Source organism: Amycolatopsis sp. QT-25, from assembly GCF_029369745.1.
In the GTDB taxonomy this organism is placed as follows: domain Bacteria; phylum Actinomycetota; class Actinomycetes; order Mycobacteriales; family Pseudonocardiaceae; genus Amycolatopsis.
Map to the genome: position 1 here is coordinate 3,025,963 of NZ_CP120210.1, position 56,621 is coordinate 3,082,583.

The 56,621-nt window shown below is 69.6% G+C and carries 51 protein-coding genes (2 of these 51 only partly in view); 30 read left to right on the forward strand and 21 right to left on the reverse strand.

The window, feature by feature from the left end:
• Positions 1–1,831, forward strand: partial view of a M14 family zinc carboxypeptidase gene (locus P3102_RS14200; RefSeq protein WP_276369608.1) — the 3' portion only. It extends 668 nt beyond the left edge of the window; 1,831 of the gene's 2,499 nt are visible here — the last part of the coding sequence; the start codon falls outside the window, past its left edge; its stop codon occupies positions 1,829–1,831.
• A gap of 123 nt (positions 1,832–1,954) precedes the next feature.
• Here P3102_RS14200 and P3102_RS14205 read toward each other — a convergent pair whose 3' ends face one another.
• Positions 1,955–3,037: a DnaJ domain-containing protein gene (locus tag P3102_RS14205; RefSeq protein ID WP_276369609.1), complete on the reverse strand. Its 1,083-nt coding sequence runs from the start codon at positions 3,035–3,037 to the stop codon at positions 1,955–1,957.
• A gap of 108 nt (positions 3,038–3,145) precedes the next feature.
• Between P3102_RS14205 and P3102_RS14210 the strand changes: the two genes are divergently transcribed.
• A complete protein-coding gene (locus tag P3102_RS14210) occupies positions 3,146–4,054 on the forward strand; it encodes a prolyl oligopeptidase family serine peptidase (protein WP_276369611.1) in 909 nt (302 codons plus the stop codon).
• Positions 4,055–4,060: 6 nt separating this feature from the next.
• On the opposite strand, the gene P3102_RS14215 is transcribed toward P3102_RS14210, so the two are convergent.
• Positions 4,061–4,993 carry a hypothetical protein gene (locus tag P3102_RS14215; protein ID WP_276369612.1) on the reverse strand — a complete coding sequence of 311 codons (933 nt, stop codon included), beginning with the start codon at positions 4,991–4,993 and terminating at the stop codon, positions 4,061–4,063.
• The gene (locus tag P3102_RS14220; RefSeq protein ID WP_276369614.1) at positions 4,990–5,493 is read right to left on the reverse strand and encodes a hypothetical protein; all 504 of its coding nucleotides are present in this window, start codon (positions 5,491–5,493) and stop codon (positions 4,990–4,992) included. Before P3102_RS14220 ends, P3102_RS14215 begins: the two co-directional genes overlap by 4 nt.
• Before the next feature lie 215 nt (positions 5,494–5,708).
• Here P3102_RS14220 and P3102_RS14225 point away from each other — a divergent pair, with 215 nt between their 5' ends.
• The 5 genes from P3102_RS14225 to P3102_RS14245 all read left to right on the forward strand — a co-directional run bounded on the left by P3102_RS14225 (position 5,709) and on the right by P3102_RS14245 (position 10,604).
• Positions 5,709–7,121, forward strand: a complete 1,413-nt coding sequence (locus tag P3102_RS14225; protein WP_276369615.1) for an APC family permease — start codon at positions 5,709–5,711, stop codon at positions 7,119–7,121.
• Complete coding sequence (locus P3102_RS14230) at positions 7,118–8,017, forward strand: ROK family protein (protein WP_276369617.1); 900 nt, start codon at positions 7,118–7,120, stop codon at positions 8,015–8,017. The genes P3102_RS14225 and P3102_RS14230 overlap by 4 nt, the downstream gene beginning before the upstream one ends.
• Positions 8,018–8,180: 163 nt before the next feature.
• Positions 8,181–8,753, forward strand: a complete 573-nt coding sequence (locus P3102_RS14235) for an NAD(P)H-dependent oxidoreductase (protein WP_276369618.1) — start codon at positions 8,181–8,183, stop codon at positions 8,751–8,753.
• A gap of 22 nt (positions 8,754–8,775) precedes the next feature.
• A complete protein-coding gene (locus tag P3102_RS14240) occupies positions 8,776–9,756 on the forward strand; it encodes an ATP-binding cassette domain-containing protein (protein ID WP_276369620.1) in 981 nt (326 codons plus the stop codon).
• On the forward strand, positions 9,753–10,604 hold the full coding sequence (locus tag P3102_RS14245) for an ABC transporter permease (RefSeq protein WP_276369621.1): 852 nt from the start codon (positions 9,753–9,755) through the stop codon (positions 10,602–10,604). Before P3102_RS14240 ends, P3102_RS14245 begins: the two co-directional genes overlap by 4 nt.
• Positions 10,605–10,709: 105 nt before the next feature.
• Here P3102_RS14245 and P3102_RS14250 read toward each other — a convergent pair whose 3' ends face one another.
• Positions 10,710–13,835: an AAA family ATPase gene (locus tag P3102_RS14250; RefSeq protein WP_276369623.1), complete on the reverse strand. Its 3,126-nt coding sequence runs from the start codon at positions 13,833–13,835 to the stop codon at positions 10,710–10,712.
• 257 nt (positions 13,836–14,092) lie between these two features.
• On the opposite strand from P3102_RS14250, the gene P3102_RS14255 reads away from it, so the two are divergent.
• Positions 14,093–15,367: a cytochrome P450 gene (locus P3102_RS14255; protein ID WP_276369624.1), complete on the forward strand. Its 1,275-nt coding sequence runs from the start codon at positions 14,093–14,095 to the stop codon at positions 15,365–15,367.
• A gap of 3 nt (positions 15,368–15,370) precedes the next feature.
• On the opposite strand, the gene P3102_RS14260 is transcribed toward P3102_RS14255, so the two are convergent.
• Positions 15,371–15,997 carry an alpha-ketoglutarate-dependent dioxygenase AlkB gene (locus P3102_RS14260; protein WP_276369626.1) on the reverse strand — a complete coding sequence of 209 codons (627 nt, stop codon included), beginning with the start codon at positions 15,995–15,997 and terminating at the stop codon, positions 15,371–15,373.
• A 98-nt stretch (positions 15,998–16,095) separates the two neighbouring features.
• Here P3102_RS14260 and P3102_RS14265 point away from each other — a divergent pair, with 98 nt between their 5' ends.
• Positions 16,096–16,929, forward strand: coding sequence for an alpha/beta hydrolase (locus tag P3102_RS14265; protein ID WP_276369628.1), 834 nt, complete (start codon positions 16,096–16,098; stop codon positions 16,927–16,929).
• A gap of 359 nt (positions 16,930–17,288) precedes the next feature.
• Here the strand turns inward: P3102_RS14265 and P3102_RS14270 are convergent, their stop codons facing one another.
• Together P3102_RS14270 and P3102_RS14275 are read right to left on the reverse strand one after the other, a co-directional pair.
• Positions 17,289–18,260 (reverse strand): pseudouridine synthase, encoded by a 972-nt coding sequence (locus tag P3102_RS14270; RefSeq protein ID WP_276369629.1) that lies wholly within the window; start codon positions 18,258–18,260, stop codon positions 17,289–17,291.
• 25 nt (positions 18,261–18,285) lie between these two features.
• Entirely contained in the window at positions 18,286–18,681 is a 396-nt protein-coding gene (locus P3102_RS14275; RefSeq protein WP_276369631.1) for a DUF5313 domain-containing protein, read from the reverse strand.
• 114 nt (positions 18,682–18,795) lie between these two features.
• Between P3102_RS14275 and P3102_RS14280 the strand changes: the two genes are divergently transcribed.
• Positions 18,796–19,239 (forward strand): MarR family transcriptional regulator, encoded by a 444-nt coding sequence (locus P3102_RS14280; RefSeq protein WP_276369632.1) that lies wholly within the window; start codon positions 18,796–18,798, stop codon positions 19,237–19,239.
• A gap of 100 nt (positions 19,240–19,339) precedes the next feature.
• Entirely contained in the window at positions 19,340–19,771 is a 432-nt protein-coding gene (locus P3102_RS14285; RefSeq protein ID WP_276369634.1) for a DUF6292 family protein, read from the forward strand.
• 90 nt (positions 19,772–19,861) lie between these two features.
• Here the strand turns inward: P3102_RS14285 and P3102_RS14290 are convergent, their stop codons facing one another.
• Positions 19,862–20,608, reverse strand: coding sequence for an alpha/beta fold hydrolase (locus tag P3102_RS14290; protein ID WP_276369636.1), 747 nt, complete (start codon positions 20,606–20,608; stop codon positions 19,862–19,864).
• Positions 20,609–20,758: 150 nt separating this feature from the next.
• Between P3102_RS14290 and P3102_RS14295 the strand changes: the two genes are divergently transcribed.
• Positions 20,759–21,742, forward strand: a complete 984-nt coding sequence (locus tag P3102_RS14295; RefSeq protein ID WP_276369637.1) for a TIGR03854 family LLM class F420-dependent oxidoreductase — start codon at positions 20,759–20,761, stop codon at positions 21,740–21,742.
• Here P3102_RS14295 and P3102_RS14300 read toward each other — a convergent pair.
• On the reverse strand, positions 21,684–23,204 hold the full coding sequence (locus P3102_RS14300) for an MDR family MFS transporter (RefSeq protein ID WP_276369639.1): 1,521 nt from the start codon (positions 23,202–23,204) through the stop codon (positions 21,684–21,686). The two genes, P3102_RS14295 and P3102_RS14300, sit on opposite strands and share 59 nt — an antisense overlap.
• 110 nt (positions 23,205–23,314) lie before the next feature.
• Between P3102_RS14300 and P3102_RS14305 the strand changes: the two genes are divergently transcribed.
• Positions 23,315–24,466 carry a DUF1015 family protein gene (locus tag P3102_RS14305; RefSeq protein WP_276369640.1) on the forward strand — a complete coding sequence of 384 codons (1,152 nt, stop codon included), beginning with the start codon at positions 23,315–23,317 and terminating at the stop codon, positions 24,464–24,466.
• 39 nt (positions 24,467–24,505) lie between these two features.
• Positions 24,506–25,585 carry an ATP-dependent DNA ligase gene (locus tag P3102_RS14310; protein ID WP_276369642.1) on the forward strand — a complete coding sequence of 360 codons (1,080 nt, stop codon included), beginning with the start codon at positions 24,506–24,508 and terminating at the stop codon, positions 25,583–25,585.
• Between the two features lie 137 nt (positions 25,586–25,722).
• Here the strand turns inward: P3102_RS14310 and P3102_RS14315 are convergent, their stop codons facing one another.
• Together P3102_RS14315 and P3102_RS14320 are read right to left on the reverse strand one after the other, a co-directional pair.
• Positions 25,723–25,989 carry a hypothetical protein gene (locus P3102_RS14315; RefSeq protein ID WP_276369644.1) on the reverse strand — a complete coding sequence of 89 codons (267 nt, stop codon included), beginning with the start codon at positions 25,987–25,989 and terminating at the stop codon, positions 25,723–25,725.
• Between the two features lie 242 nt (positions 25,990–26,231).
• A complete protein-coding gene (locus P3102_RS14320) occupies positions 26,232–27,248 on the reverse strand; it encodes a GTP-binding protein (RefSeq protein WP_276369645.1) in 1,017 nt (338 codons plus the stop codon).
• 375 nt (positions 27,249–27,623) lie between these two features.
• Here P3102_RS14320 and P3102_RS14325 point away from each other — a divergent pair, with 375 nt between their 5' ends.
• The 4 genes from P3102_RS14325 to P3102_RS14340 all read left to right on the forward strand — a co-directional run bounded on the left by P3102_RS14325 (position 27,624) and on the right by P3102_RS14340 (position 30,204).
• Positions 27,624–28,847 (forward strand): nitric oxide synthase oxygenase, encoded by a 1,224-nt coding sequence (locus P3102_RS14325; RefSeq protein WP_276369647.1) that lies wholly within the window; start codon positions 27,624–27,626, stop codon positions 28,845–28,847.
• 73 nt (positions 28,848–28,920) lie between these two features.
• A complete protein-coding gene (locus tag P3102_RS14330) occupies positions 28,921–29,427 on the forward strand; it encodes a flavodoxin domain-containing protein (RefSeq protein WP_276369648.1) in 507 nt (168 codons plus the stop codon).
• A 39-nt stretch (positions 29,428–29,466) separates the two neighbouring features.
• Positions 29,467–29,736 carry a DUF1905 domain-containing protein gene (locus P3102_RS14335; RefSeq protein ID WP_125783966.1) on the forward strand — a complete coding sequence of 90 codons (270 nt, stop codon included), beginning with the start codon at positions 29,467–29,469 and terminating at the stop codon, positions 29,734–29,736.
• Positions 29,737–30,204, forward strand: a complete 468-nt coding sequence (locus P3102_RS14340) for a hypothetical protein (protein WP_276369650.1) — start codon at positions 29,737–29,739, stop codon at positions 30,202–30,204.
• 135 nt (positions 30,205–30,339) lie between these two features.
• On the opposite strand, the gene P3102_RS14345 is transcribed toward P3102_RS14340, so the two are convergent.
• Positions 30,340–31,860, reverse strand: coding sequence for a sialidase family protein (locus tag P3102_RS14345; protein WP_276369652.1), 1,521 nt, complete (start codon positions 31,858–31,860; stop codon positions 30,340–30,342).
• Between the two features lie 191 nt (positions 31,861–32,051).
• Here P3102_RS14345 and P3102_RS14350 point away from each other — a divergent pair, with 191 nt between their 5' ends.
• Positions 32,052–32,648, forward strand: a complete 597-nt coding sequence (locus tag P3102_RS14350; protein ID WP_276369654.1) for a hypothetical protein — start codon at positions 32,052–32,054, stop codon at positions 32,646–32,648.
• 27 nt (positions 32,649–32,675) lie between these two features.
• Here the strand turns inward: P3102_RS14350 and P3102_RS14355 are convergent, their stop codons facing one another.
• Together P3102_RS14355 and P3102_RS14360 are read right to left on the reverse strand one after the other, a co-directional pair.
• Positions 32,676–33,374 carry a Crp/Fnr family transcriptional regulator gene (locus P3102_RS14355; protein ID WP_276369655.1) on the reverse strand — a complete coding sequence of 233 codons (699 nt, stop codon included), beginning with the start codon at positions 33,372–33,374 and terminating at the stop codon, positions 32,676–32,678.
• A 50-nt stretch (positions 33,375–33,424) separates the two neighbouring features.
• Entirely contained in the window at positions 33,425–34,849 is a 1,425-nt protein-coding gene (locus P3102_RS14360) for a PLP-dependent aminotransferase family protein (protein ID WP_276369657.1), read from the reverse strand.
• On the opposite strand from P3102_RS14360, the gene P3102_RS14365 reads away from it, so the two are divergent.
• Positions 34,848–35,744 carry a DMT family transporter gene (locus P3102_RS14365; protein WP_276369659.1) on the forward strand — a complete coding sequence of 299 codons (897 nt, stop codon included), beginning with the start codon at positions 34,848–34,850 and terminating at the stop codon, positions 35,742–35,744. The two genes, P3102_RS14360 and P3102_RS14365, sit on opposite strands and share 2 nt — an antisense overlap.
• A 56-nt stretch (positions 35,745–35,800) precedes the next feature.
• Positions 35,801–36,976, forward strand: a complete 1,176-nt coding sequence (locus tag P3102_RS14370) for an MFS transporter (RefSeq protein ID WP_276369661.1) — start codon at positions 35,801–35,803, stop codon at positions 36,974–36,976.
• On the opposite strand, the gene P3102_RS14375 is transcribed toward P3102_RS14370, so the two are convergent.
• Positions 36,954–37,943 (reverse strand): putative sulfate exporter family transporter, encoded by a 990-nt coding sequence (locus tag P3102_RS14375; protein ID WP_276369662.1) that lies wholly within the window; start codon positions 37,941–37,943, stop codon positions 36,954–36,956. The two genes, P3102_RS14370 and P3102_RS14375, sit on opposite strands and share 23 nt — an antisense overlap.
• 71 nt (positions 37,944–38,014) lie before the next feature.
• Here P3102_RS14375 and P3102_RS14380 point away from each other — a divergent pair, with 71 nt between their 5' ends.
• The 3 genes from P3102_RS14380 to P3102_RS14390 all read left to right on the forward strand — a co-directional run bounded on the left by P3102_RS14380 (position 38,015) and on the right by P3102_RS14390 (position 41,723).
• Positions 38,015–38,920: a LysR family transcriptional regulator gene (locus tag P3102_RS14380; RefSeq protein ID WP_276369664.1), complete on the forward strand. Its 906-nt coding sequence runs from the start codon at positions 38,015–38,017 to the stop codon at positions 38,918–38,920.
• A gap of 483 nt (positions 38,921–39,403) precedes the next feature.
• Positions 39,404–41,158, forward strand: a complete 1,755-nt coding sequence (ctaD, locus tag P3102_RS14385; protein WP_276371169.1) for a cytochrome c oxidase subunit I — start codon at positions 39,404–39,406, stop codon at positions 41,156–41,158.
• A 22-nt stretch (positions 41,159–41,180) separates the two neighbouring features.
• Positions 41,181–41,723: a bifunctional nuclease family protein gene (locus P3102_RS14390; RefSeq protein ID WP_276369665.1), complete on the forward strand. Its 543-nt coding sequence runs from the start codon at positions 41,181–41,183 to the stop codon at positions 41,721–41,723.
• 82 nt (positions 41,724–41,805) lie between these two features.
• Here the strand turns inward: P3102_RS14390 and P3102_RS14395 are convergent, their stop codons facing one another.
• The 3 genes from P3102_RS14395 to P3102_RS14405 all read right to left on the reverse strand — a co-directional run bounded on the left by P3102_RS14395 (position 41,806) and on the right by P3102_RS14405 (position 51,414).
• Positions 41,806–47,295, reverse strand: a complete 5,490-nt coding sequence (locus tag P3102_RS14395) for a biotin carboxylase N-terminal domain-containing protein (RefSeq protein WP_276369667.1) — start codon at positions 47,293–47,295, stop codon at positions 41,806–41,808.
• 1,241 nt (positions 47,296–48,536) lie between these two features.
• Positions 48,537–49,766: a GGDEF domain-containing protein gene (locus P3102_RS14400; protein ID WP_276371171.1), complete on the reverse strand. Its 1,230-nt coding sequence runs from the start codon at positions 49,764–49,766 to the stop codon at positions 48,537–48,539.
• Positions 49,767–50,154: 388 nt separating this feature from the next.
• Positions 50,155–51,414: an MFS transporter gene (locus P3102_RS14405; protein WP_276369668.1), complete on the reverse strand. Its 1,260-nt coding sequence runs from the start codon at positions 51,412–51,414 to the stop codon at positions 50,155–50,157.
• A 124-nt stretch (positions 51,415–51,538) separates the two neighbouring features.
• On the opposite strand from P3102_RS14405, the gene P3102_RS14410 reads away from it, so the two are divergent.
• Positions 51,539–51,697, forward strand: coding sequence for a hypothetical protein (locus tag P3102_RS14410; RefSeq protein ID WP_276369670.1), 159 nt, complete (start codon positions 51,539–51,541; stop codon positions 51,695–51,697).
• Here the strand turns inward: P3102_RS14410 and P3102_RS14415 are convergent.
• Complete coding sequence (locus tag P3102_RS14415; RefSeq protein WP_276369671.1) at positions 51,676–52,614, reverse strand: helix-turn-helix domain-containing protein; 939 nt, start codon at positions 52,612–52,614, stop codon at positions 51,676–51,678. The two genes, P3102_RS14410 and P3102_RS14415, sit on opposite strands and share 22 nt — an antisense overlap.
• Before the next feature lie 92 nt (positions 52,615–52,706).
• Between P3102_RS14415 and P3102_RS14420 the strand changes: the two genes are divergently transcribed.
• Both P3102_RS14420 and P3102_RS14425 read left to right on the forward strand, forming a co-directional pair.
• Positions 52,707–53,126 carry a DUF6010 family protein gene (locus P3102_RS14420; protein WP_276369672.1) on the forward strand — a complete coding sequence of 140 codons (420 nt, stop codon included), beginning with the start codon at positions 52,707–52,709 and terminating at the stop codon, positions 53,124–53,126.
• 24 nt (positions 53,127–53,150) lie between these two features.
• On the forward strand, positions 53,151–53,444 hold the full coding sequence (locus tag P3102_RS14425) for an antibiotic biosynthesis monooxygenase family protein (protein ID WP_276369673.1): 294 nt from the start codon (positions 53,151–53,153) through the stop codon (positions 53,442–53,444).
• 1 nt (position 53,445) lies between these two features.
• On the opposite strand, the gene P3102_RS14430 is transcribed toward P3102_RS14425, so the two are convergent.
• Positions 53,446–53,718 carry a YciI family protein gene (locus P3102_RS14430; protein ID WP_276369675.1) on the reverse strand — a complete coding sequence of 91 codons (273 nt, stop codon included), beginning with the start codon at positions 53,716–53,718 and terminating at the stop codon, positions 53,446–53,448.
• Positions 53,719–53,775: 57 nt separating this feature from the next.
• Between P3102_RS14430 and P3102_RS14435 the strand changes: the two genes are divergently transcribed.
• The 3 genes from P3102_RS14435 to rnhA are packed head-to-tail and all read left to right on the forward strand — an operon-like array spanning position 53,776 to position 56,147.
• Positions 53,776–54,438 carry a Crp/Fnr family transcriptional regulator gene (locus tag P3102_RS14435; protein WP_276369676.1) on the forward strand — a complete coding sequence of 221 codons (663 nt, stop codon included), beginning with the start codon at positions 53,776–53,778 and terminating at the stop codon, positions 54,436–54,438.
• Positions 54,439–54,454: 16 nt separating this feature from the next.
• Positions 54,455–55,648 (forward strand): DNA polymerase IV, encoded by a 1,194-nt coding sequence (gene dinB / locus P3102_RS14440; protein WP_276369677.1) that lies wholly within the window; start codon positions 54,455–54,457, stop codon positions 55,646–55,648.
• Between the two features lie 22 nt (positions 55,649–55,670).
• Complete coding sequence (gene rnhA, locus P3102_RS14445; RefSeq protein WP_276369679.1) at positions 55,671–56,147, forward strand: ribonuclease HI; 477 nt, start codon at positions 55,671–55,673, stop codon at positions 56,145–56,147.
• A 51-nt stretch (positions 56,148–56,198) separates the two neighbouring features.
• Here rnhA and P3102_RS14450 read toward each other — a convergent pair whose 3' ends face one another.
• A protein-coding gene (locus P3102_RS14450) for a hypothetical protein (protein WP_276369680.1) crosses the window boundary here: on the reverse strand, positions 56,199–56,621 show its 3' portion. It continues 249 nt past the right edge of the window; only the last 423 of its 672 coding nucleotides appear in the window; the start codon falls outside the window, past its right edge; the stop codon is at positions 56,199–56,201.

Genomic DNA, 56,621 nt, shown 5'->3' on the forward strand with positions numbered 1-56,621 from the left:
CAAGTCGATCCGCAACGCCAAGGCCGACAGCGAGTACGACGCCAAGACCCGGGCCTCGACCCTGCCGTCCGGGCGCACGAGCTACCGGCACCTCTACGACTACCAGTTCGAGGTCAAGGAACTGGCCCGCAAGAACCCCAAGCTCGTCACGGCGTTCACGCTGCCGCAGCCGACCTGGGAAGGCCGCGACGTCGTCGCCCTCGAGATCGCGACCGACGTCAAGAACATCGCCGACGGCAAGCCCGTCAACTTCACCATGGGCGTGCACCACGCCCGGGAGTGGCCCGCCGGCGAACACGCCATGGAATGGGCCCACGAACTGGTCAAGGGCTACACCGGCAACAACGCCGAACTCCGCGGCCTGGTCGGCCGGACTCGCAACGTCATCGTGCCGATCGTCAACCCCGACGGTTTCGAAATCTCTCGTGAGGCCGAGCCCAAGGGCGACTTTTCGCGGTTCGACTACGAGATGAAGCGCAAGAACTGCAACGTCAACGACTCGCCCAAGGAGTTCGCGACCGGCGTCTGCAAGGCCAACCCCGCCGGCCGTGAACGCGGCACCGACCCGAACCGCAACTACGCGGGCTTCTGGGGCGGCGCCGGCGCGTCGACCCTGTGGCGCAGCGACACCTTCCGCGGGGCGGGCCCGTTCTCCGAGCCCGAGACGCAGAACATCCGCTCGATCGTGTCCAACCGCCAGGTGACCAACCTGATCACGCTGCACACCTACTCCAACCTGGTGCTGCGTGTCCCGGGTGTCGCCGCCGTCCGCCCGCCGCTCGACGAGCCGGCGTACAAGGCGCTCGGTGACAAGATGGCCTCGCGCAACGGGTACACCAGCCAGCCGTCGTGGGCGCTCTACGACACGACCGGTTCGACCGAGGACTGGTCGTACTGGGCCACCGGTGGCTGGGGCTTCACGTTCGAGGTCGGCCCCAACGAGTTCCACCCGCCGTTCTCCGAAGGTGTCGTCGCCGAGTACACCGGCGTCGCCCCCGCGGCGGGCGCGGGCAAGGGCGGCAACCGGCAGGCGTTCGTGGACATGCTGGCCAACACCGCGGACCCGGCGGCGCATGCGACGCTGATCGGTACCGCGCCGAAGGGTTACCAGCTGAAGCTGCACAAGACCTTCCAGACGCCGACCTCGCCGGTGGTGCAGCCGGACGGTTCGACGAAGCCGCCGATCTACGTGACCGACGACCTGAACTCGTCGCTGGCCTCGACCGGTGGCCGGTTCGCGTGGTCGGTCAACCCGTCGACCCGTCCCTACGTCGCGGGCCGTTACGGCCGTGAGCCGCAGGGGCCGGCACAGCCCGCGATCCAGGTGGCCAACCCGGCCGGGGTCCCGGCGATCAACACGAACTACCCGAACGACCCCACGTCGGAGAGCTTCAAGTTCCGCGTCGACGGGCTCCCCAAGGTGGACAACGGGAAGTTCAGTGTCGACGTCAAGTGGGCCGGCCAGGACTCCGACTGGGATCTGTACGTCTTCGACGCGGCGGGCAACATGGTCTCGTCTTCGGCGAACGGTTCGACCACGGAAGAGCACGCCATCCTGTACGACCCGCCCGCCGGGGAGTACACGGCCGTGCTGGTCAACTACGCGCAGGCGAATCCGTCCACTGTGGACGACTGGACCGGCGGTGTGTCGTTCCAGTCGCCGATCCCGCCGACCTACGGCCCCAAGGAGGCGTACCAGCTGACCTGTACGTCGCCGAAGGGCAAGCTCGTCGGACTGGCGGACGTCTACGTCGACCGCGGCCAGACGGTCGACGTCGGTGAGGTCTGCACCCGTTCCGCGCGGGCGAAGAAGGAGCGCTCGGGCCGGTAGTTCACGAGCGGCAAGGCTTACCGGAAGCGCTCAGGTGGTATGTCCGTGAAGGCCTCCTTGAGGGACCCTGGGTCCCTCAAGGAGGCCTTCACGGACCACAGGGCGCGGCGAGGGAGCGGTGGCTCAGGCCCTTCCGCCCACGACCCGGTCCCGGACCAGGCGCATCGTCGCCGAGTCCACAGTGGACGGCTCCGCCGCCAGCCAGCCGCCGATCTCGTGCAGGAACTGTTCGGGTGTCATCGGCGGCGCGGGAGAGGGGTCCTCGTACTCCGTGGTGATCTCACCGGTCCGGCTCGGATACACGATCATCGCGCCGCGCAGCGCGACCCCCGGCAGGATCCGCCGGTACTCGGCGAGGCTCTCCGTCAGCCTGCTCCCGCCGCCGAGGAAGGCGCGGCCGTTGCGCAGCAGGCGATCGTCGTCGTCGGTTTCGTAGTGCCCCGGCAGCCACAGTTTCGATTCGACGAGTACGAGCCGCTTTCCGCACAGCACCGCGTGGTCGACGTCGGCGAAGACCGAATCCGGCCACGAGAGGCCGTGGAAGATCCGCGCGCCGGGCAGCCGGGTCAGGTAGCGCTCCAGCAGGTCGGCGGTGAGGCGCTCGGCGAGTTCGTCGGCCTCGGTGCCGGGGGTGCCGAACACCCGTTTCCCGCCGAATTCCGCGGCGAAGCGGTTCTTGGCGCGGGAAGCGGCGAGGTAGCCGCGCGCGAGGCGCTGCACCAGCAGCGCGGTTCCGGCGGTCAGGATCAGCCAGACGATCAGGGTGGGGGCCGTGAATCCGACGCCGGTCAGCACCGGCAGCAGCACCAGCACCATCCCGCCGACCGCCGCGACGACCGGGGTGTGCCCGGGCCCGCGTCGCCGTCCGTGGCGCACGCGGCCGTCCTGTCCGGCGAATGCCCACCATTCGAGGTCTTCCGGATCGATCACGACCGGCTCGGGCTCGTAGCCCGGTTCTTCGCCGAAGCGACGCCGCGGCCGCGGCCGGATCGGGACGCGCACGGAGCGCCCGCCCGCGTCGTAGCCCGCGCGCCGCATCGGATCGCTGAGCGTATCGTAGGCCTCGCGGACCAGCTGGAACGTGAGCGCGGAACCCCCGGTGTCCGGGTGATGTGACTTCGCCAGCCGCCGGTACGCGGTCTTGATCTCGTTGACCGAGGCGGCCTTGCCCACGCCGAGCACCTCGTAGTAGTCGACATCGGGCACGGGCGGTTCACCTCCAAAGGGCCGGGCCGCAACACTATTCGGCCGCCGCCGGTCACCCGCAACCACCTCCGCGGCGCGTCGGGGTGACCTCGCGGCATACTGTTTCGCTTGTGGCGGAACGAGGTCCGTCTCCGGTGCGTCCCGGATATCGTGGAGATCGACAACACGCGAGGAAGGACAGCGGTGGGAGAACCGGTCACGGGCACGGCCGCGGGGGTACCGTTCACGGTCTTGCCGCCATCAGTCGAGGTCAGCGGTCCCGCGCCGGTGGTCGTCGCTTGGCACATGATCGACTCGCCTCGCTCCGACGCCGCGTTCGCGGCCGCGTTGCCGCTGGCGGGGGTGCCGGCGTGGCGGGTGTACCTGGGAATGCCGTTGTGCGGCGCGAGAATGGTCGACGGCTCGATGGACGCCTTGCTCGAACGGGCCCGGCGTGACGCGATGCTCGCCTACGTCGATCCGGTCGTCGCGCAGGCGGCGCTGGAGTTCCCCGCCGCGCTGGCGGAACTGCGCGAACGCTTCGGTTTCGACTCGTCGCGGATGGCCGTCGTCGGTGGCTCGCTGGGCGGTGCGGTGGCGTTGACGATCCTGGCCACGCGGGAGATCCCGGTCCGCGCGGCGGTCCTGATCAACCCCGCCGTACGGGCGCGTTCGGTGATCGGCCTGGTCGAAGACCTGCTGGGGCAGGCGTACCCGTGGAGCGACAAGGCAGCACGAGCAGCGGATCAGCTCGACTTCGTCGCACGATCGGGTGAAATATCGGCGCGGGACGAGCAAGTTCCGTTGCTGGTCGTGAGCGGCGAGGACGATCATTCCTCCCTGCGCACCGACGCCGACGACCTGGTCGCCGCGCTGCGCCGGCGGTACGCCCGGCCGGACGACGTCCGCCTGGCCCGGCTGCCCGGCCTCGCGCATCCGCTGGCCGAAGACCCGGGCATCGAACCCGCCCCGCAGCTGCCGATCGCGAAACTGGTCGACGACACGGCCGCCGAGTGGCTGGAGCGGCGGCTGGCTTGACACGCGTCAGCAGGCGGGCGGCGGCACCGATCGGGGCGGGCCGAATTCGAGGCGGAGCTTGTCGGTCTTCGGGATCACGAACGCGACGCCGGTCGAGGCTCGCCAGTTCGCCGGGAGGAAGACGTGCTGGCCACCGGACTGGAGCAGCAGCTTCAGTCCGGTGTACCGGTACTTGTACGCGGCTCCGGCGTCGGCGCATTTCACCTGCACGACACCGTTCGCGGTGAGATTGAGGCTTTCCGCGCTGTACAAGGTCGCGGCCGGTCTCGTCGGGATCACCCCGGCGGCCTCGTAGGCACGGCTGGTGCCGACGGCTCCCGAGTAGTCGCCGACGGACCAGAACAGGCCGATGCTCACCAGGACGTAGCCGGTCACCAATTCCGCGACGCTCGACCGGCCGCTCCCCGTGCTGCGCGAAGTCCAGTGCCGCCAGGCGAAGAGCACCATCAGGACACCGATCGCGAAGCCGAGCCCGGGAGCGCCGGGACGGTCGCGAAGGGGTTCCGGGTCGAGGGCGATCGCCGTCGACGAGACGAGGAGCGCGAGGCCGAGCACGCCGGCGACCGGGGTGCAGCTCCGCAGCAGGCGGTTCCAGGAATCCTCGCCGAGCCGGATCTTCAGGAACCGGGTCAGGATCAGGAAGAGCAGTACCGCGCCCGCCGCGCCGGTCAGGGGCAGGAGCATGCCGTCGACGCCTCGCCCGAAGATCTCGTCCGGCGGCTGGCCGAGCAGCGTGTAGTGCACGCGGAAGTAGATGAAGTACGTCTGCGTGTAGACGAGCCCGAAGTAGTAGAGCAACGCGGTGAGCAGGGTCGTGTTGGCCAGTGCGGTGCCGATCAGCCTGAGCGCGCGCGACGGGCCGGCCGCCGGTTCGCCGGCGGTGGGCTCGGGTCTGCGGAGACCTCGGTGGCTTCGGCGAAGTGAACGCCGGACGCTCATCCGCCCGTGGTTTCGCTCGGTTCGATGCTTTCCGACTTCGGAGGCGCCGAGCTTTCCTCCGTCGTCTCGGGTGCGCACGCCCTGGCCCGGATCGTGATCGTCTTGCCGGGGTGGACCGGATTCGGGCCGATACCGCGGATGCAGTCACCCGCGCTCGCGTCGGCGATCACCACCGAGACCCCGCACCGCCGGGGACTCTTGCAAAGATCCGCGAGGTTCTGCTCGATCGCGTTCTTGGCGGTGGCGGGATCGGTGCCGAGCAGGTCGCTGTTGTACCTGATGGGGCTTCCGGGAACGACGGGCGGACGAGGTTCTTCGGTCCGGGGGCCCGGCGCGGTCGGGACGACCTCGGAAGACGCCGTCGGGGCGGTCTCCGTCGTCACCGTGCTGTCGGTGGTCAGATCCGCCGGAGCGGTGTCGCGGGGAGCGGACGCTCCGCCACAGGCGACCGTGAACCCGAGAGCGACGATCGCGATCGCCGTGCTGATCAGCCGTTTCATGGACCTCACCGTCCCTGGGAAGACGTCCTTTCGGATAAGGACGCAGAACGAAGGCCCCCTGATACGTCCCGGCTTGGGCCGTTCGGGCGTATTCGGCGGATTCCGCCCTTTCGGGCAGTCCGGGGTGGACCGGCACACGACAACTTCGCCGCCCGGCCTTCCGGCACGCCCCAATTTATGTTAAGAAACTTTACTAACTAATCGGGAGGCGCGTTTTGAGTTCATCCCCGCGGCCGGGGCTCGAGCGGAAGATCGGGCCGCTGCAGGCGACCGCCATCAACATGACCCAGATGTGCGGGATCGGCCCGTTCGTCACCATTCCCGCGATGGTGGTGACCCTCGGCGGCCCGCAGGCCATGTTCGGCTGGCTCATCGGCGCGGTCATCGCGCTGGCCGACGGCCTGATCTGGGCCGAACTCGGCGCCGCCCTCCCCGGCGCCGGCGGCACCTACGTGTACTTGCGCGAGGCGTTCGGCTCCCGGACCGGCAGGCTCATGCCGTTCCTGTTCGCGTGGAGCGCGGTACTGTTCATCCCGCTGATCATGTCCACCGGCATCATCGGGCTCGTCCAGTACCTCGGGTACCTGATCCCGGGGGTGGCCGACGACGGCGGGACCACCGGGCTCGGCAAGGTCATCGGCCTCGGCGTCATCGTGCTGATCGTACTGGCGCTGTTCCGCGAGATCGGCGAGATCGGGAAGCTGACCACCGTCCTGTTCGCGATCATGTTGTTCGCCGCGCTCTCGGTGATCGTCGCGGCCTTCACGCATTTCGACGGTGCGCAAGCGTTCGCGTTCACGCCGGGCGCGTTCTCGTTCGACGGCGGAGCGTTCTGGGCCGGGCTCGGCGCGGGCCTGATCATCGCCATCTACGACTACCTCGGTTACAACACCAGCGCCTACCTCGGCGGCGAGGTGCGTGACCCGGGCCGGACGCTGCCGCGATCGATCATCCTCTCGATCCTCGGCATCATGAGCCTGTACTTCCTGCTGCAGCTCGGCGTGCTCGGCTCCGTCCCGCTGGAGGAAGTGAAGAACGCCACTTCGGTCGCCTCCACCGTGCTGGAACAGGCTTGGGGCACGGGCGCGGCGAAGGTCATCACGGTGTTCATCGTGATCGCCGCGATCGGCTCGGTCTTCGCCGGTCTGCTCGGCGGCTCACGGGTCCCGTTCGAGGCCGCGCGCGACAAGGTGTTCCTGCCGGTGTTCGCCAAACTGCACCCGAGACTGAACCTGCCGACGGCCGGTGTGCTCACGATGGGCGTCATCGCCGCGATCGGCTCGCTGTGCACGCTGACCGCGGTGATCAACGCGGCGGTGACGGTGCTGGTGCTCATCCAGTCGCTCGCGCAGGTCGCGGCGATCGTCGTGCTGCGGCGACGGAGGCCGGAACTGGAGCGGCCGTACCGGCAATGGCTCTACCCGATCCCGACGGTCATCGCGCTGCTCGGCTGGGTCTACATCTACTTCTCCGCCACCTGGCTTTCGATCGGGCTTTCGGTGGGCTGGATCGCGCTCGGCGTGGCGGCGTTCTTCGCCTACGCGAAGGCGGAGCACGTGTGGCCGTTCGGGCCCAAGGGAATCCAGGAATCGTTCGCGGGGGCGGCAGCAGAGGGGAACGTGCGGTGACGGGGGACGAACTGATCCTGGGGATCGACTTCGGCGGGACGAAGGTCGCGATCGGGCTGGCCGACAGAGCCGGGAGCCTGCTGGTCACCCGGCGGCTCGACACCGACGCGCAGGCCGGCGCCGGGCAGGTGGTCAGCCGCGCGCTCGCCGCGGCACGGAAACTGCTCGCCGACGAAGGCGCCGCGGACGCCTTGGGCGCGATCGGCGTCGTCAGCCCCGGCATCGTGCTGGAGGACCGCATCCTGCTGGCCCCCAACGTGCCGGGCTGGGAGGAACTGCGGTTGCGCGAACTCGTCGCCGCGGAGTTCGGGGACGTGCCGATCGAGGTGGGGACCGACGCCAAGGCGGCGGCGCTCGCGGAATGGCGATGGGGGGCGCTGGCGGACACCGATCCGGCGGTCTTCCTCTCGCTGGGGACCGGGATCGCCGCGGCGGTCCTGGTCGGCGGCCGGCTGCTGGCCGGCGCGAATGGCGCTGCGGGAGAGATCGGGTACAACCTCCTCTCTCCGCAGGACACCGACGGGTTCGCGGGCGGAGCGGCGCCGCTGGAAGAAGCCGTCGGTGGGCGTGGGCTGGGCGGCCGGGCGAGTGTGCTGCTCGGCCGCCCGGTGACCGCGGGCGAACTGTTCGGCCTCGCCAGGGACGACGCGCAGGCCAAGGAACTGGTCGGCGCGGCGCTCGACGAACTGTCGATGCACGTCGCGAACCTCGCCATCGCACTCGACCCGCAGCGCATCGCCGTCGGCGGGGGACTGGTGCGCTCGGCCGACATCCTGCTGCCCGCACTGCGCGAGCGGCTCGCTCAAGCCGTGCCGTTCCCGCCGGAACTGGTGTCGGCGAAATTCGACCAGGACGCGTCCCTGCTGGGCGCGATCGCGATCGCGCTGGACGCCTGACCGCAATTCGGCACCTGGTTGCGATAGTTGCGCCAGGTAAGCATCGCGTTCAGGTGCCGAATCACGATCACCGACCGAAGCCGCCGGGCGCCCGCTAGATCCGATCTAGCGAAAGTCCGGCGGCTTTCTCGCGCCCAAGGGGTGAGGCGAGAGGAGGTCGGTCATGGACGAGAGTCCGCTGCGGGTCGCGGTGATCATCGGCAGCGTCCGCGAAGGGCGGGTGGGGGACGCCGTCGGCAAGTGGTTCACCGCTCAGGCGGAAAACCGGGACGACCTCGTCACCGAAGTGCTCGACCTGGTCGACTTCGACCTCCCCGCGGGGCTGCCCGAACCGCCTGCCGCCGACATGAAGCGCTTCGCGAGGCTGGTCGACGAGGCCGAGGCGTTCGTCGTCGTCACCCCTGAGTACAATCGCAGCTTCCCGGCGTCGCTCAAGCAGGCGATCGACTGCGCCTACGACGAGTGGCGCGCGAAACCGGTCGGTTTCGTCTCCTACGGCTACCGTTCCCAGGGTCTCCACGCCGTCGAGCAGCTGCGCACGATCTTCACCGAACTGCACACGGTCACCATGCGCGACACCGTGGCCTTCAACCTCCTCGACGGCACCTTCGCCCGCGACGGCACCCCTTTCGACACCGACGGGGAGGAACAGGCCGTGACCACCTTGCTCGACGAACTCGTCTGGTGGGGCCTGGCCCTGCGCGAAGCACGTGCCACCCGTCCCTACGTCTGTTGAAAGCTGTTGAAGGGAAATGAAAATGAGTGAACTGGCCATCGAGGCCTCGGGGCTGGTCAAGGTGTTCGGGGAGAACCGGGCGGTCGACGGGATCGACCTGAAGGTCCCCGCCGGCACCGTGTACGGCGTCCTGGGACCGAACGGCGCCGGCAAGACCACCGCGGTGAAGATGCTCGCGACCCTGCTCCGCCCCAGTGGGGGCGAAGCGCGCATCTTCGGCAAGGACGTCGTCCGCGAGGCCGACGCGGTGCGGTCCATGGTCAGCCTGACCGGGCAGTACGCCTCGGTCGACGAGGACCTGACCGGGACCGAGAACCTGGTGCTGATCGGCAGGCTGACCGGGCACCGCAAACCGGCCGCCCGCGCGCGGGCCGAGGAACTGCTGGCGGCGTTCGGCCTGACCGAGGCCGCGGGACGGCAGGTGAAGAACTACTCCGGCGGGATGCGGCGGCGGATCGACATCGCCGCGAGCATCCTCAACACCCCGGACGTGCTCTTCCTCGACGAACCGACCACCGGGCTCGATCCCCGCAGCCGCAACCAGGTCTGGGACATCGTGCGCGCGATCGTGCGGCACGGCACCACAGTCCTGCTGACCACGCAGTACCTCGACGAGGCCGACCAGTTGGCCTCCCGGATCGCGGTCATCGACCGCGGCAAGGTGATCGCCGAAGGCACCAAGGGGCAGCTGAAGGCCTCGGTCGGCGCGGGCGCGGTCCACGTCCGGCTTCGGGAAGCCGATCAGCGTTCCGAGGCCGAAGCGCTGCTCGTCCGCACGTTGCAGGCGCAGGTGGTGCTCGAATCGGACCCGGTCGCGCTGACCGCGCGCCTGTCGGGCGAAAGCACCGAACAGGGCGCCGCCGAACACGCCTCGCACGCGCTGGGCGAACTCGCCCGCGCGGGGATCATCGTCGACACCTTCTCCCTCGGCCAGCCGAGCCTCGACGAGGTCTTCCTGGCCCTGACCGACCGCACCGCCACGCCTGAGGAGAGTGCAGCTTGAGCACCACGGCAGTCAAAGAAAACGAACCCGTTCTCGCGGCACCGAAGCCCGAAGAGCTAGCCGCCGTCCTGATCTCGAAGAACCGCCCTCCGCGCCCGAGCGCGCTGTCGACCTCGGTCACCTTCGGGTGGCGCGCGATGCTGAAGATCAAGCACGTGCCCGAGCAACTGTTCGACGTCACGGCGTTCCCGATCATGATGACGCTGATGTTCACCTACCTGTTCGGCGGCGCGCTGTCCGGTTCCCCGAAGGAGTACCTGCAGTTCCTGCTGCCGGGCATCATGGCGAGCAGCATCCTGATGATCACCATGTACACCGGCATCTCGGTGAACACCGACATCGAGAAGGGCGTGTTCGACCGATTCCGCACGCTGCCGATCTGGCGGCCGTCGGCGATGGTCGGCTATCTGCTCGGCGACATGCTGCGCTACCTCATCGCGTCGGTGGTGATCCTCGGCGTCGGGCTGATCATGGGCTTCCGCCCCGGCGGCGGAGTCGGTGGCGTGGCCGCCGCGATCCTCCTGCTGCTGGCGTTCTCGTTCGCGTTCTCGTGGATCTGGACGATGTTCGGCCTGCTGCTGCGCAGCGAGAAGTCGGTGATGGGCGTCAGCATGATGGTGCTGTTCCCCCTGACCTTCCTCAGCAACATCTACGTCGACCCGAAGACGATGCCGAGCTGGTTGCAGGCCTTCGTCGACGTCAACCCGGTGACCCACGTGGTCGCGGCGGTGCGCTCGATGATGGGCGGCGACTGGGACGGCGGCGAGATCACCTGGGTGCTGATCGCCGGCGGAGTCATCCTCGCGATCTTCGGCACGCTGACGATGCGGCTCTACAACCGGAAATGACCACCCCGATCGGCGATCACGCGTGACCGGCGGGGACGGCACGCTCGCGAACGCGTTTCACCGTCGACCGGAAACGAGCTGGGGGTGACAAGGTCCCCTGGAGGCTCACAGCCGCCAGGGGACCTTGTCTTCGGGCGCGTAGCGGCACGAAGAACCGGTGGTGACCGACGCGCGCAGGTGCGCGGCCAGCGCCGGATGCTGCTCGTCCAGTTTGCGCAGGGTGTCGCGGATGCGGGCGGTCACCGTCTTGCGGGCGCGTTCGGCCTCGTCGCCGAGTCGCCTGGTGCGGCCGCCGAGCCCGGCCGCGGAGCGCAGCTCGGCGAGCAGCGCGTCCCGTTCACGGTCCAGAGCCGCGGCGCGCGCGTCCTGGCCCAGCCCGGTCGCGGTGTCGATCAGTTCGTCGAGTTCGTTCAGCCGTGCGCGATACCGGGCCTTCGCCTCGTCGTCGAGGACAGCGTCCCCGCCGAGGCTCTTCGCGGCGACGACCTCTTCGCCGCCCACGGGATCGAGCAGCCGGACGGCCGCCACCTCCGATCCCGGCCTGCCGAGCAGGAAATGCAGGTCCCGCAACCCTTTCGAGTCCGGAAGGTGGACGGTGACGCCGTCGAAGCGCAAGGTCCACACGGCTTCGTCACGACGGAACTCGGCGGTGACGGCGGTGGGTGCCTGCGCGTTGTTCCGCGCCCGCGCCACTCCGGCCACGATCTGCCGCATGCCCAGCGCGGTGGCTTCCTTGTCCACTTCGGACAGCAGGGTCGCCGCGGCCGCCGCGTCACCTTCGAGGTTCCGGCCCTGCAAAGCCACCGCCAGCCAGAACTCGGCCTCGGTCGCCCAGACCGTGGCCCTCAGCCGGTCCGCGGAGAGCGCGGCGCCGCGAAGCCGGTCCACCGCGTCGTTCCAGCGTTCCTGCGCCAGATCGAGCCTGCCGAGCCAGAGGTCGACCGGGCCGGAGATCTCGCAGCCGTAAAGGGAAACGAGCCATTCCCCGCTGTAGGGAGCGAGCAGCGCGCGGGCGGCTTCACAACGTTCGGGATCGCGCGAGATCGCCGCTGTATGCGCCTGACAGCGCAACCACAACGCTTCCAGATCGCGAGGGTACGGTTTCGCGTCGCCCGCGAGATCGGTGAGCCGCACGGCCTCCCCGACGTCCTCACGCTGGGCCGCGGTGACCGCCTCCAGCAGCCGGCCGTAGGAGTACCTGCTGCGGGAGATCTCGCGGTGCAATCCGGCGAGATCGTCGAACCGTCCCTCCAGGCACCACCGGGCCCATCGCTGCAGGTGGTGCAGATCGCAGAAATGGGCATCCTCGTTCCCTTCGTGGGCCGAGATCACCTGCTGGATGTACGCCTCGGCTTCGGTGAACCGGCCCTGGAGGGTGGCGATGATGCTCTGGTCGATCCGGGAGGCCAACTGCGAACTCGGCGCGCGGCCGGTGCTCGCGAGGGCGAGGAATTCCTGGTATTGCTCGAAATAGCGGGGATCGCCCTGTTCGAGCTGTGCCACCCACTTGAACGACGCCGCGTAGTGCTCCAATTCCGGATTCGCCGTGCGACGGCCGACCGCGACCAGTTCGTCGGTGAGCCGTTCCCGTTCCGCGGCGCTGCCCGGCCCCCAGATCGCGTCGTGCCGGGCCCACAGGCCGAACAGCAGAGCGGAATCGTCCTCGTGGTCGCGGGCGGTCATCATGACGTGCGCGGAGAGTTCCTGGGTCATCTCCTCGACGGTGAGTTCCTGTCCGGGCTCGCGGCCACAGAGTCGCGCGTGCGCTTCGGTGAGCACCTTGACCGTCTCGTCGATCCGGAGGCTTCGGTGATCGGCGCGGACCAGCGTCAGTGCCAGGCGGGCGAGGAGATCGTCGTCGTCGAGTTCGCGGATGAGCGCGGAGACCTCGTCGAGGACCTGTCTGCCTTCGTCCGACTCGTGGTGACGGGTCAGGTGCGCACCCAGCTCCAGGGCGATGCTCGCCTGCCTCCGCCGGTCCTCCGCGATCTCCATCGCCCGCCGGTAATGCGTGGTCGTCTCCTCGACCGCCATACGGCCGGTGGCGTCGACCGCGGCGGCCAGCAACAGGTCGATGGCCTGGTCCGGATCGAGTTCCCGGCCGGCGAGCAGCGCGTGGCGGGCCATGTCCGCGGGGAAGAGCCTGTCCCGTGACGTCGGCGACTCGCGGGCCGCCGCCACGACCGCGGCGTGCAGTTTCCGGCGGTCCTGTTCGGACAAGGCCGCGTACAGCGTCTCCCGGACGAGGTCGTGGGCGAAGGCGAACCGGCCTTGCCCGTGCACCACGACCAGCCGCGCCGCGACGGCCTGGTCGAGCAGCCGGTCCACCTGGGGCACGGGTGCCGAGGCCACGCCCGCGAGCAGCCTGCGGTGGAACTCCCTGCCGAGAACGGAGGCGGTGGTCAGCAGGTGGAGAACCGGCTGGGGGAGCAGGGAAAGCCGTCTTTGCAGGGCATCGGCCACCCCGGGTGCGATGGTCTCGGCGGAACCGCCGCTGTGCCAGAGCCGTGCGGTCTGCTCGACGAAGAACGGGTTGCCGCCGGTGCGGCGATGGACCTCGGCGACCAGTGCGTCGTCGGGCGCCGTGCCCGCCGTCCTGGCCATGAGCGTGCCGACCTCGTCCGGTTCGAGGCCGGTGAGCGTGACCGAGGTGGCCTTCGCGAGCAAGGGCAGCATGAGCGAGCGAAGCGGGTGATCGGTCGCCTCGACCTCCACGTCCCGGTACGTGCCGATCAGCAGCAACCGTTCGAACCAGGTGTGCTGCGCGGCGAACTCGAGCAGCCGCAGCGACGCGGCGTCGGCCCAGTGCAGATCGTCGAGCACCACCACGATCGGCTGCTCCTGGGAGGCGGCCACCAGCACGCTCGTCACCGCGTCGTACAGCCGGAAGCCGTCCGCGGCACCGTCGCCGCGAGCCTCACCGAGCAGGACGTCCAACTCGCTGTCGGCCATCGCGGCCCAGCGCCCCTGCCCGACCGCGCGCCGCAACCCGCGGATCACCTGGGTCCACGGCCAGTAGCCCGGCGCGCTGGCGGAGTCCCAGCAGGACCCGTTGAGCACCAGGGCACCGAGGCGTTTCGCCTCTTCGGCGGCGCCGGTGACGAGCGTGGTCTTGCCGATCCCGGCCTCGCCGGTGACCAGCACCAGCCCGCCGTGGCTTTCGGCGGCACGGGCGATCTCCGCGCGGAGCACCCCCGCGGGATGGTCACGTCCGATGAGCGCGGCTGACATGTCCGAATCCTCCCAGTAAGGTCCGACAATCTCACGACGCGCACCCCCATGTCAGGCCTTCTCTCCGGTTCATCGTGACCGACAGTGACCGACGTCTCGCGGCCGTCGGGAACCCCACGTGGCGAAAAGCCGACTTCCTGGGCGTGACCGATCGAGTGGGACGGCGGGTGGACGGCCGTCGAAATTCCGGCGCCGCCGGCGGAAGGCGACCTGTTGTGCCAGGTCAGGTGGTCGGCGGCTGGAGTAGGGTGCGGGATATGGGGAGCATTCGCTCGCGCGTGTTGGCTTGGCTCGGCCGCCGCTACCTCGCGCGTCAGCAGAAGAACGGGTTCGACCTGTCCAAGATGTCGATCATCCCGGACAACGCGCTGCTACCGCTCAAGCGCGACGGTCTCGACCCGGTGGCCGAGCTGGGCCGGATCCGCGCGACGGAGCCGATCAGCAAGCTCGACCTGCCGTTCGGGATGAACGGCTGGCTGGTCACCGGCTACGACGAGGCCAAGGCCGTGCTCGGCAAGGTGAGCGAGTTCAGCAACGACTTCACGAACCTGGTCGGGAACGCGGGCGTGACCGAGGACCAGAACCCCGGCGGGCTCGGCTTCGCCGATCCGCCGGTGCACACCCGGCTGCGGCGGCTGCTCACGCCGGAGTTCACCATGCGACGGCTCTCCCGGCTGACGCCGCGGATCGACGAGATCGTCGCCGACCAGCTCGACGCGATGGGGAAGGCGGACGGCCCTGTCGACCTGTGGGAGTCCTTCGCGCTGCCGATCCCGTCGCTGACGATCTGTGAGCTGCTGGGTGTCCCGTATGAGGACCGCGACGACTTCCAGCGGCTGAGCACCGCGCGGTTCGACCTCTTCGGCGGCGCGAGCGCGTCACTCGGCGCGATGACGGAGTCACTGTCCTATTTGGACGACGTCGTCCAGAAGCAGCGCGAGAACCCGGGCGACGGCCTGCTCGGCATGCTCATCAAGGACCACGGCGACGAAATCGACGACCGCGAGCTGGCAGGCCTCGCCGACGGCGTGCTGACCGGTGGCCTGGAGACCACGGCGAGCATGCTCGCGCTCGGCGCGCTCGTGCTGCTCAAGGATCGCGAGCTGGTCGAGGCCGTGCGCGGCGACGACGAGGCCGTGCACAAGTTCGTCGAGGAGCTGCTGCGATACCTGACGGTCGTGCAGATGGCCTTCCCGCGCTTCGCCAAAGAGGACATGGAGGTCGACGGCGTCCGGATCGCGAAGGGCGACATCGTGCTGGTCTCCCTCAGCGTCGCGAACCGGGACGGCGTCCTCGGCGAGGACATGGAGAAGTTCGACGCGACCCGCGAGCCGACGTCGCATCTCGCGTTCGGCTGGGGCATCCATCGGTGCATCGGGGCCGAACTGGCCAGGATGGAACTGCGCACCGCCTACCCCGCCCTGGTCCGCCGGTTCCCGGAGATGCGGCTGGCGATCGAACCGGAGGCGGTGGGCTTCCGGCAGGTCTCGATCGTCTACGGCGTCGACGCGCTGCCCGTGCTGCTGAAGTGATCCTCAGGCGACTCCTCTCGGACGGAACTGGATGCTGATCCTCGGGCCGACCGGTTTGGCGGTTTTGGGGACGGCGTGTTCCCACGTCCGCTGGCAACTGCCGCCCATGACGATCAGGTCGCCGTGGCCGAGGGCGTGCCGGACGGTCTCGCCTTCGCCACGCGGGCGCAGCGCCAGCTGCCGGGCGGCGCCGACCGAGACGATCGCGACCATGGTGTCTTCGGTGCGTGAGCGGCCGGTGTCGTCGCCGTGCCAGGCGACACTGTCGCGCCCGTCCCGGTAGAAGCACAGACCGGAGGTCACGAACGGCTCGCCGAGCTCGTCGGCGTAGTGCGCGGAGAGCTTCTCCCTCGCCTCTGTGAGGATCGGGTGGGGGAGCGGCATGCCCTCCCGGTAATGGCCGAGCAGCCGGGGGACGGCGACGACACGGTCGTACATCTGCCGTCGTTCGGCGTGCCACGGCACGTCTTCGGCGAGCCGGGTGAACAGTTCGTCCGCGCCGGTGAGCCAACCCGGCAGCACGTCGATCCAGGCGCCCCTGGTCAGCTCGGTACGCCGGATACCGTCGAGCGAACCGAGCCCGAGCGCGGCGCACTCGCCGAACAACGACGTCTGCAGGGCGGGGGTCATGGCAACCGAACATACCTCGATTCCGATCAGTTGTCGAACGCGTGTTCGAGTGGGATAAACGACCTGCGTCCGGCGGCGAGTCCGGGCAGGATGGCCGGATGGTCACCACAGCGGAGTCCGCCGACGGCACGCCGATCGTGTTCGAGCGGCGAGGCGCTGGGCCGGTGGTGGTGATCGTCGCCGGTGCGGGTAACGACCGGCACGGCGACGAACCCCTGGTGGCGGAACTGACGGCCGAGTTCTCCGTCGTGACCTACGACCGCCGGGGCCGGGGCGACAGTGGCGACACCGCGCCGTATGCGGTCGAGCGCGAAATCGAAGACTTGGCCGCTGTCGTCGCCTCGCTCGGTGAGCCGGTGACCGTGCACGGCATCTCCTCCGGTGGGGCGCTGGCCCTCCTCGCCGCCGCGGCCGGCGTGCCGATGGCGCGCCTGTCGGTCTTCGAGCCGCCTTATCGCGGCGAAACGGAAGAAGTCCCCGAGGGGTATGCCGGCGAGATGCGCCGCCTGGTCGCGGCGGACCGGTGGGACGATGCCGTCGCGCTGTTCATGAGGTCCGCGGTCGGCTCCCCGGCGGAAGCCGTCGCCGAGGCCAAGGCGACGCCGATGTGGGCCGAACTGCGGTCGTTCGCGCCCACGCTCGTCCACGACGCCTTCGTGATGCGGGATTCGAAGGTGCCGGGCGAACTGGCGTCGATCGCCACGCCCGTCCTCCTGGTGAACAGCAACGGCAGCACGGACTGGTTGAAGGCCGCCGCTCTCGCCGCCGCGAAGGTCATCCCGGGGGCGCGGCAAGTCGAGCTGGACGGCGAGTTCCACAGTGTCCCGCCGGAGCGGCTCGCGCCGGAACTCAGCGCGTTCTACCGGGATCCTCGACAAGGCGCAGGTAGACCGCTCCGCGCGGGGAGATCCGATAGCCGGCTTGGAGGCTGAGCGTCAAGCCGAGGTTCTCGGGCTTGCGGATGTCGGCCTCGAGTCCTCCTGTTCGCGGCCGAGGTGGCATAGATGGATGCGGTGCATCGGGACGTCCGCAGGGCCGCGCAGGGTGCCGCGGACCGCGTTCACCGCCTCGGTTCCCGAGCGGCGGGCGTCGCCGGATCGACTATCCACAAAGGACAAAGCCAGGCGCGAAATCGACGAAGGGGCCTGGCGCGGTTCAAGAGTCCACAAAAGACATCACGACCCCAGTGCCCGCTAGGCCGCCGCCGTGATTCTCGCGCGTCCGCCCCAGGCGCACCGGCGCGGCCTGACTCTCACCCCTGCCCGAAGTGCGACGTCCGGACACGTTCGCCCTACCCCTCGACAACCCTATTCGCCACTCCGACCCGTTCCGGACCTCGGTGCCAGGCGCCGGGATCCGTCCACGCTTCGAGCGTCCGCCTGCTTTCGAACCGGCGGTTTTCCCCGGTCACCGGATCGGTGAACTCGAGAACCTTCGCCAGTAGCTGCAACGGTTCGGTGAAGTCGTCGAGCGGGGTTTCGGTCAGCTCCGGGTAGAAGTCGTCGCCGAGGATCGGCAAGCCGAGGCCGCTCATGTGCAACCTGAGCTGATGCGTGCGGCCGGTCGCGGGGACCAGGCGGTAGCGGCCGAGGCCGCCGCGGTGCTCGATCAGCTCGACGCGGGTTTCGGCGTTGGGCGCTCCGTCGACCTCTTGCGCGGCGATCACTCCGCGTTCCTTGACGATGCGGCTGCTGATCTCGCGCGGCATCGCGACGTCCGGATCGTACCGCGCGATCGCCTCGTATTCCTTGTGCACCAAGCGATCCCGGAACATCGTCTGATACTTGCCGCGAAGGTCGGGAGTGCTCACGAACAGGATGAGCCCGGCGGTGACCCGGTCGAGCCGGTGCGCGGGGCTGAGCGCGGGCAGGTCGAGTTCCCGGCGGAGGCGGACCAGCGCGGTCTGCAGGATGTGCCGCCCGCGCGGGATCGTCGCGAGGAAGTGCGGTTTGTCGGCGATCAGGAAATGCTCGTCGCGGTGCACGACGGAGACCTCGAACGGGACCTCGACCTCTTCGGGCAGGTCCCGGTGGAACCAGATGAACGAGTCCGGCACGAACGGCGAATCGAGGCCGAGTGGTCCGTCCGGGCCGACGATGCGCTCCTCGCGGAGCATCTCCGCGATCCGCTCGGGCTCGACCCGGGGGAGTCGCTCGACCAGGTGCTCCCGCAACGTCGTCCACGGTCCCTCGGCGGGCATCTTGAGCCTCGCGGGGTCGAGCCCGTGGCGGGGCGGGAGCGGCGGGCGGAGCTTGCGTCTCATCACCGCGCACTCTAGCCGCGAAGGCTCATCCGGCCTGGTCTCGGTACCGCGCGAGGTACCGCTCGGTCGCCTCCGCGTCCGCGATCGCGGTGGCCTCGGCGCGGGTCCGACGGCCGATGCCCGGCGGGAAGCCGTTCTTGGCGAGCCGGTGCTCGATGCTTTCCTCCATGTACGCCATCGAATAGAAGTACGCCACGAGCGCGGCCATCAGCACGATCGCCAGCCGCAGGGTGAGCGGGCCGGGCAGGAGGAGCCACGCCGCGCAGAGCGGCGCGATCATCACCGTGCTGCGCGCGACATGCCGCCAGCGCCAGCTTCCGGTGGTCGCGTCGTGGAGGATCCAGTCGTGGTAGCGCTCGGGCAGCCTGCCGCCGAGTGAGTACCACAGCCAGCGGAACACGTCCGGGCGCTTGCGGGGCATCGGGCGACTCCTTCCGTCGATGGTCGTCACAGTACACTAATGATTAGTACACTAAATATTAGCGTCGCCCACGCCACGGCTAGAGTCGGTGGCACGAACGCGGAGGGGCCGGAGATGAAGTCGATCGATCTGGGCGAGGATCCGCTCGCGCTGGAGCGTCAGGTGTGTTTCGCGCTGTCGGTCGCCTCCCGCGGCGTCATCGCCGTCTACCGGCCGCTGCTGGAGCCCCACGGGCTCACCCATCCGCAGTATCTGGTCATGCTCGCGTTGTGGGAGCGCGGCCCGCAGGCGGTCAAGGATCTGAGCATCGCACTGCGCGCCGAGCCCGCCACGCTGTCGCCACTGCTCAAACGGCTGGAGACGATCGGTTACGTCACGCGCAGGCGCAGCGCCGAAGACGAGCGATTGCTGACGGTCGAGCTGACGGAATCCGGCCGCGCGTTGCGTACGGAGGCGGAAAAAATCCCATACCGCGTCGTCGAGAAGCTCGGCATGGAGGTCTCCGAGCTGGAGGCGCTGCACAAAGCCCTGACTCGCGTCATCGAAGCCACGGCTTGAGCGAACCGAAACCGGGGTGTGACGAAATAGGGGTGTGAAGCCGCGCCGAGGTGGGTAATTTCCGTCACGCCAACTCGAAGTGACAGGAAGCTGAGGGACCGTGACCACCTCGACCCCCGCGCCCACGGAAGCAGGTCTGGACCTCGTGACCAGGCTGAACGCCTACCTGGAGGACGTGGCCGCGACGCTGGGGATACGCGGGGAGTCGTGCTCGGTCGACCTGACCGGCCCGGTCGCCGCCCGGATGAGGCTGAACTGGCGGCTCCCCGGCTTCCCTGAACGCGACGTCGACCTGATGTGGCACGAGGAGCACGGTTGGTCGGCCGCCGTGGCGACGCATTCGGGCGACGGCCACCACGTCGTCGTCGCCTATCTGGGCGGCCGGACGGTCGCGTCACAGCCTCGGCTCGTCGCCCGCTTCGCGGACTCCCTGCGCGCCGGCGAACACCAGGACTGCTGGCCCGGCCCGCCGATGTTGCGCACCGCCGGCGGACCGTCCGCGCTGGCGAAGGAACTCGCCGCCTGGGCGTGAGCAGCCGGGGGTGGGCAAGGGCCACGTCGGGCGGGACCGTGAGATCGCCGGGCGACCGCCGAGTCGTCGCGTGGGCGAGCAGGAAAGGCCTCAGGAACTGAAGGTGAGCTTGCCGAGGATGCGCGCGACGACGGCGTCGAGATTGGCGTCGAGGAAGAAGTGGCCGCCCTCGAACACCTCCATCTCGAAGGAGCCGGTGGTGTGCTCACGCCAGTTTTCCACGTCCGGTATTTCCAGGACCGGGTCCGCGTTCCCGGCGAACGCGACGACCGGGCAGCTCACGTCGGTGCCCGGCCGGTAGCGGTAGGTCTCGACGGCCTTGTAGTCGCCGCGCAGCGCGGGCAACGCGAGCGCGCGGATGTCGGGATCGTCGAAGATCGACGCGTCGGTGCCGCCGAGCTTGCTGACCTCTTGGAGGAACGTGTCGTCTTCGGCGAGATGGTGTGACGTCTCCTTCCGCACGTCCGGACCGCGGCGGGCCGAGACGAACAGCGCCGCGGGGACGAGGCCGCGCGTTTCGAGGCGACGGGCGACCTCGAACGCCACGATGGCGCCCATGCTGTGGCCGAAGAGGGCGAAGGGTTTCGGGAGCGCGGCGACGACGTCCACCAGCCGCTCGGAGAGGACGTGCAGATCGGCGATGACCGGCTCGCCCATGCGGTCCTGCCGCCCCGGGAACTGCGCGGTGTGCACCTCGACGGTGGGCGAGAGGGCCGCCGAAAGCGGCCGGAACGCGCTCGCCGAGCCACCCGCGTGCGGGAAGGCGATCAGTCTCGTCTCGGCCGACGGCGCCGGGTGAAAGCACCGCGTCCAGTGGCGAAGATCCTGCCCTGCCATCGAAAATCCCCCAATCCGCGCGCGGACGGCCCGCGCAACACTGGAATGTACGGGGGATTCGCGGCGCGAGTCCATGCTTGTGCGGGGTTGTTCACGTGGGAACACTGGACACCGGCCCACATCCCCCAGGCCTGGCGGAAGGGAGCGAGTGTGGCGGAGGACCTGAAGATCAGGGTCGGGGCGGGGCTGGGGGCCGGGACGGCGACCGAGGAGTTCGGCGCCGCGGTCGACCTCCTGGAGCGGGCCGGCGTCGATTCGCTCTGGCTGCCCGAGGCGGTGTACTCGCCGAGGATCGACCCGGTCGTGGGGCTGACGCACGCACTCGCCCGTACCGCGAACCTGAAGGTCGGCACCGGGGTGATGGTGCTGCCCGGCCGTGATCCGGTCCTGGTCGCCAAACAGCTCGCCTCACTCGCCGCGCTCGCGCCGAAAAGGGTTCTCCCGGTCTTCGGCCTGAAACCCGCGCGCGACGCGGAACTGCCCTTGTTCCCGGTGCCACCCGGCCGCCGCGCCGCGGTGTTCGACGAGTCGTTGCGGCTGATCAGAGCCCTGCTGGAACAGGAAGAGGTGACCTTCGAAGGCGAGTTCTTCCGGGTCGAGGGCATGGGGCTGGGCATGCGCCCGGTCGAACGACTCGACCTGTGGCTCGGCGGGAAGGCACCCGGCGCGCTGCGCCGCGTCGGCAGGCTCGCGGACGGCTGGCTGGCCAGTTTCCTCACACCGGAGGAAACGCGCGCCTGCCGCGCGGCGATCCAGGAGGCCGCCGCGGAGGCGGAGCGAGAAGTCGAGGCCGACCACTTCGGCATCAGCCTCATCGTCGCCGAGAACGGGATCCCGGACGCGCTCGCGGCTTCGGTCGCGGCACGATCCGACGCGGACCCGGCCCGGCTGATCGCGGACGGCTGGAGCGCCGCCCGCGACCTGATCGCCGAGTACCTCGACGCCGGGCTGAGCAAGTTCGTGCTGTATCCGGCCGGGACGGAGCCGATCGAGCGGTTCGTCGAGAAGTTCGTCGAGCACGCCGTGCCGCTGCAGAACCGAGTGGGCGGCCGACGGACCGGGGCCCGGCCGCGGCTCAGTCGAACTTCAGCTCTTCGGTCCGCCGCGGCATCAGCAGCAGCGCGCCGACGCTGAGCACGGCGACCACCAGCATCGCCAGGAAGACGTGGTGAGTGGCGTCCGCGAGGGCGCCGCGCACGAACGTCGTCGTCGGGGTGTCGGGGCCGTGGCCCTCCAGGACGACGCTGGTCGCGTCGACCCCGGACGGCAGACCGGTGACCCCGGCCGGCGGGTCGGCGAAGCGGTTCGTCAGCGTGGCGTTGGCGATGGCGCCGAATATCGCCACGCCGACCGCGCTGCCCAGCGAACGGCTGAACATGTTGGTCGCGGTGACGACGCCGCGGCGTTCCCAGCCGATGGTGGACTGCACGGCGATCAGCGTCGGGCTCGACGCCAGCCCCAGCCCGATCCCGAGGACGAACGCCGCCGCGGCCGCCAGCCAGATCGACGAACCCGCCGTCAGGAACACGGTGAGCGCCGCACCCGCGATGACGATCCCGCTGCCGATCAGCGCGGTGTCCCGGAACCCGATCCGCATGTAGACCCGGCCCGCCAGCGACGCCGAGATCGGCCAGCCCACGGTCAGCGCCGCCAGCGCGAATCCGGCGACGAGCGCGCCGGTGCCGAGCACCCCCTGCGAGAAGGTCGGCAGATACGAGGTGAGCCCCATGAGCAGCATGCCGACCACGACAGCGACCAGGTTGCCGCCGATCAGCGTCCGTTTGGTGAAGATCCACAGCGGCAGCACCGGTGCCTCGGCCTTGCGTTCCACGAACACGAAGGCCACCAGCAGCACCACGGAGGCGGCGAAGATCGCCAGGCTCGGCGCGGACGCCCAGCCCCAGGCGACGCCGCCTTCCAGCAGGCCGAGGATCAACAGCGAACAGCCGAGGGTGAGCAGTGTGGCGCCGGTGTAGTCGATGCGGTGCCGGCGGCGTTCGACGCGCTCGCGGAAGTTCCGGAACAGCATCCACGCCGCCAGCGCGCCGAGCGGCAGGTTGACGAAGAAGATCCAGCGCCAGTCGAGGTACTCCGCGAACACGCCGCCCAGCGTCGGCCCGACCACCGACGAAATGGCCCACACGCTGGCGAGATAGCCCTGCACCCTGGCGCGTTCCTCGACGGTGTACATGTCGCCGACCATGGTCAGCGCGATCGGCTGGATCGCGCCCGCGCCGATGCCCTGCACCGCGCGCGCCGCGATCAGCACCGGCATGCTCCAGGCCGCGCCGCACAGCACCGAGCCCAGCAGGAACGCCGCGATCCCGAAGAACATCACCGGACGCCTGCCGAGCACGTCGGCGAATTTGCCGTACAGCGGAACGGTGACCGCCTGGGTCAGCAGATAGATCGAGAACAGCCACGGGAACTGCGAGAACCCGCCGAGATCGGCGACCACCGACGGCACCGCCGTCGCGATGATGGTCGAGTCGAGCGCGATCAGGCCGGAACACAGCATCACGGCGATCAGGACGGGGCCGCGTTCGGAGCGGAAACCGACCCCTTCCTTCGCGGTGACCGGGGCCGGGGTCGTCATCTGTGGCGGTCTCCTCGGGCTCATGAAGGGGGTCAACTACTTCGCATGGGTAAGCATTCCATGAGGACACCCGGTCATGGGACCGATTTTTCCGTGAGCCATCCCCCAAAATGGGTCGAATGAGCATCTGGATCCGCCCGATCGACCGTGGCTGGGTTGTCCGCGACGTCGTCCCCGGACCCGACGTCGACGAGTTCGCCGACCCGGACCGCGTGGCCGCCGCGCTCGCCGAGGCACACGGCGACAGCCTGCTGGCTGTCCAGCATCCGGCCAGGACGCCGGCCGCGCTGGCGGGCGGTCTCTCGATCGAGGCGGCGTTGCCGCAGGCCAAAGCCACCTTCGACCGCATCCGGAAGCAGCACTACCGGCCGGTCGCCGACGTCGTGGCCCCCTATCGCATCGACGGGCCGGACGGGGCCGCACTGGGCGTGCTGTGCCTGGTCGACCCGGCCGCGGTCCGGGACGACGGGGTGACACGGGTCCGGCACACCGAGGACGTCTATCCGGACGTCGTCGCGGAGCGGGCCGCGATGCTCGCCGGACTCGGTGTCGCCACGAGTGCCGCCATGCTCGTCCCCTCGACCGGCGGCCGTGCGCTGACCGCGCTGATCGAACGGCTCTGCCGGGGGCAGGCACCCAGCCTGTCCACAGTGGATGGTGCGGGCCGCGAACACGAACTGTGGCTCATCGGTCCCGGCGAGGGCCAGTCCGAACTGCTGGGAGCCCTGGACGAGATGGATCTCCTGGTCGCGGACGGAAACCACCGCGTCGCGGCCGCCGCGAACTCCGGGCGCGGCGCGTTGCTGGCACTCGTCACCGGCGGACCGGCGCTGCGGATCGGCCCCATCCACCGCGTACTCACCGGCACCGGATTCGACGCGGACACGCTGGCGCGGCGATGGAAGGACGCGGGATTCGACGTCCAGCCCGGACGGCCGGACCCGCCCAGCGAGGAGGGCGAGGTGACCGTGCTGGCGGGCGCATCGGCCTTCCGGGTGATGCTCGGCAAGGCGGGCGGTGACCACGCCGTGGTCGAACAGGAGCTGCTCCGCGGTGTGCTGGGCGTCGATCCGGAGGGGCCGCACGTGCGGCCGTTGCTGCCGGGCGGACCGGTGCCCGCGGACGTGGACGCGGTAGTACTGCTGGCCCCGGTTCCATACGCGGAGGTGCTCGCCGTGCACGCGGCCGGATCGCGGATGCCGAGGAAGGCCACCTATTTCACGCCGAAACCACGCAGCGGGCTCCTGCTGGCCGAACTCTGACGCCGCGCTTTCGTCGGTGGCCCGGCCTAGGATCACTTCGTGGAACTGCCCGTGATGCCGCCCGTGAAACCGATGCTGGCCAAGGCCGTGCACGAACTGCCGCGCACGCCGGGGCTGCGGTACGAGCCCAAGTGGGACGGTTTTCGCTGCGTGGTCTTCCGCGACGGTGACGAGGTCGTGCTCGGCTCGCGCAACGACAGGCCGTTGACGAGATACTTTCCCGAACTGGTGGACCTGCTCAAGGACGCGCTGCCCGAGCGCTGTGTCGTCGACGGCGAGATCGTGCTGGTCACCGAGGGCGGGCTCGATTTCGAGGCACTCCAGCTGCGTCTGCATCCGGCGGCGTCGCGGGTGACCAAACTGGCCGCGGAGACGCCTGCCAGTTTCGTGGTGTTCGACCTGCTCGCCCTCGACGACCGGGATCTGACGCCGGAGCCGTTCGGGGAGCGGCGAAAGCTGCTCGAAAACGTCGTCGACACGAAGTTCGCGCGGGTGCACCTCACCCCGTTGTCCGAAGATCCCGACCTCGCCCAGGACTGGTTCACCCGCTTCGAGGGCGCGGGGTTCGACGGTGTGATGGCCAAACCCGCCGACGCACCGTACGAACAGGACAAGCGGGTGATGTGGAAGGTCAAGCACCAGCGCACCGCGGACTGCGTCGTCGCCGGATTCCGGTGGCACAAGGACGGGGCCGGGGTCGGGTCGCTGCTGCTCGGGCTCTACGACGACGAAGGCGTCCTCAACCACGTGGGCGTGGCCACCAGTTTCACCGCCGCGAGACGTCGTGAGCTGGTGGACGAACTCGCGCCGCTGCGGGAGAACGCGCTGGAGAGCCATCCCTGGCGCGAGTGGGCCGAAGCCCACGAGGAGGCGGGCGGCCGCCTGCCGGGCGCGGGCAGCCGGTGGGCGCCGAAGAAGGATCTGAGCTGGGAGCCGGTCCGCATCGAATGGGTCGCCGAGGTCCGCTACGAACACGTCGAGGGCACGCGGTTCCGCCATGGCGGGCGGCTCGTGCGCTTCCGCCCGGACCGGGAACCGGCATCGTGCACGTACGCGCAGCTCGAAGAAGTCCCGCCCGCCGAGCTCGCCACCATGTTCACCGAGCTGGGGGAAACATGAAAGCGGAGCCGGTCACGCTGGACTTCGACGGCGTCGAAGTCACGGTGTCCAATCCGGGTCGGTTCGGGGTAGGCAATTCGGCACCTGGTTGCGCTACTTGCGCAGCGCAAAGATCGCAACCAGGTGCCGAATTGCGGTCAGAGCGGTAAGTCGAACGCGAGCTGGGTGTGCACGGCGGGTTCGGCCTCGCGGGTGGACCGGTGGCTCGGCAGGGTCGCGGCGCAGCGCGGGCACGGGGCGACGTCGGTGCCGGTGAGGTCCACCGGCGTCCACCTCCGGGCTTCCTTTGCCCCGCAGGCGGAACGCCGGTAGCGGAGGTCTTCGGAGCGGGTCATCAGATGCGCGGCGGGGGAGTCCTCCGGCAGCGCACCGACCAGGTACCAGCGTCCGGCGGTGGTCGTCATGGAACTGTCCTCCCGATACAGGTGGTCCAGCTCGAGATTCCTTCCGCAGGCCAGTGTCGGCGAGACTCGCCGCGATTCCGGTATTTCGGCCTTCGGCGTGTCGAAGTACGTCCGGTGCCGGCGTGCTCGGCCAGCCGGGAGATCGGGACTCCTGTGTCCAGGGGCGGATCTCGCGTGATCGGGGACGGGACTCGCGTGCTTGGCGGCGTGACTCAGCGCGGGGTGAAGCGGTTTTCGGCGTGTCAGTCCGGAACGAACCGCAGGACGCGCAGCATGCCCCGCTCGTCGACGACCTCGGGATCGTCCGCGACGCATTTCTCGAGACGCGCGGTGACGGCCTCGGTGTCGATTCCCGAGCCGATCAGCACCAGCTCGCTCCGGCGCGGCAGGCCGGACGGCCACGTCGACCGGTCCAGCCGGATGAACGAGCCCACCGTGTGCAGGCCGAATCGGGACTGCCGTCCATTCGGGCCGAAATCGAGGAAACCCTTGATCCGGTAGAGCCCACCGGGACGCTGTTCGAGGAAGTCCATCAGCCGTCGTGGGTCCAGCGGCCGTTCGGCGGTGAAGGCGACGCTGTCGTACGCGGTGTGGAAGTGGTGTTCGTGGTCGTGTTCTTCCTCGCGGAGATCGTCGAACGACAGCTGCCCGGCCCGTTCGCGCGGCCGGGCGTCGAAGAACAGGGTGGGGTCGATCCGCCCGTGGGAGGTGGCGAGCACCGGCGTGCCGGGTGCGATCTCGTCGATCGTGCCGCGCAGTTTCGCCAAGCTGTCCTCGTCGGCCCGGTCGATCTTGTTGAGCACGACGAGGTCGGCGAACCCGAGATGCTCGTCCAGTTCCGGATGCCGCTTCCTCGTCGTCGGGAATTCCGCCGCGTCGACGAGCTCGACCAGGCCGCCGTAAGCGATGGCGGGGTTCTCACTGGCGATCATCAACCGGATGAGGTCGCGTGGTTCGGCGAGTCCGCTGGCTTCGATCACGATGACGTCGATGCCGGCCTCGGCCTCGGAAAGCTTCGCGAGCATGGCGTCGAGACCGCTCGCGTCGACGGCGCAGCACAGGCAACCGTTGCCGAACGACATCATGGTGTCGACCTGGCCGGAGACGGCCATCGCGTCGACCGCGATGCTGCCGAAGTCGTTGACCACGACCCCGATCCGCACGCCCTGCCGGTTGGCCAGCAGGTGATTGAGCAGGGTGGTCTTGCCGGAGCCGAGGAAGCCCGCGACCAGGATGACCGGAATCCGCCTGTCGACCACGATTTTCCTTTCCCTCGGAGCTTCCCGCACTCTAGCGACGGCGGGGGTGGGGCAATACACCGGTCCGGGGAAAGAACAGAAGAGCGGGCGGATGAATGCGCTCGAAAGAGTGACTAACGACGAGCATAAAGCGATCTTGGCCGGGTGTGATCATTGTGTGCGGCGCAATTCGGTGAATCTTCCGCGAAGTCGCACGCCATTCCAAATATTGTCGTCGTCAAGCTTCTTGCCTGCGGAAATGCTGGCAGGGCGGAGTTTCTGTCCTTGGGTGGAGCATGGCTTTCTTTCGGTGGGGTATCGTCTCCCGTCTGGTCCGGGCCCGGCCGGTTCGCCGTTCGGGCGTGATCCTCCGGGTATTTCCCGAGTGCAGGAGGAATGGTGATCGTTCCCGCCGCCGGTGCCGGCGTCGAATTCGGAGAGTGGGAGGCCGAGGTGGCGACGGCCTCCATGCGGGTGACGGATGACCCCCGCTTGCCTCCGGAGAGCGGGCCACGGCGACGGAGCGTGGACCGGGGCGAGGCGGAGGACTTCCTCCGGCTCTTCCATACCGAAACGGACGGCGGGACCGCGGCACCGAGCGAGCGGCTGGATCGGGTCCGCGCCGAAATCGACGCGACAGGGACGTACCGGCACACCACCGCCGAGGTCGAGTTCGGCGCCCGGGTGGCCTGGCGGAACTCCGCGCGGTGCATCGGCAGGCTGTACTGGCAAGGACTCAAGGTGCGGGACCGCCGTGACGTCGTCGGCGCCGCCGCCATCGCCGAGGAGTGCGTCACCCATCTGCGCGAGGCGACCCGAGGCGGCCGGATCCGCTCGACCATCACGGTGTTCGCGCCGGACGGTTCGGCCGGACCCGGTCCGAGGAGCCACAACGACCAACTCGTCCGCTACGCCGGTCATCGGCTCGGCGACGGCTCGGTGCTGGGTGACCCGCGCCACGCCGACTTCACCGAAACCGTCCAGGGGCACGGCCGGCGCCCGCCCGAGCGCAAGGGCTCCTTCGACGTGCTTCCGCTGCTCATCGAATACGAACCGGGGGAGCGGCGCCTGTTCCGGCTGCCGCCGGACGCGGTGCCGGAAGTCCCGTTGTCGCATCCCGACCACCGCTGGTTCGCCGGGCTCGGGCTGCGCTGGCACGCGGTTCCGGCGATCAGCGACATGCGGCTGGTCATCGGTGGGATCACCTACCCCGCGGCGCCGTTCAACGGCTGGTACCTCGCCACCGAGATCGGCGCGCGCGACCTGGCCGACACCGACCGTTACGACCTGCTGCCGGTGATCGCGGACCTGATGGGCCTGTCGACGAACTCGGAGCGCACCCTGTGGCGCGACCGCGCGCTGGTCGAACTGACGCTGGCCGTCCAGCACTCCTTCGACGCGGCGGGGGTGACCGTCGCCGACCACCACACCGAATCGCGGCGGTTCCTCACGCATGTCGCCAAAGAGGAGCAGGCGGGACGCCGGTGCCAGGCGGACTGGAGCTGGATCGTCCCGCCGCTGTCCGGCGGGCAGACCGCCGTGTTCCACCGCTACTACGACGAACCCGATCCGGCCGCGAGACCGGCGTTCCTGCCTCCGGGCCGGCGCTCCGACGGGTGAAGAGGTGAGCCGAATGCGGCGTGTCGACGGGCCGGACGGCGGCACGGGTTGCGGCCCCGCGGAGAATGGTGGCATGACCGCAGTACTCGTCGCCCACGCCGGTAAATCCAGTGGGACAAGGGAGATCGCCGAGGTGATCGCCGCCGAACTGCGGGAAGTCGGGCTGACGGTCGATCTGCTGGACGCGGCCGAAGTCGAAGACGTCGAACCGTACGGCGCGGTGATCGTAGGGAGCGCGCTGTACCACCGGCGCTGGCGGCCGGAGGCGGTGCGGCTGCTCACCGAACACGAAGAGACGCTCCGGAACCGGCCGGTGTGGTTGTTCCACAGCGGGCCCTGCGGGCCGCTGGCCGCCGGCAAACGGGTGAGCCTGCCCGCGGGAGTGGCCTTGCTGGCCGCGAGGATCGACGCCGAGCGCACCGCCACCTTCGGCGGCAGGCTCACCCCGGCCACCGCGAGCGGCCTGTTCTGGAAGATCATGGCTGCGGGCCCCTGGGCGGGCGACTTCCGCGACTGGCCGTCGATCCGGGCCTGGGCCCGCGACGTCGGCCGCCGCGTGCGCATCCGCGTCACCCTGTGAAGTACCGGTTTCGTCGGCGGCCTGTCGTACGATGCTCGCATGGACAAACGGTTCACTGCGAAGCTGCTCAAAAGCCCGGAGAAGGGCGGCTGGACGTACGTCGTCATGCCCGGCTCCGCCGAGTACTTCGGCACCAAAGGGCTGGTGAAGGTCCGCGGGACCATCGACGGGCATCCGTTCCGGAGTTCGTTCATGGCGCTGGGCGACGGCACCCACAAGCTCCCGGTGAAGGCCGATGTGCGCAAAGCGATCGGCAAGGAGGAAGGTGACACGGTGGACGTCGTCCTGCTCGAGCGGCTCGAGGGCTGAGTGGCCGCGGAGTGGAAGCCGTCCCCGGTCATCAAGATCTACGAGGCGCTCGGCGCGGTGGCCGACGGCCGGGTCGAAATCGACGGTGACACGGCGCGCGTCGCGTCGTCGGACAAGGCCAAGACCTACGACGTCCGCCACGATCCGGCCGCGGGCTCGATCACGGCCAACGACAACGGGTCCTACTGGCAGGGCTACCTCGGCTACCCGGGCATCGCGTACTTGATGGCACGCGGCGTGCTCGCCTACGACAGCGGCCTCACCGCCGGGCTGGCAGGCGTGCCGTGGAAGGAACTCGCCACCCGGTACCGCAATGACTGGGCGAAGGTCGAGAAGCACGTCCGCGACGACCTGGCCGGCAAGGGAGTCGATCTGGACCGGTTCGATGCCGGGCTCGCGGAGATTTCGAATCGGTTGGAAGCCTTGGCGCTCACCAAGCTTTCCCCGCGGCTGCGTCCACCCAAGTGACTTCTTGAGTCAGGCGCGGCCACAGCAGTTGTCCGTGAAGGCCTCCTTGAGGGACCCAGAGTCCCTCAAGGAGGCCTTCACGGACTTCCGGCAGGCCGAGCAGCGCCGGTTCCCCCCTGGGGTCACGGCCCGTGCTCAGCCGCAGTGTTCCGCCGGGCTGTCGTACGGCGTCCCGCCCGCGGAACCGCCCCACTTCACGCATTTGCCCGCGGCGGCCGCCCGTACCGGGCCGGCGAACCACGAGAACGACCCGGAGTCGGTGAGCCGGGAAGAACCCGCCACCTCGAGGTAGGCCGACGTCGCGGTCGCGGTTCCGGTGGAGGCGCTCTTCATCGTGGCGACACAGTTCTGCCCGTTGGAAGCGTTGTAGGACAGGTAAACCGTGCCCGCCGTCCCGAGTGGGGCGGAGTCGATCACGCCGTATCCGCCGCCGCACGCCGGGGCGCCGAGGGTGGTCTCGGTGACCGTCGAGAAGCGGATGGTCTCGTTGGCGTTCCCCGCCGGGCCCGCTTCGTACAGCACGCCGACCGAACCCGAGGACAGCTGGACCATGTCGGAGTACGCCGCGTCGCCGCTCCACACCAGCGTTCCGGCGGAATTGCCCTGCCAGTTCGCGCCCTCGTCGAACGAGGACCGGACGACGAGTTCCTTGCGGCGGTCGCAGACCGACGGCGCGGCGAACAGGATCCGGTTGTACTTGCCCGCCTTGTCGGTCGCGGTCATCCGCGCGGTCGAGGCCTGCACCACCGGCGTGATCAGGTCCTCTTCGAAGGTGAACTTGGTGGAGAAACTCGCGCCACCGTCGGAACTGAGGGCGTAGGCGCGGTTCTTCGCGCCGCCGCTCAGGCATTTGTCGCCGTTGTTGGCCTGGTTCCGTGCCGCGGCGTAGACCCGGCCGTCGAGCAGTTCGGTGACGCTGATTTCCTGCGGGTTCAGCGCGGCCGACGACGCCGGGGTGTCGGTGGCGCCGCGCTTCCACGTGACGCCCTGGTCGTCGCTGTAGATGAGTGCGCCGCTGTTCCTGCCGTCGACGGTGTAGCTCATCCCGGCGACGAGCCGTCCGGCGTGCGCGCCGCGGGTCAGCACGATGCCGTGCGACGGGCCGGTCGCGAGCCAGCCCGGCGCGGAGGCGAAGCCGAGCTGCGTGGTGAGCACCTTGGGCGCGGTCCAGGTCTTGCCGTGGTCGTCGCTGATCGAGACGCGCGGAATCCGGTCGCAGTCGGGGTTCTTGACGCATTCCAGCACCGAGAGCAGCACGATCCGCCCGGTGGAGGGAATCACGATCGGCGTCGGATTTCCTTTGGTGTCACCGAAACCTTCGATGACGATCTTCGCCGCGCTCCAGGTCTTGCCGTTGTCCGCCGAGCGTTTCACGACGAGATCGATGTCGCCGCGGTCGTTGCAGAAGCCGGCGCCGCCGTTGCGGCCTTCGGCGAACGCGAGCAGTTCGCCGTTGTTCGCCTTGACGACGGCGGGGATCCTGAAGCAGTCGTAACCTTCTGTTTTCTCTTTGTACACCACCGTGTTCCCGACGGCGGCGGCCGAGACGCGGTCGCCGGTGTCCGGGGTGGCGAGAGAGGTGGCCGGGGATGCGCCGACCGCCGCGGTGGCGACGAGGGCCGCGAACAGGCCCTGTGCGACGCGGGAGATCTTCACGGGAGTGCTCCGTCCTGGCTTCGAATCCTGGTGACGGGACATCAGAGTCCTTCCGGCTCGTACAGCCGTCGTACAAGGCGCGTACAACCCGGTTTTCGGCTTCTGTGTCAGGTGACGCAGAACGACGGCGGTTTCCCTGCCAAGCTCGATCCCGTCGGACACGGCGCGAGATCGGAAAGGGGGAGGGGCCGATGAAGGTGATCGATCTCGAGGGGCGCGAGTGGACGGTCGATCGCCGGTTCGCGCCGTGGCGCCGGTGGGTCCAGCCGATCGCGGGACTCACCGGCGGTTACCGGCAGCACAAGCTCACCGCGGACTGGAAGTTCCCTGCCGACGACGGCACCGGGGAGCGCGAGGAAGAACCCGTGCACAAGGTGGCCCGTGGACTGTGGGGAGCGCTGGCCACCGTGGAACTGCTCCTGCATCTTCCGGTGTACCTGCTGCTGGGACTTCTCCAGCTGCCGGTCCTCGCGCTGGAACTGCTGTGCCAGGGCGTCGCGGGTTCCTTCGCGCGGATGGTGCGGTGGTTCCGGAAGGCGCCGAGGCGGGTCGACGTCGCCGGATGGCACAGGGAACACCGCAGCCTCGCGTCGCTGACCATCCTCAAGGTGCGCGAAGACCTGGCGGCCCCGTTGGTGGCCGAGTTGAGCGGCCTGCTGCGCGAACGCGTCATGTTCGATCCCGGTGATCCGGCCGTGCACGAGGTGCTCACCCGGTTCGACGTGCGGGTGGAACGCCATCGGACCGTGCTTCTTCGGCGATCCGCGTCAGGATCCGCGCACCGATGAGGAGACACTTCGGCCTGACATGGCGGCTCAGTGGTCCTCTGGTGCCAGTTGCCTGAGGTCGGGCAGGCTCCGGACGACCAGCCGCTGCCTGCCGGTGCTGAGCAGCCCGTCGGCGCGCAGGGTCCGCAGTGTCCGGGAGACGGCTTCCCGTGACGCCGACGCGAGTCCCGCCAGGTCGCGCTGGCTGATCCGCAGGGCGATCAGGGTGCCTTCGGGGACGGGGACGCCGTACCGTTCGGCGAGGTCGACCAGGATCGCGGCGATGCGTTCGGCGGCGGTGCTGTCCCCGAATTCGGTGCGGCGCGAGTTGGCGTAGCGCAGGCGGGAGGTGACGATCCGGAGCAACACCACGGAGATGCCCGGGTGTTCACGGAGCACCGAGTTGAACGCCCGCGAGGACAGCCAAAGCCCGGTGACCGGCTCGACGGCGATCGCGGTGGCCGAGCGCAGGCTGCCGTCCATCGACGCCATCTCGCCGATGATGTCGCCCGGATCGCGCACGGCCAGCACGGCGTCGTAACCACCGGTGGACACCGACGTGATCTTGACCCGCCCGGTCATCAGGATCAGCACCCAATCCGACCGGTCACCCTCCCGGATGATCACCGTTCCCGCCGGATACCGGCGTAGTTCGGCCTCGGCACGCAGCGCGGTGCGCTGGCCGTCATCGAGCAGTTCCCAGAGCCTGCCGGGTGGGTCGTGCGGCTCCGCCGCCGGCTGTGTCATGCCTTCTCGTCGCCTCCGTGCGCGATCGTACGAGCAGGCCCGGCCGGACGTTAACCGGGGAGCTCTCGATATGCCTGGGAAAGGCGCTGGACGCCGTCCCGCAGCTGCGCGCCGGTCGCGGTACTGACGTAGCTCAGCCGCAGATAAGGCCCCGGCGCCTCGGCCGCGAAGTACGTCCGGCCGGAGGTGACCGCTACTCCGGCACGGAAAGCGGCGCTGGTCAGCGCCACCTCGTCGGCGAAAGCGGGGAGCGGCTGCCACAGGTGATAACCCCCGGTCGGGACCGGGACGGCGGTCCAGGAGGGCAGGAATTCCCGCAGTGCCGCAACGGTGACGTCGCGGCGTTCCCGCAGCGCGGCGGCGAGGGTCCGCAGATGACGTGGCCAGGCGGGGGAGCTCACCAGTTCGAGCGCGGTTTCCTGCAGCGGCCGCGGTACGAAGAAGCTCTCGACGGCGTGGAGTCCGCGCAGCCGTTCCAGTGCGGGGCCGCGGGCGGCGAGCGCGCTGATCCGCAGGCTCGGTGACGCCGGTTTGGTGAGCGACCGGATGTGCACCACGACGCCGTCGGGGTCGTCGGCCACGAGCGGGGGCGGGGGAGCCGGGCCGCCGGGATGCGCCATCAGGCGGGCGAAGTCGTCCTCGACGACGAAAGCACCGGCGTCGCGGGCGATCCGCAGGACCTCGGCACGGCGTTCGGCGCACAGCACCGCGCCGGTCGGGTTCTGGAACGCGGGCTGGCAGACGAACAGCCGCGCGCCGGTGTCGCGGAAGGCGCCGGCGAGCAGTTCGGGCCGGACGCCGTCACGGTCGATCGGCACCGGGACCGGCCGCAGTCCCGAGGCCCGCGCGATGGCCAGCATCCCCGGATACGTCGGGGATTCCACCAGCACCGGCGCGCCGGGGGCACCGAGCGCGCGCAACGCCGTGGTCAGCGCGCTCTGCCCGCCCGAGGTGATCAGCACGTTCTCGACGTTCACCGGGCTGCCGATGTCACGGGCGAACCAGGCCCGCAGTTCGGGCAGACCGCAGATCGGCGGCCGGGTCCACGCGCCGGGGCGGCGTCCGGCGCGGGCCGACGCCGCCGCGAGTTCGCGTTCCGGCTGAAGGCTGGGATGCGCGTAGCCGCCGTTGAGGTCGACGACTCCCGATGGCGGGTCGCTCAGCGCGGTGAGCACGCCGCTCGCGTCGATGGCGCGGGCGCCGGACTGGGAACTCAGCGCCACCTCCTGCCACGACACGTCCCCGGTCACCGTCACTTCGCGGGAGGGCGGGGCACGGAAGACACCGGCGCCGGGACGGGTGATCACCAGACCTTCGGCGGCCAGCGCGGCGATGGCGCGCGACACCGTCACCGGGCTCACCTTCAACTGCCGGACCAGCTCCCGGCTGGACGGCAGCTTTCCTTCGATCGGATAGCGCTCAAGCTCGGATCGCAGCTGGGTGACCAGGCCGGCGACGCTGCTACCATCGGACATGAGACTGGATGATAGCGCTATCGCGGATCGGACAGTAGCGGTCCGCTCCGGGACCATGCTGGCGGCGCTGGGTGTCCTCGCCTTCTCGTTCACCTTTCCCGCCACCGTGTGGGCGCTCAAGGGCTTCGACGCGTGGACGGCCACCGGGCTGCGCAGTGTCCTCGCCGCCGTGGTCGCCGGCACCTGTCTCCGCGTCTTCCGGGTCCCGCTGCCGCGACGCGATCAGTGGCGTGGCCTGGCCGTGGTCTCCCTCGGCTGTGTCCTCGCGTTCCCGATCCTGACCACGCTCGCGCTGACGACGTCGTCCACGGCGCATTCCGCGGTGGTGGTCGGGCTGCTGCCGCTGGCCACGGCCGTCGTCTCGTCGAGGCTGACCGGGCATCGGCCGTCCCGCCGGTTCTGGCTCGCCGCCGCGGTCGGCGCGAGCGCGGTCGTGGTGTTCACCGTCGCGCAGAGCGGCGGCGGACTGTCCGCTGCGGACCTGTTCCTGTTCGGCGCGCTCGTGCTGTGCGCCTTCGGATACGCCGAGGGCGGCAGGCTGGCCGGGGAAATGGCCGGATGGCACGTGATCGCGTGGGCGCTGGTCCTCGCGTTGCCGGTCACCGGCGCGTTCGCCGTCTTCGGGCTCGCGACCGAACCGTTGCACGTCACCGGAGAGGGAATCGCCGGCCTGCTGTACGTCGCCCTCATTTCGCAGTTCGGAGGATTCTTCGCCTGGTACCGGGGAATGGCCGAAATCGGTGTCACCAGGGCGAGCCAGTTGCAGCTCGCCCAGCCGCTGCTGACGCTGGTCTGGGCGGTCCTGCTGCTCGGCGAGCACCTGCCCGCCGCCGCGCCGGTGACGGCGCTGATCGTCGTCGCCTGCATCGTGGTCACGCAACGATCCCGGAGCTAGATCGACGTCGCGAATCCGCCAGACCGCGGTGCCCGCGCGGTGCTGGGCTGAAGCACATGACCGCTTCGACCCTCGACACCTCCGCGCGGACCCCGCTGAAGGGATGGCTCGCCGTCCTCGCGGTGACGCTGGGGATCTTCTCCCTCGTCACCACGGAGATCCTGCCGATCGGCCTCCTGACCCCGATCGGCGAGGACTTCCGGATCACGCCGGGGACGGCGGGCCTGACCATGACCCTGCCCGGATTCCTCGCCGCGCTCGCCGCCCCCGCGGTCACCGTCGCGGCAGGCCGGCTCGACCGCCGGATCCTGCTGTGCGCGCTGATGGTGGTGCTGGCACTGGCCGACGTCCTCGCGGCGATCGCGCCGGCCTACTGGGCGATGCTGGTCTCGCGAGTGCTGGTCGGGCTGGTGATCGGCGCCTTCTGGGCGATCGGTTCCGGGCTCGCCGAACGGCTCGTCGGCCCTCGGCGGGCGGGCAGGGCGACCGCGGTGATCTTCTCCGCCGTGCCGCTCGGTTCCGTTCTGGGCGTGCCCGCGGGAACGTTCGTCGGCGAGTTGCTCGGGTGGCGGGCGGCGTTCGCGATGATGACGGTGTTCACGATCGGTGTCCTCGCCGTGCTGGCTCTCTCGCTGCCTCCGCTGCCGTCGCGGGGAGCCACCCGGCTCGGCGTCCTGCGTGAGTTGGCGCGCGGGCGGGCGACCCGGCTCGGCCTGCTCGTCACGGTCCTGGTCGTGCTCGCCCATTTCGGGACCTACACCTACGTCACGCCGTTCCTGCACCAGGTGACGCGGGTGAGCCCGGAGTTGCTCACCGTCTTCCTGTTCGTCTACGGCACCGCCGGGATCGCCGGCAACTTCGTCGCGGGCGCGGCGATCGCCCGCGATCTCCGGCTGACCTTCCTCGCGGCGGCGGGATCGATCGGCGTCGCGACACTCGCGTTGCCGTTTCTCGGCGATTCGCAGCCGGGTGCGCTCGCGCTGCTGGTCGTCTGGGGGTTCGCCTACGGAGCCGTCCCGGTCTGTTCGGGAACGTGGTTCGCGCGAGCGGCACCGGAGGCGCCCGAAGCGGCGTCGGTGCTGTTCACTTCGTCGTTCCAGGCGACCCTTTCGGCGGGGGCACTCCTCGGCGGGCTGGTCGTCGACGCGGTCTCCGTCCCGGCCGTGATGGTCACCGGCGCGGTGATCGCGCTGCTCGCGGCCGTCGTCCTCAGCCGAGCGCGGTCAGCGTGACCAGCGCGGTGGTCCCGACCAGCAGCGTGGAGAGCAGGCCGAGCAGCAGGGCGCGGCCGCCGGTGCGGACGAGTTCACCGATCCGGACCGCGCAGCCCAGTCCGAACAGCGCTCCGGCCAGCAGCAGCGTGCAGGCGATCTTGGCGGCGTCGAGCACGAGACCCGGTACGATGCCGGTGCTGCGCACGGCGGCCATCGCCAGGAAACCGAGGACGAACAGCGGGACCAGCGGCGGGCGCTTCCCGTCGACGGGGCGATGCCGTTCGTGCACGCCGACCGCGGCGACCATCGGGGCCAGCAGGACCACCCGGCTGAGCTTGAGCACGATGGCGACCGCGATGGCGGACCCGCCCGCGGGGGTGGCCGCGGCGACGACCTGCGCGACCTCGTGCACGCTGAGCCCCGCCCATTCGCCGATCCGGACCGCGTCGAGCCGCAGCCAGCCGCCGAGGAGCGGGACGGCCGCGATGGCGAGCCCGCCGTAGAAGGTGACCAAGGCGACGGCGGTGGCGACGTCGGAGTCCTCGCGTTCGACGACGCCTTCCATCGCGGCGATGGCGGACGCGCCGCAGACGGAGAACCCGGTCGCGACCAGCATCGCCAGCCCACGCGGCACGCCGAGGAGCCTGCCGAGGCCGATCGTGCCGAGGAAGGTGATGCCGACCGTGAGCACGACGGCGAGCAGCGTGCCGGGGCCCAGCGCCAGGACCGAGGGGAGCGAGAGCTGAAGCCCCAGCAGTACGACACCGGCGCGAAGGAGCTTCTTGGTGGTCCCGGAGATCGCCTTCCGGGTCTCGTCCGACAATGACGGCACCGAGCCGGTGAGGATACCGAGCACGACGGCGATGGTGAGCGCGCTGAGGACCGGGAACGCGGCGCCGGCCAAGTACGCGGCGCCCACACCGGCGCCGGTGACGGCCATCGCGGTCAGGAAGGGCTTCGTGGATCTCACGTGCGTCGTACTCATGGTTCGAGCCTCGTCTCGACGGGGTCACCTCGGTAGCCGGGAACGCGAGGGGTAGGTCATACACTCGGGCTATGACCACACCCGACCTGGACTCCTTGCGTCTGCTGGTGCTCGTGGACGAGCTCGGCAGTATCGGGCAGGCGGCCGCCAGTCTCGGGATCGCGCAGCCATCGGCGAGCAAACGACTGTCCACAGTCGAGCGACGGCTGGGGCTGGTGCTGGTCGACCGGACGCGGCGCGGCTCCGCGCTCACGCCCGACGGCCGGGTCATCGCGGGCTGGGCGCATCGTGTGCTGTCCGAGTTCGACGGCCTGCTCGACGGCGCCGAAGCGCTGCGCACCCAGCACGAGGCGCATCTGCGGGTGGCGGCGAGCATGACGCTGGCCGAGTATCTGGTGCCGGGCTGGATCGGCGAGCTCAAACGCGTCGACCCCGGGCTGTACCTCGGGCTGGAGGTCACCAACTCCGATCAGGCCGCCGAACTGGCGCGGGAGGGCAAGGTCGATCTCGGGTTCGTCGAGTCACCCGGCGCGTTACCCGGTCTGTCGTCCCGGCGGGTGGCCACCGATCGCCTGGTCCTCGTCGTGCCCGGAAGTCATCCGTGGGCACGCAGACGCCGTCCGCTGACCGCGGCCGAGCTGGCGATCACGCCGCTCGTGGTCCGCGAACCGGGTTCCGGGACACGGGAGACCGTGGACGCCGCACTGCGCAAGGCCGGTGCCGGGCCGGTGAAACCGTTGCTGGAACTGGGTTCCGCGTCCGCGGTGCGCAACGCGGTGATCGCCGGAGCCGGCCCGGCGGTGATCAGTGAACTCGCCATCACCAGGGACGTCGCCGACCGCAGGCTCGTGTCGGTCGCGGTCGACGGGGTCGATTTCGGCCGGGAACTACGCGCGGTGTGGCCCGCCGGCCGACGGCTCGCCGGTCCGGCGGCGGCGCTGTTGGGCATCGCGGTCCGGAACGCGAAATCCCGCTGAGTCCCTGCCGTTCTCGGTGGCGGCCCGGAAAGCCGGTCACGCGGCCGGGAACGACGCGCCGGGTCACCGAGGGTCCACTGTGTACGGACATCGGAGGATCACCGTCCACTGGGGACAGTGGGCCGCCGTGGAAGCACATCGAGCCTGCCGCGTGGGGCGGCGAGAGCCGCACGGCCGTCACCGACGCCTGTGGTGAGCAGCGGCTGCCCGACGACCGGTGTCATCCGCGGCCGCGGCGGCTGTTCGCCCCCCGCTGCGGTGCGGCTCGGCCGGGGAGAAGGTCCGGACGCCCAGCCGGTTCGTCCCCGCGGGGCCGTGGGGGCTGGTGGGGGACACGGTGCTCGTGGTGCCCAGGGGGGCGCTGTGACGGCCGTCGATCACCGTGCGGCTTTTACTCCTCCAGCTCTTGAAAAGCCCGCGTGTAGGGACTCTCCTGGAGGGGTAACAGCTTTCCGAAGGTGTGTCCTCGTGCTGGGAGTCGTCATGACCGCGGTGAAGGCATCGCCCCGACCGGACGCCATCCGCTTCGGCGGGCGGAGTCGGCTGCCCAAGGGCAGCGTGTTCCTCAACGTCGTCCGCACCACCGACCACAAGATCATCGGCCTGCTCTACCTCAGCACCTCGTTCGGGTTCTTCGTCATCGGCGGGTTCATGGCGCTGCTGATGCGCGGCGAACTGGGCAGGCCGGGAATGCAGTTCCTGTCGCAGGAGCAGTACAACCAGCTGTTCACCATGCACGGCCTCATCATGCTGCTGCTCTACGCGACACCGAACCTCTTCGCCTTCGCCAACTACATCCTGCCGCTGCAGATCGGCTCCCCGGACGTGGCCTTCCCGCGGCTGAACGCGTTCTCCTACTGGCTCTACCTGTTCGGCGGGCTGATGGCACTCAGCTCGTTCCTCACCCCGGGTGGCGCGCCCGATTTCGGGTGGACGATGTACACCCCGCTGTCCAACGCCGCGCACACCCCGGGCGTGGGCGCCGATCTGGTGATCATGGGCCTCATCGTCTCCGGGCTCGGGACGATCCTGGGCGCGGTCAACATGGTCACCACGATCCTCTGCCTGCGCGCGCCGGGGATGACCATGTGGCGGCTGCCGTTGTTCACCTGGAACATCCTGTTCACCACGATCCTGATCCTCGCGGTCTTCCCGATCCTCACCGCGGCGTTGTTCGCCCTGGAAGCGGACAGAAGGCTCGGCGCGCACGTGTTCGACCCGGCCAACGGCGGGGCGATCCTGTTCCAGCACCTGTTCTGGTTCTTCGGCCATCCCGAGGTGTACATCGTCGCGTTGCCGTATTTCGGCATCATCACCGAGATCGTCCCGGTGTTCAGCCGGAAACCGCTGTTCGGCTACAAACTCATGGTGTTCGCGACGATCGGGATCACCGCGCTGTCCTTCGCCGTGTGGGCGCACCACATGTTCGCCACCGGCGCGGTGCTGCTGCCGTTCTTCTCCATCATGACCTTCCTCATCGCGGTGCCGACCGGAATCAAGTTCTTCAACTGGATCGGCACCATGTGGAAGGGCCAGCTCACCTTCGAGTCACCGATGCTGTGGTCGATGGGCTTCATGGTGACGTTCCTGCTCGGCGGCCTGACCGGGATCATCCTCGCCGCGCCACCGCTGGACTTCCACATCCACGACACCTACTTCGTGGTGGCGCACTTCCACTACGTGCTGTTCGGCACCATCGTGTTCGCCACCTTCGCCGGCATCTACTTCTGGTTCCCCAAGATGACCGGGCGGATGCTCGACGAGCGGCTCGCGAAGCTCCATTTCTGGACCACCTTCATCGGTTTCCACACGACGTTCCTCGTCCAACACTGGCTCGGCAACCAAGGAATGCCGCGCCGCTACGCCGACTACCTGAGCAGCGACGGCTTCACGCTGCTGCACACCATTTCCACCATCGGCGCGTTCCTGCTCGGCGCGTCGGTGCTGCCGTTCGTCTGGAACATCGTGCGCAGCTACCGCTTCGGGGAAGTCGTCGAGGTCGACGACCCGTGGGGACACGGCAACTCCCTGGAATGGGCGACGACCTGCCCGCCGCCCCGGCACAACTTCCACGACCTGCCGAGGATCCGGTCCGAACGGCCCGCGTTCGAACTCCACTACCCCCACATGATCCCCCGGCTGCGTGCCGAGGGGCACACCACCCCGTTCCAGCGCCGCGGCCAGCCCACCCCGTCGGAACTGCTGGTGGACAAAGCGCTGAAGGACGACACCGACTGACCGAGGGAACGAGGTACCGCGCATGATCCCCATGGACGTCGAAGGGATGGCCGTCCTGGCTCCGGAAGCGGCACCGGTGATGTTGCTGCGGGAGCGGCAGGGCGAACGCCGCTGGCTGGCGATCACGATCGGCAGCCCCGAGGCGAGCGCGGTGGCGCTCGCCCAGGAGAAGATCCGGCTGCCCCGGCCCGGCACGATCGAACTGATCGGCCAGGTGGTCGAATCGTTCGGGCACCAGGTCACCGGGGTCCAGGTCACCGCGCTGCGGGACGGCATCTTCTTCGCCGACCTGGTGCTCGATTCCGGGATCCGCGTCTCGGCCCGGCCGAGTGACGCGGTCGCGATCGGCCTGCGGGCCGGGGTCAAGATCGAGGTGGCGGACGCGGTGCTCGAGGTCGCTTCCGTGCGGGTCGAGATCATGGGCTCCGGGCCCGACGCGGAACTGCCCTCGGTGTCATCGGACCCGGTCGCGCAAGAGCGGGAGGTCGAGGAGTTCCGGGCGGCGCTGGACAAGATCGTGCCCGAGGACTTCGGGGAGCCGCCGCCCGCTCCGCCCACCGACTAGTCCCGGAACGCCATGAAAGGTCCTTTCCTTGCGAAATTTGCAAGGAAAGGACCTTTCATGGCGCGTGAGAGGCGGGCGGGCTCTACTGCTTCGCCAGGCCCTGTTCGATCGCCTCGATGATGCGCGGCCGCATCTCGGCCGCGCTGATGATCGCGTCCACCGAGCCGACCTTCACCGCGCGCTCGATGCTGTGCACGCCGTCGAACTCGGCCGCGACCGCACCCAGCTTCTCGGACCGCACCGACGACCGGAGCTCGGCCAGCTCCCCGGCCAGCGCGGCGCGTTCGGCACCGGTCGCCCCGCTGAGCTTCTCGGTGAGCGACCGCACCCGCGGGTCCGCCGCCGTCCGCGCGTTGACCTCACCCGAGAACACGACCGCCGCGGCCGGCGCGCCACCGAGCACGGAGGCGAACGAACCTTCCAGTGCCAGCACCGTCATGTTCGGGTTCAGCGCCTTCGAGAAGACCACGAACGCGCCGCCGTGGTACCGCGAGATCACGGTGAACACGATCGGGCCTTCGAAGTTGACGATCGCCCGGCCGATCTCGGCGCCGTACTCCAGTTGCAGCTTCCGCATCGACTCCGGCGAACCGTCGAAGCCGGACAGGTTCGCCAGCACCACGAGCGGCCGGTTGCCGCTGGCCGCGTTGATCGCCCGCGCCGCCTTCTTCGACGACCGCGGGAACAGTGTGCCCGCGGTGTAGGTGTCCGGTCCGTCGGTGGGCGGGAAACCGCGGCGCGGCACCGAACGCGACTCGATCCCGAGCAGGCACACCGGCCGCCCGCCGAGGTGCACGTCCTGTACGGCCGCGGTCTCCGCGTCCGCCATCCCCGGCCAGCGCTCCAGCACCGGGTGGTCCTGATCCGACAGCGCGCGCATCACGGTGCGGATGTCGAACGGCTTCTTGCGGTCCGGGTTGGCCTCCCGCGAGAAGATCTGGCCGACCGTGGTGAAGTCGCTGTCGACGGCCGCGTGGGGGAAGGACGAGACGTCCCGGTCGATCGGGTCGTTGGTGACCGCCTTGCGGGGACCGGACTCGCCCGGCGCCACGTAGGTGTGGTCGTAGTGCGACATCAGCACGTCCCGCGCCGCGGCGAGGTTCGGCGCCCAGTACTGCGCCTGGCCGTTCGGGCCCATCACCCGGTCGTAGCCGCCGATGCCGAAGTTGTCCTCCGCCGAGACGCCACCGGAGAAGTCGAGCGACTGCTTGCCGGTCAGCACCATCGCGGAATCCGGTGTCATCACCAGGATGCCCTTGGTGTGCATGAGCATCGTCGCTTCGGCGTTCCAGTACGGCTGGGCGCCGACGTTGATCCCGGCGACCACGATGTTGATCTCGCCGCCGTTCTGGGTGAAGTGCACGATCCGCTTGAGCGCGGCCGCGACCCAGTCCATGTTCTCGGTGCCGGACTCCATCGAGATCCGGGCGCCCGCCGAAAGCGCGTACCACTCCAGCGGGATCCCCAGCCGCTCGGCGAGATCCAGCGCCGCGATCACCCGCGAGCACTCCGGCTCCGACAGCGCGCCGAGCGCCTTCGTCGGGTCGCCCAGCAGCACCACGCGCCGGACACCCTCGGGGTACCGCTCGGTCGGCGTGGTGACCACACCGGCGACGATCGCCGCCTTGTTGCGCCCCTTCTTCCGGTCGACCGGAACCAACGTGGCGGTGTCGTCCAGGTCGTACTCGGTGAACGAGCCGAGCATCTCGGTCAGCTCGTACGGGTACACCGTGTCGCGGCGGCGGGCGCGCAGGACGTTCTGGCGGTAGTCGTCGAGCGGGAGGATCGGCTCGGTGACGGGTTCGGAGACCGACATCTGCACGCCACCGCTGACGTCGTAGCCGATCCGCACGGCGACCTCGTTGACCTCGCCGGTCGCGCGGTCACGCTGCCTGCCGAGGAACTGGACCTCTTCGAGACCCGCGCCCGCCGTCGACGGCTGCACACGCTGGGCGACCGTGTCCAGCTCTTCGCCGGTGAGCTCACTGGTCGGCCACACGTACAGCATGATCCGGTTGGTGTCGAAACGCTTCCTCGGCGGAAGTTTCGCCTGCACCCCGCGGATCGCGTCGAGGCACCCCGCCAGCGTGCCCTCGACCGCGGGCAGGGCCAGCAGCTTGCCGTCGTTGTCCCGCAACGGGGTCAGGTCACGGACCTGGGCCAGCGCGACCAGCCGCTGGTCCGCCGGGTTCATCGGCGAGACGCACTTGAACAGGTAGACGTCCTCGTCGCCGGACGGCAACCGCGTGAGGTCGAAGTTCGCCAGCCGCTGCAACTGCATCCGCTGTGCGATCAGCGGGTGCAGGCCGCGGATCAGCCGCTCTTCGCTGAACCCGGTCGAGGACGGGCGGAAGGTGAAGTGGTGATGCATCACCGCACCGCCGTGCCCGGCGACCGTGGTGGTGATCCGCCGGACACGGCTCGGCAGCGACCCGGCCATGAGGACCTCGCGCAGCCCGGCCGCCATCGTGTCGTCGTCGGCCGACTCGTCGTCCCACGTCAGGTAGAGGTCCGCCTCGACGTCGGTGTCGGCGGGCAGCTTCGCGGCGAGATCGGCGACCGCTTCGATCGCCCCGGGCAGCCCGGCGCGGTCGACGGCGGTGGTCGCCATGTGGAACCGCTCGTTCTCGTCGGTGTAGTCACCGGTGACGAACGTGCAGCCGCCGACGGTGACCTGCTGGACACCGGTGAGCGCGCGGTTGCCGTAGTAGCGGCGGCTCAGCACCTCCAGCAACGGGGTGTGATCGGTGCCGGGGCGGCCGATCCGCTGCCCGAGCAGGCGCACCAGCGGCTGCGCACTGGCCAGCATGCTCGCGACGCGCTCGGCGCGGTCCGGCGAATCCGGCTGCCGGTCGAGGTGAGTCAAGTGTTTGCGGACCTCGGTGTACACCTCGGCGCGAGTGCGGCGGAGCAGCGGCTGGGCGAACCAGCGGAACACCACACTGCGCGCCAGGTCGCCGACCACCGGGAAACGAAGCTGGGTGGCGGCGATGAGCGCCTCCAGCGCCTTGCCCGCCGGCTCGCGCATCGACTCGAACGGCTGCGGCTCGGTGAGCCACTGCCGCAGCAGCGCGGTGACGACCGCGACGTCGGACGAGGTCCGCTGCTGGGCGAGGAAGATGCGGAAGACCGCCTCCTCCAGCTCCGGCGTCCGCTCCAGATCCTCGATGCCGTAGTGCGCCAGCACCTTCTTGAGCTTGTTCTGGAACGACTCCGACAGTCCGGCGCGTTCGACGTCGAGGCTCTGCAGGTAGGCGTGGAAGAACTCGCGGGAGCTGTGCACCCGGGTGTCCGTCTTGACCTCTTCGCGTGCCGGCTTGTTGCGCATCAGCTCGGACAGGTCGGCGAACACGGTCAACAGTTCGACCTCGCCCTCCAGCGGGCGGTCGCCGTTGTCCTCCAGCTCGGCACGGGCGGCCAGGTACGCGCCGAGTGTGCGGCGCTCGTCGTGCGGGTCGACGTCGAAGCCGAGCAGGAGGCTGCGCAGATCCTGTTGTCCCCGTGTGATCCGCTGCGCCGCCGACGTGCCGTCCGGCTCCACGGGCAGCTCGATCTCGACGCCGCCGGTGTCTTCGGCGACCTCTTCGCCTTCCTCCGCCAACGGCTCGAGCCGCAGCAGCGGAGCGCCGGTCTCGACCTGGCTGCCGACCGAGACGGCGCACTCACGCAGCTTCGCGCGGAACGGCGCGCGAAGCACCGTCTCCATCTTCATGCTTTCCAGCACCAGCACGGGCGCGCCTGCTTCGACCTCCGCGCCGACCTCCAGCGGCGTCGCGACGACGAGCGCGGGCGCGGGGGAGCGGACGACACCGCCCTCGTCGCGGCTGACGCGGTGGGTGACGCCGTCGATCTCGACCAGGTGGATCGGCCCGTGCGTGCCGGTGACCAGGCGGAACCGGGTGCCGTTGACGGTGATCTGACCGGTGTGCTCGTCGAACCGGTCGACCTCGACGTCGGCGGGGTGCACGTCGCCACCGCCGGCCCAGACGCCGACGCGGAACCGGCGATGGCCGACCCTGGCCACGCTCACGCGGTACGCGGCGCCCCGCAGTTTCAAGTCGAGCGGACGGCCGCTCTCGTGCTGCACCTGCGGGCGGCCACCGTGCGCGGTGGACAGAAGCCGTTGCCGCTCAACGGCTTCCTCGTCTTCGTAGGCCTCGATCGCGGCTGCCGCGAGCGCGATCGCGGAATGGCGGTGCGTGACCAGCTTGCCTTCACCGCGGACCCGGTCGATCCAGCCGGTGTCGGCGGAGCCGTCGATCACCTCGGGCTGGTCGAGCAGGTCGAGGACGAAACTCTTGTTGGTCGCGCCGCCCTCGATGATGACCGTGGTCTGCGCCATGGCGCGGCGCAGCCTGCCGAGCGCCTCGTCACGGTCGCGGCCGTAGGCGATGATCTTCGCGATCATCGAGTCGAAGTCGGCCGGGATCGTGTCGCCTTCGCTGACCCCGGTGTCGACCCGGATACCGGGACCGGTGGGCAGGTCCAGACGCGCGATGCGGCCAGGCGACGGCGCGAAGTCGCGATCCGGGTCCTCGGCGTTGAGTCGTGCCTCGACGGCGTGACCGGCTTCGGCGGGCTGGGTTCCTTCGAGCTTGCCTCCGGCGGCGACGTGCAGCTGGGCCTTCACCAGGTCCATGCCGGTGGTCAGCTCGGTGATCGGGTGCTCGACCTGAAGGCGGGTGTTGACCTCGAGGAAGGCGAACAGCCGGTCACCGGGGTGGTAGAGGAACTCGACCGTCCCGGCACCGCGGTAGCCGACCGCGAGCGCGAGCCGCTCGGCGGACCGCTTGAGCTCGCCGGCCTGCTCGGCGTTCAGCACCGGCGAGGCGGACTCCTCGATGATCTTCTGGTTGCGGCGCTGCACCGAACAGTCGCGGACGCCGAGCGCCCACGCGGTGCCCTGGCCGTCGGCGATGACCTGGACCTCGACGTGCCGGGCGCCGGTGACCAGGCGCTCCAGGAACACGACACCGCTGCCGAAGGCGCGCTCGGCCTCCAGGCTGGTGCGCTCGTAGGCGTCCTCGAGCTCGTCGGCGGAGGTGATGACGCGGATACCGCGCCCGCCGCCGCCCGCGGTCGCCTTGAGCATCAGCGGGTAGCCGATCTCGTCGGCGGCCTTGATGGCGGCGTCGAGATCCGCGACGGCGCCGCGGCTCCACGGCGCCACCGGCACACCGACCTCTTCGGCGATCAGCTTCGCGCCGATCTTGTCACCGAGCTTGCGCATCGCGTCCGCGCTCGGCCCGATGAAGGTGACGCCCAGCCGCTCACACAGTTCGGCGAAGGCCGGATCCTCGGCCACGAACCCCCAGCCGACCCAGGCCGCGTCGGCCCCGGTCTCGGTCAAGGCCCGCTCCAGCACGGCGAAGTCCAGATACGGACGCGCCGACGCCGGACCGAGGTTGTGGCTGATGTCGGCTTCCCGCACGAACGTCGCCGACCGGTCCGCGTCCGTGTAGAGCGCGACGGTCTCGATCCGCCGTCCGGTCTCTGCCGAAAGCTCGCGGACGGCGTGGATGAGCCGCATCGCGGCTTCTCCGCGGTTGACGATGGCGACACGACTGAACACCGACTGAGCCTCCCAAGTACGTGACACGACAGCTGACCGTCCCGTCCGCTCACGCGCGGGACAGTCTCCTGGACCTGTCCAACAGCCTGCCTCTTACCGGCCGGTACGAGAATGTCGCCGGTGGCGCATGCCGAGGGCCGGGTCTTGTAGGAACCCGCCAAAAAGTGTCCTGGAACACCTCTCCGTAGGGCCTGATGACGTGATGAAGTGGACAACTGCGGGATGAACTCGGCGGGCGGGTTCGGGAGGTGTCATCGGGTGTTCACGATGGTTTCACCGGCTGGGGTTCTCGTCGGTGGGCCGGTGTTTCCGGGTGGGGCCCGGTGCGGTGGTGGGATGGCTCGGCTGGGTTGCGGTACCGGGCTTCGGGTATCGGGCTTGCTTCTTGGGGGAGCCGTTGCCGGATTGCGGCGACAGCTGCGGATGCTGGGGATGTCGGGGCAGGGCGTGGCCGCGCGCGAGACCGCAGTGGCGAATCGGCGGCGTGGATTTCGGGCGGTGATGCTTGTGCCGTCGTTTCCGTCGTTTTACGGCGACGAATCGGAAGCGGTTCCTCCGGCAGATGGCGTGGTGGCGGGAAAGCCGTAGCCGTTTCCGGTGATGGGCTCGGCAGTGATTCTTGAGTTGAAGGGCATGGCGGCGTTGGGTTACCGGCGTGGGCGGTGATGCTTGGCTGCCGGGGCGTCGCCGTTTTTCGGCGATGACTCGGGGTGGTGGGGCTGGTCGACCGGGCGGGGTGTGATGACGGGCTGTCGCGAATCTGTTTTGCCGGTGTGGTGATCGGGAGCGTGTCGTTCGGGATCGTCTGTGGGTTCGGCCGGGTTTGTCTTTGGGTCGGTGGTCGTCTCGTCCTTGCTGTGGAACGTCCCGGTATGAGCGGCCAAAGGTCTCGAGCGACGACACGGCGGGAACATGTGAAGCCCGTGCCGAGTCGTTGCCGTTTTTTGGTGACGCTCGCCTGAGGGGCGTGCCGTTTTCCGGCGACAGCCCGGAGCATCGGCGGTTCTCAGGGTGAAGAGCGCGCCAGCCAGAGACAATCACCGCCGTTTTCCGGCGATACTTCGGAATGGCGGGGGTTCGTGCAGGGCCGCGCAGAAGGAAATCCGCCTCTTTGCTCACCGTTTTTGATCAGCGCCAAACGAGGAGCACCGAGTATTGGAGTTTGCACCCGTTACCCACAAGATGAACCACAGTGCGACCAGAATCCCGAAGGGGAGCCAACTGCCCCGGCGAGCCGGAACCTACTGCGGGGGAGGGGCGAGTTCGACGCGGTTGCGGCCACCTTGTTTCGCTCGATACAGCGCGGTGTCGGTGGCGACCAGCAGGTCGTCGACACTGGTGATGTTGGCCGCCGGGTACAGCGCCCCGCCGATGGACACCGTCAGATCCGTGAGCACGGTGTCGCGATCGGGCAACGGGACCGAGACCACCGCCACCTGGTGCCGGATGCGCTCGGCGACCTGGCGCAGCGTCTCCTCGCCGTGGATGTCGGGAATGACGATCGCGAACTCCTCGCCGCCCCACCGTCCGCAGACGTCCTGCTCGCGTATCTCGGCGCGCAGCGCGTCACCGACCGCGCGCAGGACGAGGTCGCCGTTGGGATGTCCGTAGGTGTCGTTGATCGCTTTGAAATTGTCGAGGTCGAGGAACAGTACGCCGAGTTCGCGGCCGGCGCGTGCCCGGCCGAGGTGCTCTTCGGCCAGCTGACGCCAGCGGCGTTTGGTGACGAGGCCGGTGGTGGCGTCGGTGTGCGCGTCGCGCCGGTACTGCGTCAGCAGCAGCCCGCGGTGCAGCGCGACCAGTGCGACGACCACCCCCACCAGGACCAGTGGGTTGGCCTGCGCGAGGACGACGGCCGTCACGAGGCCGAGGCCGAGCGCGCCCGCCTCGAGGATCTGGTCGCCGAAGCCGGAGAACAGTTCGCCGATCGACTTGGGCGGCGACGAGAGCGCGATCGCGAGCATCACCAGCACGGTGTTGATCGCCCAGCGCAGAGCCGCGGCCACGATGATGACGGCGAGATCACCCAGCCCGGCGAGCAGTCCGGAGTCGGGCGAACCGGGGTAGTGGCGCATGCCGAGGCTGAGGACGACGACGGCGGCCTGCGTGCCGCAGAGCACCGTCGCGGCGGAAAAGATCCACCGATGGGGGAGAACCGGCCGTTGGTGTGGCCAGATCCGCAGCCATGCGATGGTGTAGGTCACCACGACCATCGCGGCGGCGAGCACCGGAGGCAGCGCGATGACGGCGGCGACGCTCCAGACCGCCTTGGTGTCGACGTAGGCGACCGACGGGGCTCTGTCGTACTCCCGTTGGCGTTCGATCTGCCGGGTTCCCTCGATCGCGATGGCCGCGCACAGCGTCAAGACGCCGAACCGGACCAGGTCGGAACCGGTCACCGGGACCAGCCGCGCCGTGGCGGCGGTCGAGAGGACTGCGATGAGATTCACGACCAGGACGTAGGAACGCACAGGTCGCGGCAGGCTCCACAGATGCCAGGCCCTGAGTCGCCGCCGCACGCCGCCGAGTCGTCCGTTCACGCACCCTCTTCCGTCGGTGATCTACACCGTAATCGAACCGGGACGGCGGCGACCGCGTTGTCTCCGACGACAAGGCACGCGGCCGCGAATTCGCCCGGACGGCTCAACCAAAACGAGGGAGGTGCACCGATGCAGGACAACAACTGGTGAGTGTTTTGCCGGATAGATCGCTATTTCGAAGGAGGTGAACGTCATGCGGGACAACAACTGGACCTGAGGTGATCCGGCCCACGAGAAAGCGCGGCTTCGTGAAGGGAGGTGAACGTGGTGCGTGACAACAACTGGACGACCCGTCGGGACAACAACTGGACGTGATGTGTCAGGAACCGTGCTCGCCGGCGGATGTCGTCCCGCCGACCGGGCCCCTGGGGTCTTCGGATTCCTCCGGGCCGCGGCGGGACGACACCGCCCGTGACCAGCCCACCCCGGCGACGCAGGCGACCACCACGCCCGCGCCCGCCGCGACGGTGACCACGGTGGTCGGCGCGACGACCTGGGCCAGTAGCCCGGCCGCGGCGATCCCCGCCGCCTGCGCCGTGCGCAACGCCGCTATCGCGACCCCGATCACCTGGCCGCGATGGGCGGCCGGCGCGGCGAGGCTGTACTGGGTCTGGGTGATCATGTCGTGCGCGGAGAACACCCCCGAAATCGTCCACAGCACGACGATGGGGATCAGGCCGGGCGCCCAGCCGGCCGGGAGCAGCACCAGACTGCTCGCCACCGTCAGCGCACCCAGCACCTTGACCTGTCGTTCCCGCGGGATCCGGCTCAGCAGGATCCCGCCGAGCACCGAGCCGACCGGGTTCGCGGCCAGCAACCACGGCAGCGCGTCCGCGTCACCCAGTTCGGCGGCGACGGGGACGGCGAGACCTTCGGGCACGACGTAGAAACCGCAGCAGCAAGCGATGAGCAGCAGCCAGCGCAGCTCGCGGTCACGCGCCACCAGACGGCAGCCCGCGATCAGGGACGGTCGCTCGTGACGGCTGGGCGCCGACGGCGGGAATCGCTCGAGCCCGAAGCGGAGCATGAGCGCGGACAGCGCGAACGTGCCCGCGTCGATCAGCAGCGCGCCGGGGACGCCGAGGCCGGTGACGACGGCGGCACCCGCACCGAAGCCCACCACGAGCCCCGCTTGGTAGGTGGAAGAGAGGACGGCCTGGCCGACGACCAACCGGTCCGGATCGAGCAGCTCCGGCAGCATCGCCTGGCGGGCCGCGTGGAACGGCCCGGCCATGAGCTGCACGAGGAACAACAGCGCGGCCGCGGCGGGCAGCGGGAGACCGGGCACCGCCATCAGCGCGATCAGGACCGCGCGGCCGACGTCGGTCACCACCAGCACGGTGCGACGGGAGAACCGGTCCGCGATGCCGCCCAGCGCCCCACCGAGGAGATCCGGCACGAACGTCAGCGCGTACGTCGCCGAAGCCCAGCCCGCCGACGACGTCCGGTCGAACACCAGCACCGTGAGTGCGACCCTGGCCAACTGGTCACCGGCGACCGAGAGCAGATGCGCGAGCCAGATCCGCCGGAATCCGGCGACCGCGAAGACGCTGCGGAACGACGCCGCCCGGGCTGGCATGCGCTTCAGGCTGTCGTGCGGCGGCCACTTCGCGCAACCCTCGGAGAAATCCGTCCGCCGTGTCGGACCACCGAGGGCGCGTTCGACGTGCGAGCAAGAGAAGGAACGAAGAATCCGTGGCCCGTTGGCGAACACCCTGGCCGCCTACGCCATCTACTCGACCGCGCAGACCGGGATGCGCCTCGCCGCCAAGCTGATCGAGGCGGGCGATCACCTCGGCGCCGCCGAGGGGTTCGGCCCTTGCCGCTCGGCCCTTGCCGCTCAACGGAAAGCGCGTCGGTAGGTGCCCGGGCTGACGCCGGTCGTGCGCTTGAACCGGTCACGGAACGAGGTGGGCGAACCGAAACCGACTTCGGCGCCGATCCGTTCCACGGCGTACTGGGTGGTCTCCAGCAGATGCTGTGCCTGCCGGACACGCGTCCGGTGCAGCCACTGCAACGGTGTCGTCCCGGTCTGTTCACGGAAGTGCCGGATGAGCGTGCGCGTGCTCGTCCCGGCGCGCGCGGCGATATCGGCCAAGGTCAGCTCGCGTGCGAGGTTTTCCTGCATCCAGAGCAAAGTGGGTTCCAGTGCCGCGCCACGGGGGGCGGGAGGATGCCGCAACGCGATGAACTGCGCCTGTCCGCCCTCGCGTTCCAGCGCCATCACCGAAAGGCGGGCGGCGTCGGCCGCGATCGCGGAGCCGTGGTCCCGGCGGATCAAATGCAGGCACAGGTCCAGGCCCGCGGCGGCGCCCGCGGAGGTCAAGATCCGTCCGTTGTCGACGTAGAGCACGTCCGGATCGACGTCGACCTCCGGGTACGCGGCAGCCAACGCCTCGGCGGCGACCCAGTGGGTGGTGGCGCGAAGTCCGTCGAGCAGGCCGGTGGCGGCGAGGACGAAGGTCCCGGAGCAGATCGACGCGATCCGCGTGCCCCTCGCGGCGGCCGAGGTGAGCGCGTCGTGGACGGCTTTCGGCACCGGCCCGGTGGGGTCGGCGGTACCGGGGACGATGATCGTGTCGGCTTCGCTCAATGCTTCCAGGCCCCAAGGCGCGTTCAGGGTGAAGTGCCCGGCGTCGACGTCCGGCCGCTCGGCGCAGACGAGAACCCGATAGCCCGCGCTCCCGTCGGCGAGCCGCGTCCTGGTGAAGACCTCGATCGGCGTCGAGAGGTCGAACGGGATCACCTTGTCGAGCGCGAGGACGGCGACGATGTGCATGACCGCAACCTACCCACCCGGTGGCGGGATCCCGGTGAAAGGCGTCCTTCACGCCACTGGGACCGGGCCCCACCCCGTTCTAGCGTCGAACCATGATGATCATCGCGCCGATTCTCGTCGGCCTCGTCTACGTCGTGCTGATGTCGCTGATCCACGAGCCGCACCGCCGCCGCTTCAACGCGATCATGGTCGCGGGCGCCGGCGCCGCCTATCTGAGCGGCGGCGGCCTCGGGATCTGGGAGTTCGCCTTCACCGCCGCCGTGACCTACGTGGCGTACCGCGGCCTCGAGTCCTGGACGTTCATCGGCGTCGCCTGGCTGCTGCACACCGGCTGGGACGTCGTGCACCATCTCAAGGGCGCTCCGATCATCCCGTTCGCCGAGCATTCTTCGTTCGGCTGCGCGATCTGCGACCCGGTGATCGCGATCTGGTGTTTCGCCGGCGGGCGATCGGTGACGGATTTCCTCCGCGCCCGGGTCGGTTTTCGCCGTCCGCGTCCGTCGGTCAGGTGAAACGACCGAACGAAAGGGGTCTCGATGACGGTGAGCGTCGCGGGAAAGGTGTACGTCGACCCGGCGGAACGGGACCGGTACGTCGCCGGGCACCAGGTGATCGTCGAGAAGGCGCGGACCCATCCCGGGTGCCTCGACGTGGTGATCTCGGCCGACCCGCTCGAACCGGGCCGGGTGGACGTCTTCGAACACTGGGAGTCGGAGGAGGCGCTGAACGCCTGGCGCGCGATCGCGCCGAGGCCGGCGTACTCCGCCGAGATCCTGGACGGGGAGGTCTTCAAACACCGGGTTTCCCCCTCGGGGCCGCCGTTCGGCTGAGTCAGGAGGGGCCGACGATCGGGCTCCACTGTCGCAGCGCGTCGATCGTCACTCCAGGCGTCGTGTAGTACGGGTCGGACGCCAGGATCTCGTCGATCTCGGCGCCGTCGGCGCTGTCGGCGCGGAACACGAGCAACGCCCCGGAATCGTCGTGCCACGGCCCGGCCATGACGAGCCGCCCGGCGGCGTGGAGTTCCGTCAGCCGTTCACGATGGGCCGGCCGGGCGGCCAGCCGGCGGGGATCGTCGTCGAACGTCAGGTGCAGTACGAACATGTCGTGACGGTAGGACGGTCCGCACCGTCTGCGCTGTATCGGACGATACTGCCGTTCATGAGCGATCTGGGCGCACTCCCGGTGGTCCCGCTGTTCGCGGGGCTCGACGCGGAACGTCTGCGGCGGATCGCGGATCGATCGAGCGTCGAGGTCGTCGAAGCCGATCGAGTCGTGGCCGTGCGCGGTGAGCCGGCGACCCGGCTCATCGTGGTCGAAAGCGGCACGGTGACCGCCGCCCGCGAAACGGCCGACGGACGGCGGCTGAGGCTCGGGGAGTTCCCGGCGCCGTGCGCGGTGGACAAGGTCGCCGTGCTGGACGCCGGCGCGCATACCGCCACGTGGTCGGCGGCGACCCGGGCACGGCTGCGGTTCGTGCCCGCTCGTGAGTTCCTGGCCATCGTCGACGATGTTCCGCGAGTCCGCCGTCATGTCCTCGCCCGGCTGGCCCGTGACGTTCGCGAGCTGCAGGACGAACTGGTGCGGGCCAGCTTCGCCGACGTCGCCACCCGTGTGGCGGCGTGGCTGACGCGTGCGGCGGGCCGGTCGGGGACCACGGTCGTGCTGCCGGGCGCGCAGCACGGGCTGGCCGAGGCGATCGGGGCCACCCGGGTCTCGGTCAACCGTGCCCTGCGTGCCCTGGCCGCCGAAGGCCTGATCAGCGTCGGACCGGGTTTCGTGAAAGTTCTCGCGCCCGAACTTCTCGCCCGCCGGGCCCTTTGATGCGAACATATGTTCTATGCCGCCGCCGGAAGGTCCCATCCTGCACGCCGACCTCGACTCGTTCTACGCGTCGGTCGAGCAGCGGGACGACGCGCGCCTGCGCGGACGTCCGGTCATCGTCGGCGGCGGCGTCGTCCTGGCGGCGAGTTACGAGGCCAAGGCGTACGGCGTCCGCACGGCGATGGGCGGCGGACAGGCGCGGCGGCTGTGCCCGGACGCGATCGTCGTGCCACCTCGGATGCGCGCGTATTCGGAGGCGAGCAAGGCGGTCTTCGAGGTCTTCCACAACACGACGCCGCTGGTGGAAGGCATCTCGATCGACGAGGCCTTCCTCGACGTCGGCGGGCTGCTGAAGATCGCGGGCACGCCGAGCCGGATCGCCGCGAAGCTGCGTCAGGACGTCCTGGAGCAGGTCGGCCTGCCGATCACCGTCGGCGTGGCGAGGACGAAGTTCCTCGCGAAGGTGGCCAGCGGTGTCGCGAAACCGGACGGCCTCCTCGTCGTGCCGCACGACGAGGAACTGGAGTTCCTGCACCCGCTCCCGGTCGAGCGGCTGTGGGGGGTGGGCAAGGTGACGGCGCAGAAGCTGCGTGAGCGTGGCGTGACGACGGTCGGGCAGATGGAGGGGTTCGGGGAGAAGGAACTCGTCCGGATGCTCGGCCGCGGCGTCGGCGCCCATCTGCACGCCCTGTCCCACAACGACGACCCCCGGCGGGTGCAGACCGGCCGCCGTCGCCGCTCGATCGGGGCGCAGCGCGCGCTCGGCAGCAGGCCGCGTTCGCCCGCGGAACTCGACGCGACCCTGCTGACGCTGGCCGATCGCCTCTCCCGCCGTCTGCGGTCGGCACGCCGGGTGTGCCGCACCGTCGTGCTGCGGATGCGGTTCGGCGATTTCACCAGGGCGACGCGTTCCCACACCTTGCTGGAGGCGACCGAACAGACCGGCGCGATCGTCGCGGCGGCCCGTGGCCTGCTCGCCGCGGCGAGGCCGCTGATCGACCAACGCGGGCTCACGCTGATCGGGCTCGCGCTCACGAACCTGTCGAAGGACGACGCGATCCAGCTGGCCTTGCCGTTCGGGGCGAAGCCGAAGGACGCGCTCGACGCGACGCTCGACACCGTCCGGGACCGGTTCGGCTCGGCGTCCATCACACGCGCGGTGCATCTCGGGCAGGTCGAGGAGCCGTGGGTACCGCTCCTGCCGGACTGAGGCCCGTCGCTAGGGTGTCCCGGTGGCGGAAGTCGAGATCTACACCGATGGCGCGTGCAGCGGGAATCCCGGCCCCGGCGGCTGGGGCGCGGTGCTGCGGTACGGCACGGTCGAGAAGGAGATCTACGGCGGCGATCCCGGGCCGACCACGAACAACCGGATGGAACTGACCGCGCCCATCGAGGCGCTGGAAAGCCTGAAGCGCCGGGTCGCGGTCGACATCTACACCGACAGCACCTACGTCCGGAACGGCATCACCAGCTGGGTGCGGAACTGGAAGAACAACGGCTGGATGACCTCGGCCAAGACACCGGTCAAGAACGCCGATCTGTGGCGCCGTCTCGACGAAGCCGCCTCGAAGCACGACGTCGAATGGCACTGGGTCAAGGGCCACGCCGGGCATCCGGAGAACGAGCGAGCGGACCGGCTCGCCGTCAAAGGCGTGGAAGAGGTCGTGGGGCGACCCGTGATCCAGCCCGGGGAGCGTCGCCAACGGTGAGGCGGAAGCGGGATCCCGACGCTCAAGCGGGCGCTTGGGCCTGAGAGCCGGCTAGCAGCTGACGTCGACCTTCGCGCCCTTGGCGAAGGAGACGTGGACGTGGTCCAGATGGTTGGCGGTCGCGCCGCCGCGGTCCTCCATGGTGTCCCAGCCGCTGCCGTCGTTGTAGCGCTGGCGCCAGATGACGTAGGTGACACCGAAGTCCTTCTGGTTGGCCAGGAGGTAGTCGGCGATGGCGTTGCCGGTGGCGGTGTCCACCATGAAGTCCAGCGCGAGGCCGGAGGGGTGGTCGCTGGCGTTCGCCCGGCCGGCGACGCCGCCGACGTCCTTGACGCCGAATTTCGCCTTGACGTGGTTGCCCACCTGGGCCACGTGCGGCTTGGTGCCGCCGAGGTCGGTCGAACACGCCGTCGCGGCGGGCACGATCTTCTTGACCGGCGCGGGTGCCTTGGTCGACGTCGTCGGCTTCGGGGG

Excerpts from the sequence above, each read along its gene's own strand:
- P3102_RS14215 (WP_276369612.1), bottom strand. The coding sequence starts at position 4,993 with ATGAGCGTCCGGCGTTCACTTCGCCGAAGCCACCGAGGTCTCCGCAGA.
- P3102_RS14240 (WP_276369620.1), top strand. The coding sequence starts at position 8,776 with ATGAGTGAACTGGCCATCGAGGCCTCGGGGCTGGTCAAGGTGTTCGGG.
- P3102_RS14290 (WP_276369636.1), bottom strand. The coding sequence starts at position 20,608 with ATGGCAGGGCAGGATCTTCGCCACTGGACGCGGTGCTTTCACCCGGCG.
- P3102_RS14270 (WP_276369629.1), bottom strand. The coding sequence starts at position 18,260 with ATGAGACGCAAGCTCCGCCCGCCGCTCCCGCCCCGCCACGGGCTCGAC.
- P3102_RS14415 (WP_276369671.1), bottom strand. The coding sequence starts at position 52,614 with ATGCACATCGTCGCCGTCCTCGCGCTCGACAAGGTGATCCCGTTCGAC.
- P3102_RS14370 (WP_276369661.1), top strand. The coding sequence starts at position 35,801 with ATGACCGCTTCGACCCTCGACACCTCCGCGCGGACCCCGCTGAAGGGA.
- P3102_RS14275 (WP_276369631.1), bottom strand. The coding sequence starts at position 18,681 with ATGCCCCGCAAGCGCCCGGACGTGTTCCGCTGGCTGTGGTACTCACTC.
- P3102_RS14355 (WP_276369655.1), bottom strand. The coding sequence starts at position 33,374 with ATGACACAGCCGGCGGCGGAGCCGCACGACCCACCCGGCAGGCTCTGG.
- P3102_RS14380 (WP_276369664.1), top strand. The coding sequence starts at position 38,015 with ATGACCACACCCGACCTGGACTCCTTGCGTCTGCTGGTGCTCGTGGAC.
- P3102_RS14250 (WP_276369623.1), bottom strand. The coding sequence starts at position 13,835 with ATGTCAGCCGCGCTCATCGGACGTGACCATCCCGCGGGGGTGCTCCGC.
- ctaD (WP_276371169.1), top strand. The coding sequence starts at position 39,404 with ATGACCGCGGTGAAGGCATCGCCCCGACCGGACGCCATCCGCTTCGGC.
- P3102_RS14435 (WP_276369676.1), top strand. The coding sequence starts at position 53,776 with ATGAGCGATCTGGGCGCACTCCCGGTGGTCCCGCTGTTCGCGGGGCTC.
- P3102_RS14220 (WP_276369614.1), bottom strand. The coding sequence starts at position 5,493 with ATGAAACGGCTGATCAGCACGGCGATCGCGATCGTCGCTCTCGGGTTC.
- P3102_RS14305 (WP_276369640.1), top strand. The coding sequence starts at position 23,315 with ATGGGTCGAATGAGCATCTGGATCCGCCCGATCGACCGTGGCTGGGTT.
- P3102_RS14360 (WP_276369657.1), bottom strand. The coding sequence starts at position 34,849 with ATGTCCGATGGTAGCAGCGTCGCCGGCCTGGTCACCCAGCTGCGATCC.
- P3102_RS14330 (WP_276369648.1), top strand. The coding sequence starts at position 28,921 with ATGACCGCAGTACTCGTCGCCCACGCCGGTAAATCCAGTGGGACAAGG.
- dinB (WP_276369677.1), top strand. The coding sequence starts at position 54,455 with ATGCCGCCGCCGGAAGGTCCCATCCTGCACGCCGACCTCGACTCGTTC.
- P3102_RS14405 (WP_276369668.1), bottom strand. The coding sequence starts at position 51,414 with ATGCCAGCCCGGGCGGCGTCGTTCCGCAGCGTCTTCGCGGTCGCCGGA.
- P3102_RS14390 (WP_276369665.1), top strand. The coding sequence starts at position 41,181 with ATGATCCCCATGGACGTCGAAGGGATGGCCGTCCTGGCTCCGGAAGCG.
- P3102_RS14315 (WP_276369644.1), bottom strand. The coding sequence starts at position 25,989 with ATGACGACCACCGCCGGACGCTGGTACCTGGTCGGTGCGCTGCCGGAG.
- P3102_RS14335 (WP_125783966.1), top strand. The coding sequence starts at position 29,467 with ATGGACAAACGGTTCACTGCGAAGCTGCTCAAAAGCCCGGAGAAGGGC.
- P3102_RS14235 (WP_276369618.1), top strand. The coding sequence starts at position 8,181 with ATGGACGAGAGTCCGCTGCGGGTCGCGGTGATCATCGGCAGCGTCCGC.
- P3102_RS14265 (WP_276369628.1), top strand. The coding sequence starts at position 16,096 with ATGGTCACCACAGCGGAGTCCGCCGACGGCACGCCGATCGTGTTCGAG.
- P3102_RS14420 (WP_276369672.1), top strand. The coding sequence starts at position 52,707 with ATGATGATCATCGCGCCGATTCTCGTCGGCCTCGTCTACGTCGTGCTG.
- P3102_RS14430 (WP_276369675.1), bottom strand. The coding sequence starts at position 53,718 with ATGTTCGTACTGCACCTGACGTTCGACGACGATCCCCGCCGGCTGGCC.
- P3102_RS14365 (WP_276369659.1), top strand. The coding sequence starts at position 34,848 with ATGAGACTGGATGATAGCGCTATCGCGGATCGGACAGTAGCGGTCCGC.
- P3102_RS14260 (WP_276369626.1), bottom strand. The coding sequence starts at position 15,997 with ATGACCCCCGCCCTGCAGACGTCGTTGTTCGGCGAGTGCGCCGCGCTC.
- P3102_RS14375 (WP_276369662.1), bottom strand. The coding sequence starts at position 37,943 with ATGAGTACGACGCACGTGAGATCCACGAAGCCCTTCCTGACCGCGATG.
- P3102_RS14325 (WP_276369647.1), top strand. The coding sequence starts at position 27,624 with ATGGTGATCGTTCCCGCCGCCGGTGCCGGCGTCGAATTCGGAGAGTGG.
- P3102_RS14350 (WP_276369654.1), top strand. The coding sequence starts at position 32,052 with ATGAAGGTGATCGATCTCGAGGGGCGCGAGTGGACGGTCGATCGCCGG.
- P3102_RS14255 (WP_276369624.1), top strand. The coding sequence starts at position 14,093 with ATGGGGAGCATTCGCTCGCGCGTGTTGGCTTGGCTCGGCCGCCGCTAC.
- P3102_RS14425 (WP_276369673.1), top strand. The coding sequence starts at position 53,151 with ATGACGGTGAGCGTCGCGGGAAAGGTGTACGTCGACCCGGCGGAACGG.
- P3102_RS14280 (WP_276369632.1), top strand. The coding sequence starts at position 18,796 with ATGAAGTCGATCGATCTGGGCGAGGATCCGCTCGCGCTGGAGCGTCAG.
- P3102_RS14300 (WP_276369639.1), bottom strand. The coding sequence starts at position 23,204 with ATGACGACCCCGGCCCCGGTCACCGCGAAGGAAGGGGTCGGTTTCCGC.